Raw genomic sequence first — 57671 nt, 5'->3', positions numbered from 1 at the left:
GTAGTAATGGTTTTTTTATCGACTTGAAAAGAAAAATTTTCTGATTTACTTTTAACCGTAATGTGTCTACCCATTCTTCACCACGCCTTTCCGAGCAATATAAATGAAAAACGGTGTGCCAATTAACGCTGTCATCACACCAATGGGCATTTCCTGGGGAGCAATAATAAATCGAGCAACCACATCTGCCAGTAACAGTAAGCTAGCTCCCATTAAAGCACTCAAAATAATCACCCAACGGTAATCAGGTCCAACGATTCCTTTAACTAAATGAGGAACAATCAAACCAATAAATCCGATTGAACCTGCCACCGCTACAGAGCCACCCGCCAATACAATAACGACTATACCAATGATCACTTTCAGCAAGGCCGTTCGTTGACCTAAGCTCTTCGCTACATCTTCTCCTGCAAGTAAGATGGTCACGGGTTTCCCTAAGAATAAAGCAATGAATAAGGCGATTAGCATATAGGGTAAGACAGGAATAATCATATCTAAACTTCTTCCCGATACCGATCCTGCTAACCAAAATAAGATGCTCTGTAGTCGTTGTTCATCAACCACGAGCAACCCTTGTGTAAATGAAACAAAAAGGGCAGAAATGGCGGCGCCTGCTAAAACTAGTCTAATAGGCGACAACCCGTCTTTCCCCAACGATCCTAAAAAGTAAACAGAAACCCCTGCCACTCCTGCACCTAAAAAAGCAATCCACATATAGGACTGCAGGGAATCTACAGAAAAAAAGGTCGCTGACAAGACAATAAAAAATAACGCACCTGCATTGACACCTAGGATATCTGGAGAGGCTAATGGGTTTCTCGTCATCGCCTGCATTAATGCACCTGCCACAGCTAAGTTAGCCCCTATAAAGGTTGCGATAATGGCCCTTGTCATTCTAGAAGTTGTGACAATAATGTGTTCGGTATTCGTTGCATCAAAGTAAAGAAGTGCTTCGATCGTCGTCCAAAATGGAATTGAATTTTGCCCTAATGAGAGACTCAAAACAAATGAAAAAATCATCACCACAATAGAAGCAAACAAAACAACTAATTTAAAAGGTTTATGAGATGACAACTTCCTCATATTTATCCCTGCTTTCCATAGCCATTAAAGAAAGTAAGGGATGGGATTTCCCCACCCCTTACCGTTTTATTTTTCTAATCCGAATCGATCGTACATATCATCCAACATGAGATTCGCTGAAATGATGCCGCCGCCAAGATTCCAAACAATTTCGTCTACCCCATAAACTTGATTTGATTTGACAGCGTCAAGATTTTCCCATAACGGATGGTTGGTCCACTCTTCGTATGTTTTAACCACCGCTGGATCGTTTTTATCCATGAAAATATAAAAAGCATCCGCATTCATTTCTGTAATGCTTTCTTTGTCTGTTAATTTGATGATATCTGGACTGTCATCTTGCATATTTTTAGGTCCTTCAAATCCAAGTTCTGTTAAAATGGACCCTGCAAAACCAGTGTAGTAAATACGTGAATGGTCTGCTCTAAAATTCAACACCGCAACATGCTCTGGAGCTTTATCACCCATCTTCACTTCTAACTTTTCTTTAAAATCAATGACTCGGTTATCCCAATCCTCGATGATTTCTTGAGCTTCAGTTTCTTTATGTAAGGCTTGCCCCATCAGGTCGACCGTTTCTTTAAAAACAAATACGGTTTCATGAGCAATCGTTGGCGCAATGGCTGACAACTGTTCATATACTTCTTCGTGTCGAATTTTAGACGCAATAATTAAATCCGGCTTTAACTTGGCGATTTCTTCTAAGTTTGGCTGTGTTTCTTGTCCGACGATGGGAACTTCACCTAGCTCTTCTTTTAAATAATTGTAAACGGGTTGTTCATCCCATGATTCCACAATGCCAACGGGCGTTACGCCGAGGGCGACGGCTGCATCGTTTGCACCTTGATATAGCGTCACAACTCGCTGTGGTGTTCCTTTAATTTCTGTAGTTCCCATCGCATGTGTGATTGTTTGACTCTCCACATCACTTGCCGACCCTGCTTCTGTATTAGATGATGCCGAGTTGCTACACCCTGCGATCATTAAAAATAATGATAATAACGCTATACTTAAAAACATTGTTTTCTTTCTACTCTGATTCGAATACAAATCTCTTCACTTCTTCCTTATTTTATTAAGACCTCGTTGATAATGAAAATCATTATCAATTGGAACTTTTTTTAAGTATAGCCTCTTGTTCGTTGTATAGCTATCCTTTATCAAAAATTTAAAATTTTTCATTTAAATTTACCAAAGTAAAAAAGTGAATTCATAGAACAAACTGTGTATTACCACAAGAACCAGTTGTTCCACTTTACACTTTGGATAAATACACAATACGAAATAATATACTGTTAGAAACAATAAATTACAGGGAATTGGAATACACAAATATTCGATGATAATATTACGCATGGTAGATAAAATAATTTTTATTGACTACATAGGTGAAATAAAAGCAACCAAAGAAGCGAATCAGATGACTTTAAACGGAAACACTTTATTCATTGGACGAAGTCAAAAAGGAATTGGGCTTGTAAAACGGCACGTATACTGCTAATTTTTCAAACGTTGTGCTAGAAAATTTAAAAAATTGGTCAACTGCACCTATCCATGTTTTCATGGAAAGTCACTAGTGGCTAATCATAAGGTTAAGCGGGGTTATCAGATGGCGGATTACCGAATCCTTGTGTTAGTGGGAGATGAATGCCCAACTCGCAACGACAAATGCGTAAACAGTCGTTCAGTGCTGGCAATTTCTCTTGATACATTAATATCGACAATCCTCTATTAACACAACTAACGAAAGAATAACCGCCTTAAATGATTAATTTTATATGACTAGTTACAGAACCCACCACGCCTCTTCACAATGTGGACCACGGTGGGTCGTTTTATTTCTAGATCTTGGTTTCTATTTTTTTGCATTTACACGTTATTAGTATAGAATCGTAGTATAAACGCAAAAGAAGGTGACCATAGTGTCCTACACAACACAACTCCTTGAATTGATTGATAGGCAAGATGGACTCGTCTTGACACGAGATGCTGAAACAGCAGGAATTCCGAGGTATTATTTAACGTTATTGGCCCGTGAAGGGATCATTGAGCGCGTGGGTCATGGGGTCTACTTGACCCCTGACACATTCGAAGATGACCTCTATATGCTACAGGCACGAAGTCCACAACTCATTTTTTCTCACGAAACGGCTCTGTATTTGCACGATTTGACGGATCGGGACCCTATCTCGTATTCCGTTACTGTGCCAACAGGCTACCATAACCAGCTCCTTATGAATAATGGCTTACAAGTTTATACGGTAAAAAAAGAATGGCATGAGCTTGGGGTAACAGAATCTTCTACAGTTTATGGCCGGCAGATTCGTCTATACAATGCCGAACGTACCTTATGTGACCTGTTCAGGCAACGGAACAAAGTAGATGCTGACCTATTGAACGACAGCATGAAGCGTTACTTAACGCGGAAAGAAAAAAATATTCCGCAGCTGCTACGCTATGCTGACCTATTCCGGGTTTCTTCCCCGATTCGAAAGTATGTGGAGATTCTCTTATGAAAAGTTCTAGACAAGTGAAAGACCTCATTAAAAATATGTCCAAACAACGTGGAATTCACGCGCAGCTTCTTTTGCGGAATTACATGTTCGAACGCTTACTGGAGCGTATCGTCATTCGGATTTCAATCAACATTTTGTACTAAAAGGCGGCGTCTTGGTAGCTTCTATTATTGGTGTTGATTTGCGTTCCACTATGGATATGGATGCAACAATCCAAGGGTATCCCGTGAACCAGGATGCGATTGAGAAAGCCTTCTTGGATATCGTGTCCATTTCCCTCGAGGATGGCGTCATCCTGAGTTTAGAAAAGGTGGAACCGATTCGTGACGAAGCAGATTACAACGGCTTCCGTTTGTCTATATTGGCGCAGCTCGATCAAGTTCGGCTTCCCTTAAAGGTTGATTTGACAACTGGAGACAAAATCACACCGAAGGAAATAGAATACCAGTATCAGCTTTTGTTGGAAAATCGGAAAATCGAGGTACTCGCCTATCCAATTGAAACAGTCCTCGCTGAAAAGCTCGAGACGATGATTACAAGAGGAACAACTAATACCCGACTTCGGGATTTTTATGATATTTATGCGCTACTCGAAACCAAAAAAGCCGGCTTCAATAATGACCTGCTGCAAAAAGCATTCCTCTCTACTGCCAACCACCGCGGATCTGAAGGATTGCTAAAAGATGGAGAAGCTATTCTAAACGAAGTCTTTCAGAGCGATTATATGGAAAAACTGTGGACTCGGTATCAGCAACAGTATCCGTATGCTACCGATATTAATTGGAAAGCCATCGAAAACGCCGTATTACGGTTGTGGAAAATGAGCATTCAATAAAAATAATGAAAGCTGAATTCCCCTTATTTGAGGAAGATTTGGCTTTTTTTGAAAATCTCCTTTTGTTCTTTAAGTCATTCCTCTATTTTTATAATCTAATGTTATATTTATGACAAGAATTCGCTGAATTATATAGAAGACTACTAAAATGAAACGACGCTATTTGATGAAGTTGTAATGTGGCTGTTGATGTTATGGATTTCTTAGAAGATAGATAGCTCTAAAACTGAGGTACTAAAAGAAGATTCAGCTGATATGTTCCTCTATTTATCGGATAAAGAGGTAATGAAACATATGGAGCTAGAACCTTTTCAGACAGAAAAAGAGACACTTGATGAAATTGGCTGGTACCAAAAAATATTCAAAGAGTCCACAGGAATTAGATGGGGAATAACACACAAAGAAAATGGAAGAGTTATTGGAAGTTGTGGTTTTTTTTATACGCACCCCGAGCATTCCCGAACTGAGATTGGTTATGAATTAAGTAAAGAGTATTGGGGTAAAGGCATTGTCAGTGAAGCATTGGAAGCTATCATTCTTTATGGGTTTCAACACTTCCAATTAGAACGAATTGAAGCATTAGTCGAGCCTGCTAATTCAGCTTCATCAAAATTGTTAGAGAAAAACGGATTTAAACAGGAAGGATTACTAAGGCATTATGAATTTACTTGTGGTAAATTCGATGATTTGTATATATATTCTAGATTAAAAGGTGACATCATCACGACTTACAGTTGAAAAGATATCTTTTCAACTGTAAGAAATAGGGCATTAGCTTTGATGAAAAAGTAAATTGAATTACTTCGGTGTCTTTTATATACTTAACACTTGCTAGCCAATGGGTCATCAGCCATCCCCCATCTTCACGAGGAATTTCTACTACTTTAGACATGAGTTCATCGATAATTTCTTTAAACTGTAAATGACTGTTTAAGCCTTCTAACTCAAGAAACCTATACAATTCATCGATAGGAAGTTCATAGGTTTGATCTTCTTGGTCAGTTTTATTTACCAAACTCGCTACTATAAAAATAATCTTCTTCTCCATTTCAGTGAGCGCATTTCCTTGGTATATTTCCATCATATATTTTCCTTCATTAATTATCTGATGTTCCAAAATAAAAACCCCCATTCGTTTCCCCTTTTTTAAAAACTAAGTTTACCTTGTTTAGTAAAGCAAAAAATAATTCACTTATACCTACTTTATTTATTCATCTTGAAGTTACTTATAACTTTCAAAAACAAGCTTCAAAGCCGATGTAAGCGACATAGGGGTAACACCCAATAATTCTACCATTTCATCGAAAGACTTCTCCTGGACCTTATACAAGTCATAAATATAAGCCATCCGAACCTCTTCAGTCTTAAACCGCTTTGGCAGCAAACTAGTTAAGCCCAAATAAATCTCTTTCATATTGTTCCGCAAATAATCTGGTCCATACTTTTTATCGGATGCAACCAAATAATCGTGTTCCCGAAACAAAGCCCTCTCCATCGCCTGTACAATCACAGCAACTTCCGCAGAATCTTCGAAAATTAACTGCCAAAAAACATCTTGGGATGTCACAAAATTCATTTCTATTCGATCCCCTAAATCACGAAAATGCTTGCTTTGTAACCGTTCAATCTCCCTCATCCGAAATCCAGCCATCGCAAACAAAAAATAAAGCTTGGCATTCAATGCCAAAGTCGGGTACTGCAACACCTTTCTCTTCTCCTTCGCAAAATCTGCATATAAAAGTGTAGCCGGTTGCTTCTCTATCACTAATTCATATTCAAATTTAGGCATAAAATCAACCGGTACTTTCCCTACTTTCCAAAGATAATGAAAGTACTGACGAATATGGTACATTTTCCGCTTAACTGTACTCGCCTTTAACCCTTTGTCCTTTTCCTGGTCTAAAAATGCCCGAACATCAGCCGGTTTGATTTCATACGGCTCCAGCTGCTTGTTGTTTCGAAGATTAACAAAACGAACAAATGCCTTCAATAGTTCCAGTTCCGTCACCAATGTTACAGGAGAAATGCCTTCTTTTAATCGATACGCTTCATAGCCACCTAACATCCAATCCCCCCTGCCTTTCTTTTCATCTAGTTTAACAGGATAAAAGAAAATTCCCCAAATCAATCCTCCAAACAAAAGAAATAACAGCTGGAAAACAATCTCTAAAATTAAACACGTATACAGATATGTATTGGCAGACTGGACACTTACGAAGAATTGAATTTTTTCCCAATTAAAGACGAACTTTCAGGGAATTTCGTCAGCAACGTCAACTGATTTTCAAGTTCCCATAAAGCACTAGCATTCTCACGTGATCCATTTAGTAAAGTAAGGGCCTCATAATACAGGGAACGATGTTGCTGGTTGTATTCAAGCGCACACTGAAGAAGCACGTCGACAGAGGTCAATCCGGTCTGTGCACTGCGTCCTTTTCCGATTCGTTTGATGAGAAGTTTCTTGGATTTACGGATAACTTCGTTGAACGTGCTGCGGGACATTCCGATTGCTACACACAATGCCTTCTGTGTAGTCCATACAATTGGCTGGACCGTACTGGTTTCCGACTGGATATACGCCAGCAGATCATCTTCCCACTCAGCGTAGTGGCTGCGGACCCGATCCTTTCGTTCCTTCTTGAATTTGTACCAGCCTCCCAGGTGATTCGTGACTGGCACATCTTTTCCTGGAAGCCATGCTTCCAGCAGTTCTTGAATATAGATTTGGCTTGCCCCTTTGAAGCGGCCCTTGTAGGCACTCTTCACGATTTTTTGGACCTCACTGTGGCGTACAGGTACTTCCAGGGATGAATTGTATTCATCCAGCAGGTCCAGTGTCTCCCCTATCCCTTTTCCTGCGCTGTAACAAGCCAGAGCGAGCGTATACATCAGGTTGTCACGCCCAATTTGCCCATGACTTCCTTTTACATGACGTGTGGCCACTAATTCCTGGAACCATTCGGTCTGTGTCGGATCCAGCCCCTCCCCTTTTGATTCCACGACAAATAATCCGCGGTTTTGGTCATCGTCCTGTCGTTTTGACCAGCCAATCAGGTTGTGCATGGAAAAGACCATGTCTGCGGAAAACCAGCGGATGTTTTCTTCATTGGGCATGCGGAAAAAGCCAAAGTCATTGCAGGATAGATCGACTCCCTGTAGGACCTTCGCCAAGCTGCGCCTGATATTCTCAGAAATTCGTTTGGCTACCTTCAGTCCGCGGTAGTCGTTCTGATTGCTGATGAATAGCGGTGTTTCCAGCACAAAATAGACCTGAAAGCCTTTTGGGGTCTCCAGGATGAGTGTGGGGATTCCGACGCTGTGATCGAGCGCAGCGGTTAGAATTTCCGTATACGGTTGTTTTTTCGTATCGATGTCAACAACGAAGGTATTGATTTGCTGCAGGTTCTTTTCTGTGTGTCCCTTGAGGTGCCGTCTTTCAACATCACTGTACCCCAAGTAGTTGTGTACATTGGGATTCCAATGCGAAAGTTCAACAAAATCCTCCAAGAGAGTCTCTTTCGAGGTAACCACATACCCTCTAACACCTCCTGGTGTCGATAGATCTTCTTTAGATCGGGTCACAGAGATTGCACCTTTTTTATGTTTCTGCGTTTTCTTGTGCTCATTAATGACTTGAGGAAGGGTTGCGGAAGAATACCTTTGCTTATATGTATGAATTCCTTCATGCAGAAGTAAATCGAAAATATTATTCATCTTTACCACAAAGCATTCCCCTTCCCCATTCAATATCGACTCTACTAAACTTCTCTATAGTTCATAAACTAAAGCAAGGAACCTACTCTGTAAATAGCTTGAAATCAAGTTTTGAGTACATACAAAAGTAGATATTTCTACTTTTCTACCTATGCGAGAATGAACCCTATTCTCGCATAGGTAGATATTTCTACTTTTCTACCTGTGCGAGAGTGAATCCTATTCTCGCGCAGGTAGATATTTCTACTTTTCTACCTGTGTGAAAATGAACTCTATTCTCGCAGAGGTAGATATTTCTACTTTTCTACCCGTGTGAGAATGAATTTTATTCTCGCACAGGTAGATATTTCTACTTTTCTACCTCTGCATATATAAATTAAAAATAATTTTTAAAAAAATAGATTGAAACATCCATTTAACAGTCTAAAAACAGATTATTTTTTTAAAAGATTATAACAAAAGTAGAAATATCTACTTTTGTTATAATGAATCTTATTCTCGCGGAGGTAGATATTTCTACTTTTCTACTTGCGTTAGAACGAACTCTATTCTTGCAGAGGTAGATATTTCTACTTTTCTACTTGCGTTAGAACAAATTCCATTTTCGCAGAGGTAGATATTTCTACTTTTCCACTTTTGTTATAATGAATCTCATTCTCGCAGAGGTAGATATTTCCACTTTTCTACCTGTGTAGGGAACAACCCCTAAATATTACATTTATATTACATTTCATTTTTAATTCTCACAAACTTCTACTTGTGTTATTATCAGAACTATACAGAAGTAGAAGTTTGCTAGGTAGAAGTTTGTAGTAATAAAAAATCTAGGAGGAATAATAATGACAGCTAAAACAATCGTTGTTGGAAATTTTAAAGGGGAGTGGGTAAAACCAAGGTCTCGGTCATGGTAAGTTGGGAATACGCAACTATACATAAAAAGAAGGTTCTTCTCGTCGATATGGATCCACAAGGGAATGCCAGCACTTTGATTGCTCGTTCAGCAGGAATTGAAGAGATTGGTCAAACCATTTTCGATGGTTTTAAGAACAAAAATCTCCAAGATGTTGTTGTGAATGTTTCTGAAAATCTTGATTTGATTCCCGCAGCCGTATCATTTAAAAACTTTTCAAAGTTTCTATACCAAAACTATCAGAATGATTTAGAACAAATCACTTTATTGAAAACGCTTTTAGAGCCTCTAAAAGCAAACTACGACTATATTTTTATTGATGTGCCACCAACAATCAGTGACTATTCAGACAATGCTATGATGGCTTCTGATTATGTTCTTATAATATTGCAAGCCCAAGAGCTATCATTGGAAGGTGCAGAAACCTATGTATCCTATTTGCAGTTTATGGCAGATGAATACGAAGCCGATATTCAGGTTCTAGGAGTATTGCCAGTTCTTTTGCGAGCTGGGGGACGTGTTGACATAAGTACTGTTGAACGGGCAACTGAACTTTTTGGTGAAGACAATGTTTTTAAGAATGTTATTAAACACTTAGAACGTTTAAAAGCTTGGGATATGACCGGAATTAAAAATGAAGATCACCATGACAGAAAAGCACATCAAACCTTTTTAGATGTCGTCGATGAAATAGAGGAAAAACTCGAAAGGTTAGAGGAGGAAAATGTCGATGTCTGAAATCTCAAAGAAAGGTCCTTTAATTAAGAAAAAGACAAGAGCCAATACGCTTGAAAGACCAAAACCAGTAGTAATAAATAGCCAAAACGATTTTAAATTCAATAATACACCATCAACTCCAACCAAACCGGTGGACAAAGAATCCACCACTAAACAAAACATTATATCGGCTCCGTCAATTGAGAATAAGTCGATGATCCCTGTTCCCGAAACAATAGCAAAACAGCCCCGTAAAACAAAGTCCATTGTTGGAAAAAATAATAACGTAAAATCCATTAAAGTTCCACAAGATCTTCACATTCAAATTGGAGTACTTGGAAAGTTCATGGACGAAAATAAAACCTATGCTATTATTTCAGAGCTTGTTGAGTATTATACAAAAAATGAGTTAACTGATCGACAGCAAAAGCAGTTTGAATACATGACAGATTTCTTTAATGAAAATGAAGAGTAATATTATTTAGCAAAAAGAGTTATTCACACATTCATTCTAACAAATATCTACCTAACGAAAGTGGATAATTCTACTTTTGTTAGGTAGATATTTCTACTTCTTTTAGATAATCTTTTAATTGATTAATCTAAAGTATGCTAGCATGCTGATATACTCGTATATACCTGCTGAATAGTAAAATATATAACTTTGAACTATTAAGTGAACTATTATCTTGGACTAAAAATGAAAAAATTAGAATGAACTTCAAATAAAATAAATATTTATAGAGCAAACTAAAAGGGCTGAGAAATGATTCTCAGCCCTTTTTGTATTTTCTATTATTTAACAAATACATATCCGTAAATTTTTACTTAGTCAGCAACATACTTAATCTTCAAACATTTTATGGTTGAAAAACTCCGATAATGTCATTCCAAAACCATGAGCTATCTTTTTAATGGTACTAATTCGTGGAAACTTAGATCTACCAGCCATGATTTCAGATATGGTTGATTGTTTTACACCAGAGCGTTTAATCAATTCATTGGTTGTCCATCCTCTTTCAGTCAGTAGCTGCTGGATACGAGTCGTTACGGCCTCATCAATTTGCATACAATACCTCATCTCATTCACATTCTAATCATTATCTTGAATTTTCAGACGCCATAGAATTCGCAGGTCATTAAGAAATCTTTAATCCAAGATATTTTACCATCAAACAAGAAGTGCTAACAATGGTAATAGACCTTTTTCAAGAAAAAAGATCAAAAGTTAAAAATGATCAGATGGTCATTGCGAGGGGGTGTATTCTCCTACTGCCTACATTCGATAACTTCCTATTTTTAAGAAATTGTTACTTTTAACTCCCTTATCCAATCATTTTTTTTGCTAAATTCGATAAACAGCTTTTTTCTGAAAATCCTAATCTTATGACTTACCCCTACTTTTGTATCAGTATACCGATATTATTAACAGCATACTGTTGAAATAATATCGGTATACTGTTAGACTCTGACTAATCAACGATGATCCGCATCATACACCAGAAGGGAGGGGGAGGAGATGTCGGTATGGTTTGGCGACTGGATCAAGGAACAGCGGGTGGCACTCGGTATTTCTCAGTCTGAGTTATCCGATAGGACCGGCAACCAGATTCCGCAAAGCACCATCAGCATGTGGGAGCGGCGGAAGAATGAAAACCCGTCCGCTCAAAATGTACGGCTGGTAGTGGAATCACTGGGAATTCCCATGAGGAATTTTCCTTGGGAATCTATTCTCTTTAAGGATAAGAACATGGAAGCGAGGAATCACCAGATGGCAGAGAGGTTTTATTTATACGATTTAGCGTCAGCGTCCAGTTTAAAAACATTCGAGGGAAAAACGTATGAATTGAAGGGGGCAGTCGGTGTAGAGAAAGAATCCGGAGACGTTCGTCATATCACGGATCTCTATTATCGCACGCGCTCAGTGATTTCAGAAAAACGACTGCTGGCCAAACGAAAAAATCAGCACGATGACTTGATGAAAATAGCGGGCATCAAAAAAATTAAGTAAGTAAGTCAGTAGCACACCCTTAAGAACAGTAAGCAACACCAAAACAACTTCATAGTTCGTGTCTGTCGCAGATGGCAACTTGCGGTATGGATATACGACGAAATGGTTTGGCCAAAGTCGCCTAAAATTGGCTGTTGTTCCGTTGCCAGATTATAGTTCTAGGGTACCCTAAAAACCTTGTGCGCTGCAGCTATAGGCTGCAGAGAGTTAGCGAATGAACCTGCTATAAATTCGCCGAACATTACTGTTCTTAAGGGTGTGCTACTACCTACCAAATCGAAAGGCGGTTTTAGAAATGGCAGCAACAAAAGAGCAAAAAGAACTGAAGACAAATGCCGAGCACCTCCTTGCTTATAACGGCAAAGATTACGACGACTGGTTAGAGGAGAAGCATCAAGAAGTGATTGCTGAAAACATTCCGTTGTTAATGAACCTCTTGAAGAAAGAGCGGAAAGCCGCAAGTCCTAGCACGGGTTCACAAAACTAAGAGATAAACGGCAAAGGAGGGGTTTAAATGGATGGATTAATCGAAACGGGTTTAAGTATATTGGAATGGGCCCAACGATTAGGGTTGATTGCTGCAGCTATCGCTTTTTGTATCGGTGGGTTCACGTTGATGCTGGGTGGAGATCGCGGACGTGGGAAAGCCATCGGTTGGTTTATCGGTGCAGCCGTCGGGTTGGTCATTGTGATGGGAGCTTATGGGCTTGCAGAAGGCATTGACAGCAACATTAAATTTTAATAAGTACAGAGGAAGAGCCGCTTCGGAATGAGTGGCTTTTTTCTATTAACTAGCTAAAGGAGAACTGTTCAATGTTAAAGATACTATTTGTAGGCGCACCAGCCGACGCCATCGCGAATCATGAAAAGATTGAATTTGGTCAAGCGGTTGCACTGACACATGAATTGGAATTGACGTACCGGAATGAACAACGTGAAGCCACTGCTGAGTTTTTTGTGATTGGGAAAGACGGTCTCGATCTTTATAAGGGCGTGTTCAACTTTGGCTCCTATGATTACCCGAACATTTACCATCAAATCAAAGACAAGGCGACAAAAATCCGTGTCGACAAAGAAAAACAGGCGGACAAGCTGTTTTTGCTGGAACAGCTTGAAAAGCTAACGCCAGAAGAATTCAAGAAAGAAGAGAAAATAGATCGCGCGCTGATCAACGTCAATAAAGATCGCATTTCTCGATTAAAGAAGTGGCAGCGGGTCACGGTGTATTCACTCGTCGCTGTCTTAGGAGTGGGGCTGCTGTTCCTCGGAGTTTTGTACTTCCTGCAGAAAGCCCAATATGAGGAGGCTCTAGAGGAAGGGCGCAGCATTGTCAGTCAGCAGGAAGAAACCATTGAAACCTATGAGTACGGTCTTTTAGGAGAAGAGGAGATATTCCTAACATCCCTCGAGGCAAAAGAGGAGTTAACCGAAAGTCAAAAACGGATCCTAGCTACTCTTTATTTGAAGAAGAGCGAATTTGAAAAAGCTGTCCAAATCATGGAGGATACCGTGTATGTAGAAACACTCATCCTGAAGAATCCACAATTGGACAAAGCGGAAAAGACCCAGAAAATCAACGAATTTAACCAACTGTACCCCACAAACGAAGCGCGATTCGATTTGGCTTACTTTGAAGGGGATTACAAACTAATAATGAACCTTCCTTCGATTAACATGACGGTTGAACGTTCTGAAATGAAAACCTACGGTCTCCTGAAGCTCGGGAAGATCGAAGAGGCAAAAGTAGAACTAAATAACAACAACAGCGACGAATTGAAGCAGAAAATCGATTTGCACGAGGTGCTGACTGCCGAAATCAAAACTCTTGAGACTAACTTAGCAGATGCAAAAAAAGACGCGAAGAAGGATACCAAGGCGATTAAAGCCCTCAATGCTGAATTGAAAAAGAAAAAAGAGGAACTGGCTGCACTATAACTGAAGAGGGGGAGGCAATTAGAGCATGTTTAATGACCGTTTTACCTTTTACCTGAAAAAGATTGGGATTCCATTGCTGATCCTAGCCGGTTCATTCACATTCTTTTTTCTTACACTGAACTTTTTGGTGAATGTGGTAGCCGAAGTATTCCAAAAAACACTTGGCACCGGTAATTTACTTGAACCCGAATCGGTCAATCTGACAACATCCATGATTTACAGTTTTCCGTTCCTGGGTACAGCGTCGGCTGTTTATGTCGTGCTGTTTCTGGTTTCATTCATAGCGGCTGCAGTCCTGGTCTTCAAATACATCACAAACTACGGTCAAATTAAGAAAGAACAAAAGGGCAGTGCCCGTTTTACCACGTTTAAGGAAATCCAAGACCAATACCGAGATGTTCCCGAAAAAGGGGAGCGGTTCAACGGGAATGGTGGGGTGCCCGTAGGTCGCTATAAAAAAAGACTCTTTATCGACGACAGTCCGGTAAACAACATGGTAATTGGGACGACTCGAAGCGGGAAAGGCGAAACATTCGTCTTTTCAGCCATCGACATTTACAGCCGCGCAGAACAACAAGCCAGCATGATTTTAAACGATCCCAAAGGCGAGCTATACGCCGCCTCTAAAGAAACGCTCGAAGGACTCGGTTACCATGTCGAAGTGCTGAATCTGATGAATCCGATTCAGAGTATGTCCTACAATCTACTGCAGCTCACCATTGACGCGTTTATGGAAGGCAACTTTTCGTTATCCCAACAATACGCCCGCTCCGTAGCCTTTATGCTCTATCACGATCCGAAAGCGAAAGATCCCTTCTGGGCGAACTCGGCAACGGATTTATGCACCGCGCTGATTCTGGCGTTGTGCGAGCAATGCAAAATGGAGCGGGAAAAGATTAACATGTACAATGTGGCATTGATGCTCTCGGATTTGGGCACGCGGATGATGAAAAATGAAGATGGGGAGGAAGTCAGTGCCCTAGATGATTTCTTTTCCAAGTTTCCAGAAAATCATCCGGCTAAAATGCAGTACGCCACCATCAACTTCTCCAGTGGGCAAACCAGAGCTAGTATTTTGGCCAACGCGAATGCCAAACTCGGTGTTTTCACGCTCGATGGCACGGCTAAACTGACCTCCCGTAATTCATACGACATGTCCAAAATCGGGTTTTCGCGTTGGATCAAAGGAAAGGCCGCACCCGACACGCGAATCCATGTGATCTTTTCTGGGAATAAAACAGCGACGATTCGAACGGATGCGGATGGCATGTTTACGTTATTCCATAAGAACCCGCTACAGGTTGGTGATTCCTTTACGATAACGGCTGAAAAAAAGGTAACCGTGGTGAACATCACCGGATTGATTACGCGGGAGCGGAAAGATAAAGAGAAAGTTCACGAAGGACTCCTAGAATATGAAGTGAACAATGCGAACGTTGAAATGATGGCCATCATGGACTTCGACAAGCCAACAGCAGTATTCATGATTGTACCCGATTACGATGCTACGTTGAATGTCATTGCTTCGCTCTATGTGAAGCAAGTCTATACCAACTTGGCCCGCATTGCTTCGAATTCAGAAGGTGGTAAATGCCACCGGGAAGTTATTTTCATCCTCGATGAATTCGGAAACATGCCGGCGATTGAAGGCATGGCCAATATTGTGACCGTCTGTCTCGGGCGGAATATCCGTTTTAACTTGGTTATCCAAGCGTATGCCCAGTTGGAGAACCTGTATGGCGACGATTGGAAGACCATTGACGGAAACTGTGGGAATACGCTCTATTTGTTGACCGCGGATGAATCAACAGCTGAATTGATTTCCAAGAAGCTGGGAGAAGAAACCATCCTCACCAAGTCCCGCTCCGGCCAGACTCTGTCCATGAGTAAATCTAAAACAGAAAGCGTGGATTCTAGAAGACTAATGACGGCTACGGAAGTCATGGGACTGAAAGAAGGAGAGATGATTGTGATCCGCATTATCAAACGGCAAGATAAGGAGCGGAAACGAATCAAGTCTTACCCGATTTTCTTGACTGGCAAAACCGCATTGAAATACCGCTGGGAATACCTGTCGGAGTTCTACAACACCGATAACTCCATTAATGACATCGACATCCCGTGCGAACATTCCATGACCGATCTGAATCAGCTGCGCGCTTCCTTCTACACCAATAACTTTGCCGACAACTTACAGACGGTCAAAAAGGGTTCTCTGAAGAGGCAGGAGGAACAAAAGCAGTTGCGAGAAAAACAAAAAATGGTTGAAGCGGAGGTTGCTTCGACCAAACAGAACAGCAGGTCCAATAGACACCAGAAACGAAAAGCCGACATGCAAAAAGAAGCAGCATTCAATGAGTATGTGAACGAGCATTACAAAGTAGAGCACCTCTTCAATAGCACTTTCCTTCGAAATATAGACACTGAAAATCCGGAACACTACCTGGATATGGGCATCATCGACTTTCGGGAATTCGTCTTGGCCAGTACTCACCAATTCGAAGACAAGTTCTGTTCTGTCATTTTAACGAAGATAAACGGCGTCTTAACGAAACTAAAAGAAGAACAGGAGCGTGTAACCAAATGAATGTGAAGCTGGAACAGCTGGACCGCTATTTGTTAACCCGTGAAAATCGGCTCAATGCAGGGGACGTGTTAACTGTTAAACTGATAGATGGAATGTTGACGGTCTATAAAGAAAAGGATCTCGAAAGCGGAAAGAAGAAGCATGTGACATTGGTTGAAAAGTTCGATGATCAACTGGATATGACGATTAAGGACTTACTGGTGAATCAATTATAGGCAGTGACGCATTCTCATAATTACTATATAGGAGTGATTTTAATGAAAAAAATGGTTATTCTGTTGACTGCCGTTCTGATGTTGGTCGGCTGTGGCGAAAAAGAATACTTCAAGCAGATTTACGTTGAAGATGTAAAAGAATATATGGAAGAAGATAAGAATGGATTTCTCCTGGTTGTGAATGACAACGGCGAAGAATTCGAAGAATATGTAAAGGGTGTAGCTGAGAGCGAAGAAATTGAAATTGGCATATACAACGTTTATCAGTCGGAAGAAGGTGCAGAAGATAATCGCCCTGTATTGCCTTTTGATGGCTTTGATACTTACAATGAACTTTATTATGTCGAAGACAATAAAGTAAAAGGGAGTTTTGAAGTAGAAAGCTATGAGGGTACACGTTTGACTGAAGAGCTCACTCACTTTGTGAAACTCCATCAGTAACAACAAGGACTATACGGTTCTTAGGATTACAGGAGAGTGAAGTAGAATGAAAGATACAGAAATTGTAGAAAAAATTGAAGAATTCAGTGAGTTTTTAAGCATCGGCACCGCAATCAGCGACATGGTTCGCTGGTTGGGGTGGGTGTTTGTTAAAGGACTTGCCTTTATAGTAGATGGACTCGAAAAAGTGACAGACGAAGTACTGCTCGTCAAACAATTCTTTCAAAATCCAGAAATTGCGACGTTCGTTGACACGATACGTCCTTTTTTGTACATTCTTTTAGCGTTCAGTCTGCTTTATACCGGTTACTTGCTAATATTCCAGAAGAAATTTGATCGCGAAGGCATAGCCATGAATTTGTTTATTGCGCTGGCTATTGTAGTGGCGCTGTCTCAAGGGATGGGCAAGGCCAACGAATTTACGGATGGTGCCATCAACGCCATCAATACGAGTGAATTATATGATGAAGGCGAAGGCTCTTTATCTGACAACATCATTTCAAGGCAGCTCACAGATTTATTGGAGTTCGATAAAAAGGATTGGGAAACAACCGAACTCGATCCACCGAATACACTTCCGCTTTCCATGATTGCCCACCTTTCTGTCACAGAAAAGCTGGATGCAAAAAGAGATGAGTTAGAATTAACACCGGAAGGAAGAGATATTGTATCACATAAATTAACTTGGTCCATCACTGAGAAAGAATTGGTAGAGCTCGAAGACAGCACATTGATGCCTTGGACAAACGAATTCTATTACCGCTATAATATCAACTGGCTCACATTATTGACGACCCTAGCTGTTATGGCATTTACGCTTTTCTCAATCGCATACAAATTGGCCAGGCTGTCTTTTGAATTAACATTCAACTACATCCTGGCCTTACTTGTGGCTCCAGCCGATATACACGATGGACAAAAAACGAAAAAAATCATGCAATCCATTTTGAATACGTTTCTCGTGATTATCTTGATTTTTCTCTCCATGAAGATCTATATGATTGGCACTGCGTACGTAGCTGCTGAATTGGATGGCTTGGCCTATTTGATTGCCTTAATCGCTTTCTCGGTCGCCGTTATAGATGGACCGAACATTGTGGAGCGCTTATTCGGCATCGATGCCGGTCTTAAAAACGGCTGGGGTGTCTTGGCAGGAGCTTATGCCGGTGGCAAGTTGATTTCCGGTGCCGGTGGAGCGGCAATGAACACCATGAGCCGCTTCCGTGGTTCTGGCAGTTCTGAAGAAGAGAATGGACAGGGTGAGAAACTGGCAGGTCGTCAGAATAAGAATGGAGCAGCTACTGAAAATGCCACATCTCCGAATGACAGTGCGAAAAAAGGGGGACTCAGACCGGCTTGGCTGGCAGTGAAATTTCCGCTGATTTAGCACATGCTAGTGGGTCAGCTGGCCAAAAGGGACCTCATATGGAATCAGATGAAAAGGAAAATAGTGAGAAAAACGGACAGTTACCTTCTCCGAATGATGACAGTGAACTTTCGAAAGAAAACACAACAGGAAGTACGGAATCAAATAAAACTGTTGGAAATGATGGGACCTCTCTTAGACACACACATTCAGGAAGAGTTATTTTACCAGGCAATGAAAAAGGGCCTCAGGAGCCCCCACAAGGTGCGGGAGCAGTTGGAGGACAAATACCTTCGCCAAATGATTTAGAAAGCAGCGATTCTAACGCTTCTGGAGCTAGTCCAAGATTGGTTGGTTCAAGTGGTTCTGCTCCATCGCTAAACGATACAAATCGTACAAGTGGCAGATCATCACCGGCAGTGACTACTGGCAGTATCCAGAACCAGCGTATGGAACACCCAACAGCTGGAACAGATGACGAACTTGAAAGCATCCATGAACAAAAAGAAGGCAATTCCGCAGTTCGTGACAGCTCAGCAGGAAGTTCCACTTCTGGTCCGCGTATGACAGCAAGTCCGAATCCAAGCAACTCTGCAACGGCTCCAGCGTCAACGGTAGGACCAAACCGCACTAAAACCAGCAGTGGTCCTTCTGCGCGTCAACAAAGCACCACTACCATCAACTGCTCTGGCGGTGATCAAACGATTGATGAAAACGTCAGGGTGAACGAAACACAAGGCAACACGACACAAGGCACCAGAAACGTGACCTCGAATACGAGCGGCGCTTCTGGTGGGGGCGAATTCCATTCCGATACACCTGCTGCGCCAGGTGCTTCATCCACATCAAGCAGCGGATCTAACCGGACGATTAATCAAGACAGTGCTTCCCGCGAAAACATCGTGAATGAAACAATGGTTAACCGGAATCATCCGCAGCATACGCAACAAACGGACCAAACAAACGTGAACGATATGCGCAGGCCACATACGCATCATTTGAACCAAGAAAGTTCGAACACAATAGACCGCATCAAGAATTACCGGCGAGGGAGATAACTGCTTGCAGCTGTCTCTTTTTTCGTTCCTAAAGGAGCTGATATCCATGAGAATCTACCAAATTCCGAATGAAATCACGACGGAATTGAAAATCAACAAAGCACTGTACCTGTTCGATCTGTTTCTCATCATTGGCTTGATTGTTTTCCGGATGATTGCTTTGCCGTTCGTTCATTCATCGCTGGTCTGGCCGTTTACCGGATTTCTGGTTTTGTTCGGGCTCTTTCTGATCATCCGCCCTACTACGAATCCGCAGAAACGAATGAATCAAGCGATTCTGTACGCAATGGTCCGAAAAAAAGACACGTATAGCGCAATTGATTACGAGGAGGAGGAATAAAGATGGCCCTATTTGAAGAAACAAAGAGACGTGCGAAATCCAAAAGCCGGACTGCCCTGCTAGATGAGCGGGACATTGCCGCGGACCGGAAAGCGCACAACACGAAAAAGAAAGTCCTGTCCTCTTTTGCGGATATTGCACCCATCGTCGACATCACCGATTCCGAATTCTTTGAAATGCGGAATGGTGAATTCATGGAGATCCTTCAAATCACCAGTAAGGATATCTATTCATTGAATGAAACAGATAAAGACAACGATATCTATTCGCTGGCTCACTTTTTTCAAGCCTACTTGCCATCCGTTAAAGTGGTCCCGCTCAATACGCCGGTCAATCTGGAGATTCCAAAACGGCACGTCATGCGCGATATTCGACGGAATCAGAATCCCTATTACCTGCCACACTTGGAAAAGAAATTGAAAGACCTGGAGTTTCTAGAAAACAACCGCACAGACCGCGAATTCTTCCTGTTCATCTACAGCAATGATTTGAAAACCATGCTGGAGAACAAAGTTCATGCACGAAAATTGATGGCACGCAGCAACCCGCTCCGTGAATTATCGCTGGAAAAGAAACTGAGCATCCTGTATCAGTTAGCGAACTTAAATTCTAAACCACTATCCGAAGTCTAGGAGGACACGACATGTTGAATGTTTTAAGCGCATTACTGAAACCGAAAAATGATAATGAGGTGAAAGCGGAAAGAGGATTCAATCCCTACCTGCTTTCAAAGATTCAACCACAAGGCGGCATCAAATTCGAGAGTGGCTACGTGAAGACAGGAGACGGCTATATCTCTTGCATTCATGTCTACAAGTACCAATCGCTGGTCAGTGACTTCTGGCTGGAAGAATTGATGCGGATTGAACACGCAGTCGTCACGCTGGACGTGGCCACAGCGGACAAAAAAGAAATCATTGAATCCATCAACAAATCCATGGCCGAACAGAATACCCGCTACCAAACAGCGAAAGACAATGTGGATCGTATCGATGCCAAAGCCAGTTACGAAGAACTTGATGGCGTCTACAAGCAAATCACCAAAGGCGAAATCATGAAGCGAATCCATCTCCGGGCGTATGTGAAAGCCAAGACGTTTGAGGAGCTGGAGCAGCGCGTGCGTCAGGTATTGGATGAGTTGGAAAGCTTGAACTTCCGGGGCTCAGTTTTGCTGAATGAGCAGGATTATTTGTGGTCCGGTATCTTTGCCAGCTACGATAATCAATTGCAATTCATCAACAAGCGGAAAGGGAAGGAGATTCAAGCTTTATCGGTTGCCGGTGGTTATCCCTTTCATTACACCAGCTTAACGGACGAGCATGGCACCTATTATGGGACGACGGAAACAAACGGCAGCGTGGTCTTTGACCTGTTCCACAAAGATAAAAACCGGAAGTCCTATAACGCGTTGATGGTCGGAAAGATGGGCTCCGGTAAATCTACGCTGCTAAAGAAGACGGTGATGGATCAAGCCAGCAAAGGCAACAAAGTCCGCATTCTGGACGTGACCGGTGAGTTCAGAAGCCTGGTAGAAGAGATGGGCGGCAAAGAGATTGCGCTAGATGGTTCTCGCGGCATCATTAACCCGCTCCAAGTATTCAAAACGGTAACGAATGAGGAAGACGGCTCCACAAACGAAATGCAGTCCTTTACGCAGCACCTATCGAAAATGAGCGTCTTCTACAACTTCATCAATCCGCAGGCCAATGCGACCGAGAGTACGGAGTTTGAAATTCTGCTTCGTAAACTGTACGTTGAACGGAAATTGTGGTCCAGAGATCCGGATGAAATCATTCCAATCACCAAGTTCAAAGCGAGTGAATACCCGACATTTTCAGACCTTCTTGCTCTAGTGAGAGCGGAACTGTACAAAGACTTTGGCCAGCAAATACGGCATGAACATTTAGCACAAGAGCGGGAGCTGCGTCTATCGAACATTGAGTTGTCCCTAACGAACTTGGTCGACAACTACGGCAGCATCTTCGATGGCACTTCTTCTATTGAGAGTTTTAATGAGGAAGGCATTGTATCGTTCCCCTTGCGGAATTTAACCAACTTAAAACCGGAAATCTACCAGGCACAAATCTTTAGCATTCTGAATATGTTGTGGGACAGCATGATTTCAGAAGGGGCGCCGCAATTCAATGCGTACAACAAAGGAGCACTGGCTTTCGAAGATGCTTCGAAATTCTTAGTTCTAATTGATGAAGGGCATCACTTGATCAACACGCGAGAAGTTTCACAGCCGGCTGTGTTGTATTTAAACAAGTTCATGCGCGAGGCTCGAAAGTATTTTGGCGGTCTCTTTTTCGCTTCACATCTTATTTCTGACTTCGTTCCAGATGGTTCCAACAACGAATACGCTGAAAACGTCAAAGCCTTGTTCGACTTGACGCAATACAAATTTATCGGTCAACAGGACGCTCAATCCTTATCGGCTATCCAGAACGTATTCAAAGGGCAGTTAACGGAATCAGAGACGCGTGTCATCCCACATCTTGAAACAGGGAAGGTCGTTCTTTCTATCTCAGGAGACGAAAACATTGTCTTTTCAGTCGATGTATCAAAACAGGAACTCGCTATATTTGGAGGAGGTGCATAGCATGGCGCAACCGCGTTCGAAGGCACAACTTGCTAAGACCGCTCTCAAACTCGCTTTGCTCAAGTACAACCCAATTGGCATGGAAACTAAGCTAATCGTTGCCGGTTCTGCTCTGGCCATCGTAATCATCTTGATTTTTACAGCAGGGATCTTCTCAATGTTCTCCAGTCCAGATGATGGTTCTTCGGGAAATGGCATCGGTGTCGGCACCGGTCCAGCATCCGTTTCGCCAGAGGTCACCCAATACCGTGACGCCATTTCAAACGAGCTTGCCAAGTACGATATGGAAGGACAGACCGAATTGCTATTGGCACTGATGATGCAGGAATCCGGTGGGAAAGGAAACGATCCCATGCAAGCCAGCGAATCGAAATGCGGTTCTATTGGCTGCATTACAAATCCGGACGAAAGTATTCAATACGGGGTGAAGCATTTTGTTTCAGTATTTGAACGCGCAGGAAAGGACATCAAACTGACGTTGCAAAGCTACAATTTTGGGAGTGGGTTTATTGATTACGTGTTAGCGAATGGCGGTTCTTACACAAAGGAACTCGCCATTTCTTTTTCACAATTGCAGTATAAAAAGCTAGCACATACAGGCATTTATAAATGCCATCGTCCTTCCGCTATCGAGCATCATGCCTGTTACGGAGATATTGAATATGTCGATGCAGTGTTGAAGTACCTCCCGTCCGCTGTCGGAGGAAACTCTATGAAACTGACAGAAGGACTCTCATCTCCTGTGGATAGAGACTTGGCCATTAACTCTAGATATGGCTACCGGAATATTGGCGGTGGACTCGATCACCACGACGGACTTGATTTGAAATGTGATGCTAGTATCTCCATCAATGCCGCTTTCGATGGAACAATTGTTTATGCCGGCACCTCGAGCGGAGCGCCTGGCTATGGGAATTTTATTACCATTCAACATGAAGCTACCGTATTCACAACCTATGCTCACCTATCCAAAATACAAATTAGTAATGGAGCCACTGTAAAGAGCGGACAACCTATTGGGATGTGCGGGAACAGCGGACGTTCCACGGGTCCTCACTTGCACTTTGAAATCAAAACACAACAATGGGGCGGTTATTTAGATCCCACTAGTTATCTATTTTAGGAGGCGCGCGTATGAATTTTTCGGTGAAACACATTCTTTTTCTCGTCTCTTTTATTCTACTAATCTCATTAGCAGCTAATGTTTATACCTTCACAAAAGAAGAGGCTACGAGTAACCAAGAAGAACCAAGTAGCCAAACAATGACTAGTGAGTTACTAGAAAAAGAAGAACAAATTAACTCTTTAAAAGACCAACTAAAGCAGCAGGAAGAATCGGATGATGAAACAGAATCAGAAGAAGTTCCAATGAATATTGAAGGCGATCAAGATGCTGCCGAAATCGTAAACGCATCCAAACGCTTTATTGAATACGCCTTTGAAAGTGATTCAGAAACCTATACCACTCGAAAAAAAATGGCAAAAAACTACATGACTGAAACTCTCTATGAAACGTTATATCCATCAGATGGGGAAGACGAAAACCTTCAAGACATAGTAATCGATATCAAAAAAATCAACGTATTTACTGACTTCGAAAGTGAAGATGAGGCAATCGTTCATTACACGTATAACGAAAAAATAGCATCGTCGAGTTATGAAGAAGACCATGAATTGTATGCAAAACTCTTTTTCATAGTAGAAGGAAATCAATTAAAGGTAGATCGAATTGAACCACTTGAAAATGAATACGGAGGGATTTAGATGGCGAAAAAGAAAAAGAAAAACCTGAAGCTCAACATATCAACGCTGTACATCACACTGGCTTTTCTTTTCATTATTGGCTTCGGGTTTTTCGGAACCTCGAAGCTCTTTATGGCAGGAGACATTCCGCTCAATCAAACGGCATTGAACGAAGAATTTGATTTAAAAGCAAATGGGAATTTCACTATTAAGGAATGGGCATACGATCAAGAACAGAACATGATGGAGGTCACACTGATCACCAATGGTATTGAAGACTACATGACGAAGTTGGATTTTACTGCGGTCAGTCGAGAGAGATTATCTGCAGAGTTGCCGACGGAAATCGTTTATGCCGAAAGTGATATCTACATTATCCACGTTAAAAATGTTCCAAAAGATTTCAATCAGATGGCTCTCCGCTTCACCAAAGGCGAAAAGAGTTACGATGATTTATTCACCGAAGGGCAAACTGAAGAAGCGGAAGACAAAGTGATTTCCACCATTTATACGGATCAGCGCGTGGTCAGTGAAGAAACGATACCTGACCGTAACTTTACGGAATACGCACTGGAAATTACCGGCGAATTGATTGCAGATTCAGAGCGGGACATCGAGGAATTGGAAGACAAGAGCGGCATGGTTGACGATGTGGTTGTTGAGATTCAGAAAGAGATTGAGCAGCTCCAAGTGAACCTTCTTTATCAAACAGTAGATGAGCAAGTCGAAACAAACAATGAGGTTTTCCAATTGGAGAAGAGCATTGAAGGCTACGAAAAAGAGAAAGAAACTATGGCCGGCGACATCAAAAATATTCGTTCAAAAGTGGAGCGGCTGAAACAAAAACAATACGATTTGAACATTTAACCATGACTTTTACATGCCTCCACGTGGAGGCAAATAGGTGGTTTTACGTGCCTCCACGTGGAGGCATTTGACTTGTTTTCGTGATATCACCTTAATCCCAGGCTCCGCCTGGTCTAACACTGAAAGTGATAGCAGATTTCCCTTATGCTCTTCTCTTTCCATTTCTAGGTTTGGGGTTAAACAAGCAGCACAGATAACACAACACAGGAGGCACTCTCATGGACATATTAATTCGCGATGTAGATCCGCACGCTATGAAGAAAATTGATGAATGGGCAAAGAAAAAGAACCTTTCTCGGCAATCTTATCTTAAAGAATTGATTGAAAAGACAACGCTGCTCGAAATGGTTTCACAAGCCGACAACAGTTTTGAAAAACAATTGCAGGTTAATACGCTGTTCATGGAAAAGACTTCCGACAGCGTCTATGAACTGGTCGATTTGCTGAAGAAGTTGATGGCCGTTGACGAGTAGACCAGCGGTTGTCATCAAGTCGAAATTTATCGCCGGCAGTGAGGGAGGAACGTCGTTCAATGACTACCTGAACTACATGGACCGGGCAGAAACGCATGACAAGGCAAATGCTTTTGAGAAGTACCAGGACTACATGAGCAACGAAGAGAAGTCGACTGGGCTCTTCACGTTAAGCAGGGACAGTCTTAACGATGCGGATAAGGATTTCTTCAAAGAAGAATTTAAAAAGGCACAGGAGAGCGGCAGTGTCTTATGGCAGGACGTCATCTCTTTTGATAACGATTGGCTGAAAGAAAGCGGCGTCTTAGAAGGCAAAAATATCGACAACAAACAAATTCAAGAAGCAACCCGTTCCGCTGTTCAAGATATGCTAAAGAAGGAAGGCATGATTGATTCGGCCATCTGGACAGGGGCTATCCATTACAACACAGACAACATTCATGTCCATGTGGCTATCGTGCAGACGAAAGACTTTAAGGAGCGGGGCAAACGAAAGCAAGCTTCCATCGATTCCATGAAATCAAAAGTGGCTAACAAAATTAAAGACCGCTCCAAACACAACGAAAAGCTCAATGTTTTTATCCGGGAGCGAGTCATTAATTCCAAGCGCGATGACCCGTTCAATAGATTAAAGAATCAAATTATGAATCCCGATTTGGTTCGGCAGTTTAAGGAGATCCATAAGCAGCTGCCGGAGGATAAACGGATGTGGCGTTACAACATGAAGGCTATTGAAGATGTCCGGCCGGAGATTGATAAGCTGACAACGATGTACATTGAAAAACATTTCAAGGAAGAGTTCAAAGACTTCCGGCAGCAACTGGAGAGGGAAGTTGAGATTCATAAACGGATGTACGGGAACTCCGAGAAGTCGGAGAACTATCGGGATACAAAGATGAAGGACTTGTATACACGGATGGGCAATACCATCTTAAAAGAAGTGAGTGAATATGATTCGAAACAAAAAGAGATTGCTAGAAAAAACAAGAAGCCGTGCAAACTTATTGTCCAGCGTGATTTAAATAAGGCGGTCTATCTGGTGAGCCGTTATGCCAAAGATGATTTGGAAAAAGTGAAAAACCAAAAGGCTTATGAAGAGTTGCAGAAAGAACAGGAATACGAAAGAACGTGAAACATCAGTCTGAAATTGGACACATCTAAGAAAGGGGTAGTCGCATGGTTAAACCATACACACATAATAAAAAACAGTTCCGGTATCGGATTGATGAGGAAACAGATCAATACCTTAAAGATTACGCAGCCGCTCATAATTTGCCGCTGGATAGCGCTTCCTTGGCGTTGGAAATGATCATCAAGGAACACAAGGAGCTGGTTACCAATAAGATAAATAGCTCCTTGCTGTCGCAAACCATCTCGCATAACGTTTCCACTGCAGTCGAAGAAATGATCGAAGCGGGCATTGCAAAAGAAGTAAACAAGATTCGTTTGGGGACCAACAACACGGATCGGAACACGCAAAAACTGATTGAACTGCTCCAGGGATTGATGCAATTACAGAACATCGAACACATCATGACCACGGATATGAACCCGCCTCCGTTCTTAAAACAGGTGGATGATTTGGTTGAGTCGCGGATCACGGAACAGAAGCAACGGAAAGACAATCAATAGAAAAGGGAGCGGTTAAGGATGGCAGTATTCAGTCATAATTACACACTCGGTTTAATCAAGGAAGTTGGAGAAGAAGATGTATTGGTTTCGGTAAACGGTAAAGATATTGAAATCGAACTAAAGGAATCGGATCGTGAAGTGCTGCTCCATATGGTGACAGAGAATGTCTTCTTAGTACCAGTGGATTCAGACACAAACGAATTGATTTTGAACACGGAAGAGTCAGTATTGCGCGAAGAGTTTCCGGAAATGGAGTTAGCCGAACTGCAGGGAGCGGCTGACGAAATCGACGAAGAATAAAAACTATTCAGCAGTGGCCACGTTGACCACTACTGAGCGCATCTTTGCGCTGAGCGGTCTTTTTCTAGTAATCAAAAAGGAGTGATTGGGGTGGGTGATCGAGTGGACAGAGAAGAAGTTCGAAAAGCCAATGAAGTTCATGTACTGGATTATTTGCAATCTAAAGGAGAAGCAATGGAGAAGCAAGGACATTATTATCGTCATCCAGAACATGATTCGCTGGTCGTTAAGGATAGTGGTCATTGGTACTGGAATAGCCGAAGTAAAGGCGGCTATGGAGCGATTAGTTTTGCTCGAGAGTATTACGACATGACGTTCCAGGATGCAGTTCGGGATGTGAATACACAAGATCATTCAAAGACATTCTCCAGAGAAGCGGAGCGGCATGTTGCGAAGGAATTCGAATACCCGCTGCATCAAGAAGTTGCAAAACATGAAAACATTTCGACGTATTTAACCGAGGAGCGGAAGCTGAATCCTAAAATTGTTGCCGCTCTAGTCCGAAAAGGTTTGCTGGCTGAAGACAAATTAAAGAACGGGATTTTTAAGTGGAAAGATTCTGCCGGCAAGATTGTCGGTGGAGATCGGCAAGGCACTGTGAAGATGGATAACAAGCGCGGCTCCTTCAAACAAATCATGGCCAACAGTAAAGAAGATGGCGGATTCCGGTTGGATATTGGTTCACCAAACAAGATTGCGTTATTCGAAAGCCCGATTGACGCGCTCAGTTATTTCGAGTTGAAACGGCCCGAAAACATTCGTTTGCTGTCCATGTCCGGCTTGAAAGACCAAAGTACGACTACTGGCATTCGAGACTTGATCAAAGACTGTAAGGAGCGTGGAGCGGTCGTGGAACAGGTCATCTTTGCGGTAGATAATGATGCAGCCGGTGAACAATTCGTTGAGCGTTGGTCTAACTATCTAACAAACTTTGAAGTCGATAAGCCAAAGAACAAAGACTGGAACATTGATTTGGTGGAAGCGAAAACCCCCGTAAAACAAAAGGAACCGAAGAAAGTAATTGAAGTGGAAAGGTGAGGATTTGAATGGCGTTTAAAGGGAAAAAGAAAACCCCCGAAGAGAAAATGAAGGAAATCGAAGAGTTGACAGCGGGCATGGATCAGCAGATTGAATCGTATTTTGTTTCTGAAAAAGCACTGCAGGAACACCTGACCTTCATGGCCAACTTTCATAACTACTCGCAACGCAATATGGTATTGATCGATAAGCAGTTCATGGGAGCCCAAGCAGTGGGCTCCTTTAATTTTTGGAAAGACAAAGGAGCGGCTGTTCAAAAAGGCGAGAAAGGAATTAAAATACTCGTTCCTGCGCCGGTAGAGTTTTATAAGAAAAATGGCATTGATGTACCCGTATCAGCAGCCAACAAGCACGAAAGAGAACTGATTGCCCAAAAGCAAATTGAAACATCCAAGAAAGTCTTCTTTAAAATTGGTCACGTCTTTGAATATACGCAGACCAACGCCCGTGAATTAAATTTATCGGTCTCTGAAATCTTTGGGAAGTACCACCGAGACGGGAGCCTTGAAAGTAACAAAGAACTGATGGAGGCTTTAAGTAAAGTCGCCACTAGGTTAGATTTCACCATTGTAGATGAAGCACCTTTTGAACTCGGGACCGCAAAAGGCGCAGCTTCTCCTACACAAAAAATCATTGCCTTGAATCCACGGAACACGGAGTTTGAGAATGTATCTGTTCTGATTCACGAATTAGCGCACGCCAAAATGCACACACCAGAACGTGCTAAGGAATTATCAACAAGCGAGAAAGAATTCCAAGCGGAGATGGTCGCGTATGTGGTCGCCAATCGATACGACATCGATACAGAAGACTTCACGCTCTCTTATCTAGCAAACTGGACAAACGGAGCAGCGTTGAAAGACAAAGAACAATTATTGAACGAAGTACGCAGCACATCCAGTGAATTTATCGACGAAATAGATTCACATTTTGACCAAGTAAAAGAGAAGGAACAGCTTCAAGAAAAAGAACAGTCTGTTCCTTCTGATTTAGAGATAGAGGCGCACGCATTGAATCGTGGAAAAGAATTGAATGCCAGCGAGCCTGTGATGTATATATACGGCATCAGCACGGAACTACGTCCATTCGGTGAGATGAATAACCTAGACTTCGACCAATACAAACAAGAACAGATTGCCTACTTTGTTGCTATTCCAAGTGAAGGAAAAGAAACTCTTCTGATCTCTAGCCAATATGAGAAAGGCGAGTACATCCATCCGCTTCACCAATTGGAGAAAGAGCAGCTAGTGAATAAAGAAACCTATCAGGTATTAGAGAATGGGTATCATGACGAACTGCTGAAGCAAGATGAAGTATATATCAAGAACTTCGCAAATCGGTTAAGGGCAGATAGTCATAAAGAAGATAGTCTTGAATTCGGAGAAAACAAGCAGCCCCCTAAAGCAAATAACATCGAAATTGAAATCGAAAGGTGAGGATGAAAAATGGTGCTAGAAAAATCATTAGAACGAAATCACTCTCTTAAAATCATGGCATCAAGAGCACATCAGGGACATGACATAAATGATGTGGGCGCTTTGGTATTAAAGAAAGAAGATGTGTTAAATTTCGGAGAGTCAGTAAAGGGAGACGACGTTAGTTACTCATTAGAAAACCAATTCAAGATGACCTTCCAAAAAATCATTAATGAAAACAAATTTGATGCAAGAAAACTCGAATTTATTTACAGCGGTTCGAAAGTAGTGTGTGCGTATAGTGACTTGAACACTTTTCCCATACCTAAATTGCCTGCGCTGTATCAACCGTGCCTAGCACGAATGGTACAGCGCACAAAGTAGCTCCAAAAGCATTTCTAGTAAATTCTACACAGTTAAGTGCTATCGAACCAAAGATTCTGTTAAACAAAAAGCAAGAAAAGAGACTAATTTTGAAAGGTGGTTTGTTGGAAAAATAGGCGGTGAACTATTCCAGATAAGTTGGTCTATACCTGAGGGAAGCTTATTCAGAAATAGGTGAACCTTACCTCTTGCTCAGTCCGTTAGTAAATAAATCGAAAGATACAAATTGTTCATAAAATAAAATTATACGAACGAAAGCGTAAAATATTGTGTGTAAATGAATAAATAGAAAAAGATCGAAGGACGCCGGTTGAAAAATATAATGTTCTTGAGAAAACGAATAATTGAGCAGCCGTACTGTTTATTAGTGCAAGAACCATTTGCAGTATTAACTTTGATATTCGTGAAGTTATTGAAGATACACTAAAAGGTTTTTGTTATTTGTTGATTTAGCATGAGGTTGCGGAACGTGGTATAGTGCTAAAATTTTTCAAAATCACTCAACTACAGAATAGTGAGAAGTTCGATAGACGAATGACTTAAATCAAAGGTAGCAGCCTGTCTAGATACCATTTTTTCCAGTCCGTAAATGGGGTATATATCAAAAGAACGTTCGTAAAGTGTGTTGACACGTTTATGAACGCCTTTTCCAGTCTTTTTAGCTGTTTTTAAACCGTTCGTAAACGTGTATTTTTACGAACGCTTTTATTTCCAGAATTATCTAGCTATTCATTTGGGATTTAAGTATATTAAACCAAGGGGTTCCATTTTAGTCTTAAAGGTATTAAAAAAGAAAGCTTTAAAAAAAGTCCGATGAAATTTTTGATGCAAAGATTAGAATGTGTATATAACTTAAGTACAATTAAATAAAATTTAGAATCACACCATCGTCAACTAGATAAAAATTTCTGTCATTAAGGGGACTTAGAATATGAAAATGTATTTAAGGTATATTTTTTAATCGTAGTAATTTCTATTGCTGCCATAGACACTTGGGGAGAAACAAGTAAAACTATTATGTATGTAATAGCCCTTATAAGTACACTTGCCCTAATTATTATGGAAGTAAGAGAGAAAAGTGAAAGTTAATAAGGAGGGAAGATGCGAACACTATCACATTTTTTCTCATCTTTAGTATAGGTGTGTGTTTTCGAACACTTTTATTCGAGAAAGCAATGCTGATTATTCCATCTCCATATTATGGGGATTGATGTTAATCTAAATGTAGAGAATGTTTGAAACTGAATGTAACTTAAGTGCAGTTAAGTTACATTCAAATTGCTATAAAAAATAAGGAGGAAGAAAATGAAAAACAGTTCATCATTAATTATTGGTCTTGCAATTATAATAGGATTTGCAATTTTAGGGTTTTCTTTAGTAACGGCATTAGGAGAAAAAGAGTCCGAAGCAATTAACACTAATGCTGAACATAGATATGAATTAATTCCTGCGAATGAAAATAATCTCATCATTTTTGATAAAGAATCAGGTCAGTATTGGAATAAATTCATATCAGTTGATGAAGGACCAACAACTTGGGAAAAAGGAGATTCTCCAATAAAAAATAATGAGTAGTAACTAATGATAATAAGATCAGCAAATACAATTTGAATGTAACTTATTGTGAATTAAGTTACATTCAAAACCAAGTAATTAAGCAAATGGCAAAAACAATTTGAGAAACATTCAAAAAAGGAGGAATATTTATGAGAAAATTGCTGCTTTTTTTGTACGTTATTTCTTTGGTAGTTGTATTAATAGGATTTTATGGAATGAACTTTTTCACAGAAACTGTTGTAGAAGACGGTACGGGGGGTGGAAATGGTAATCCAGCCCTGTTTATTCCGGTTTTTCTCATGCCATTTTTCTTTTATTTTTTATACGGTACGACAGAACTCTCTATGCGACTCGCAGAAAAAATTAAGACAAACAAAACTCTAGTTACTAGCTTGATATTCAGCGTAATAGCAGCAGCAATTATAATTATTTATACGGAAAACAAAGCACAGGATCTACGAAAAACCATTGTACAGAAACAGGTTAACTTTGAAACCGTTTCTCAAGTTCCATTATGGAGTACCTTTTCTAATGCTATTTTTTTCAATGCCTTAACTTTTATTTTGGTCTTATTAATTTGCTATATCATAGGGGCTGTATGGAGTATTTACAGGGAACGGAGAAAGAGAGTGTTTCCCTCGAAATAAGAGAGTGCAAACGAGCGAAATTAATCAATTTTTTCTTCTAAGTGAATGTAACATAATGCTAATTAAATTACATTCAAAAACTTGATTCTACTGGCTTCACCAGAAAATCATTCCGAACTAATTTTATTAGAAAAAATGATACATTCAGAATACTGTTCTGTAAGGTTTTAAAACTTGAATCTTAAAAGATCTAGGTTTACATATCGCAGCTTATCGGAAGTCTATAAAAGCAAACTGAAGAAGATGCTGGTTCTAAGCATCTTCTTTTTTCGTTCATGTATGTGTACTTTTACGAACGCTTTAAAAGTTGTGATGAATAATTATTGAAGATTGTTTAAAAATGCCAATTTACTTCCATTTAACCTGAAAAATAGATATCATTAGAAGTAAGATGATATTAAATAAAGGGGGCCACTTATGAAAACACTTAAGCTAGTACCTATTATGTTTTTGTTTTTACTAATAGCTGCTTGCAGTGATTCAGAAGAATCGGTTGATGGAGAGTTTATGTTTGGAAATATGTACGGAGATTCACTCGAATCCAACGAAAGCTACTACATTGTTCTTCCATTTGAATGGACAGGTGAAGAACCAGCGGTAATTACTTCTGTTGAATTAGTTAAAGAAAACGAAGAACCAGTGACGTTTGGAGAAGATGGTATCGAATATGTATTTCACGGTGCCGACCCTTTAAAACAAGCGGGTTTATATTCAGGAGAACGTAATATTGGGGAAATAGTAGATATTAATGGATTTGAACTTCAAGGAGAGAGCAGAATTGTAGCAGAAGTTCGGCTTGGCGAGGTAGTAGAGGATGAAAATAGAGCTGCAAAAATTAATTACACAGTAAATGATGAGGAATACCAAGAAATAGTCGACTGGGATACTTTCAAAGTACTCTCTACAAATAACGGCTGACTTCATTAACAGAGAAAAAATGTTCTCAACTCCTGTAGTGGCTCACTTTTAATTTACTATGTACATTCCTTAACTGAACGGGTTACTAAATTGAAGTCCATATTTGGTTTACATATCATGAGTTATCGGAAGAGAAGAGGCTAGAAAAACGCTTCATCTCTTCTTTTGTGTCTGGAACCTGTATACATTTGTAAGCGTCCTACTTTTTATAAGTAGCTAGTTATCTTAGTTCGGATGAATATATTTGATATAGAGAAATGAACCTTAAGAAAGTGTACCGGGTGCTCTAAAAGAGAGAAGTGGCTTGCCTGTTATGTGAAACACATTTTAGCATGGATTGTTTTTTTGTACTGTGGCTTTGAATCAGGTTATGACTATGATGAATTGGGCTGCAAACATGGAAACTATAGACTTATAAAGTAAACAGATGGATTAAAACGCTTTATAAAAAAGAAAAGTGAAATTATAAAATTTGGAGGAATAGTTGGTTGACTACTTTTCAGCGAAACTTCGCTTTATTTTGATAGTGGGAAACAAAGTGAAAACAATAGTGAAGGAGTGATAGAAGATGAGGAAAATCACTAAAATTCAGCTAGTTACGATTCTATTGGCAATCGCATGGATCCCGTGGGAATTATATATCAGAGAATGGTCAAAGACACAAGTGGGTGGAATTATTAGAATTGATTTATTATTTATTTATCCAATTATGCTAGTGATGGTCACTCTTTCAGTTTTCCAATTATTTAGAAAGAAAAAAAACGAAGTTTAACGTGTTACCGACTATTTACTCAATAGTTGCTGTTTTCTAACTTGTTATGCTCTTTTGCGAAAGGTTCTTAAATCTAATTTAGTAACTTGTCATTTTGTTTGGAGAATCAATACAATGAATTGAACCCCAAATGTTAGGTACTTCTAAAAAGTGACCCATTTGGGGTTCGGTTCAATCTGTATGTAAAGATGTGTTAGTTTAACTAAATTTTCTAGGATCTCCGAGTCAGCGCACTTAATGTAACTCAGTGCGATATCAGTGAAAATATATAGAATTTTTTAAAAAAAATCAACTCTATCTCTAGTAGTTAAGTTTTTAAAAAAAGTATACTCTGTGCTCTAGTATCCATAGATGTGAATGCGATTTTTTCCTTCTCGCTTAGCTGTGTACAAAGCTTCGTCCGCTGTTTTTATTGTCTCTCCTATAGTAGTCAGACTAGAGGCTTCCCAACACGCAGCGCCTATGCTGCAACTGACTGAAACCTTTTCGCCATTTAGCGCGTATGGCTTATTGATGGATGAAATCATTCTTTCTCCAACTAGTTCTCCTCTTTTAGCCAGACTTTCTTTTCCAGCTGGTAAAACAACAACGAATTCATCTCCGCCTATTCTGGCAACCATTTCGTTTTCTCTTACACTCTTTTTCAGCCTCTTAGCTACTTGAACAAGAAGTGCGTCCCCGGCATTATGTCCTAATGTATCATTAATTAATTTAAAGCCATCGAGGTCTATATACAACACAATCGCCATTTTATTTTTTTGAATAAATTCATCTAAATAAGCATCTAGAGCATAGCGATTTGCTAAACCTGTAAGTTCATCTCGTGTGGCTACTTCTTTCATTTCTACTAAAGCCGATTCGGTAGAGGTAAGATCTGAAACCAGTTTTCTTAAAGAAAGAGATAAGGTTTCCAGTTCTGATGTTCCTTTATAATAGGGAATCTGAACAAGCTCTCCGACTCTCAATCGATCAGCTGTAGAAGCTATATCTTTTAATGGGGAGGCAATTCTTCCTGCAAGAAACCAGCCGAGAACAGCAAAAAGGACAACAAAGATCAATCCCGATACTAAAAAGAACAGTACGAGTTCTTTTATGGGAGCATGGGCAACTTCTACCGGTTGTCTGACTAAAATTGTCCATCCTAAACCTGGATACTCCATGTAACCATTTTCTAACATATAACCGGTTACGTACTCTTTTCCATTTGGCCATGTTTCGGTAATGGATCCATTTTTATTGGTACGTGCCAACTCTATGCTCTCCAAATCTAAAGGTTTTCCCAATAAGTTATCGGGACCTAATATGACGACATCATCTATTTTACTAACAATCAAAAATTCAATGCCATCTCGGTATTTTAACGAATCAATCATAGAAGTTTCAATTTCTTTTACCCACTCCCAACTTAAGTGCGTCGCTAAAACACCTATAAACTGGTTCGCATCATCAAAAATCGGTGTACTGATATCGACAAACTTCATGTCTTCACCAGTGGGATTAGGCAAAAGATCCGCAAGCAGCACAGCTTCATGTACATCGCCAATAAAATTTTTTTCCAAGGCTTCTGAATAAACGGGTCGTTCGGAAATATCAACTCCTTTAAGAATTGAGTCTGTAGACGCAATGACTGTGCCATCTTGATCAGTAAGACCAATCCATGAAAAGGCGGGAAAAGTTGACTGTGTCTGGTTGAGCATAGATCCAATTTTTTCCTCGTCCTCCAGCTGTCTAATGTCTGACAAACTGCTAAGCATAATGGTTTCGCCGTATCTGGACCACATATACTGATTTAAATTATTTTCCATCAAATAGGCAGCTTCGCTAAGTGAATTTCCAATTCCAACCTCGACCTGTTTGATCGAGCGATCTCCGTAAAAAACACCAAAGATACAAATCAATAAAAAAGTAGTCCCGCCAAAAATAATGGCTAGTTGCGTCCGAAGACTTAACGAAAAGCGCATGACTCTTCCTCCTAAAATTCTTACAAAATTAACGTACTTATATAATCGCAGACTTTTGAAATGAACGTAGAGTTTTGAAAATACGGTTAAGCACATGCGGAGATTTAGCTATAAAAATGCGGATTGATAAGCTATGAAAATGGAAGATAAGTTTTTATCCAGTCTTTGAATTTTCAAAAAAAAAAAAAGTCTTTATTGCTTATGAAGTATACTATAAATACCATAAATAAAAGGAGACAATGATTATGAAATGCAACAACTGTTCGGTAGAAGCCATCCAATTTGAAATCAAGTTGGAAGGAGCTAAAAATCTTTCAGCTTCGCATATTGTTATAGATCATTTGGAAAGAAGAGAAATTGAAGTTATCCAGAAAAAAGACAAACTACAGATGGATGAAAAAGGCGCTCGCGAATTTTTGGACTTTTGTCGAGATTTACTAGATATTGACCACGTGGTGTTTCGGATCAATCAAGAAGCTTGGAAGCCGTTAGAAGAGATGCCTCAAGTTTTTGCAACTGAATGGATAGACGATGTCATTAAAAACGAACGGCTCTTCTGCCACTATCAGCCGATTGTGGATGTAGATGAGAATATCTTTGCTCATGAAATGCTAGCGCGTTTTCAAAATGAAGATGGTTCGATGATTTACCCGAATGAAATTTTTCCTGCAGCCAAAATACGTGGACGGTTGTATGCATTGGATCGAGTTTGTAGAATGACTGCTGTGAAGTATGCAGCTGCACTAAAAGGGGGAAAGGGATTCATCAACTTTATTCCCACTTCCATCTATTCACCCGAGTTTTGCCTACAATCAACCATTTCTTTGTCTCAACAGTTAGGGATAGATCCGAAATCACTGGTATTTGAAGTAGTGGAGACAGAAAAAGTAGAGGATCTTGAACACCTGAAAAAAATTCTAACCTACTATCGAGAAAAAGGATTCGATTACGCATTAGATGACGTTGGCGAAGGATATAGCACCATCGAGATGCTGGCAGATCTTAAACCAAAATACATGAAACTGGATATGAAGTTTGTTCAGGATGTCGCGATCGATGAAGAAAAACAAAAAGTCGCTGATAAATTTTTAAAGAAAGCACTCGAAATTGGTTCTATCCCATTGGCAGAGGGGATTGAAACACGCGATGACTTTAACTGGCTGAAACAACGGGGCTATCAATTATTCCAAGGTTACTATTTTGGGAAACCAGCTGCATCGCCCTTGTACAATCAGTAAGTAAATATTCAACTCTAACAAACGTAGCACGTTGAGTCTCGTCCTCATTTCCCGTGACCGTCAAGTAACCAACAGGCTGGCCATTTAATATAGCCAAAAAGATAATCGAACGGTTACTTTGATTCGCCTCTTTTTATGTAGACAGTGCACGTTGCTCTTTTCCACCTAACAGAAAGTCTGACTCTCCTTCTATTTTTTTCTGTAAATCTGCAAGAAGCTGGATATCCTTTGGTGCAGTTGGACGAATGAGCATAATATCCTCCTGGGCATTCTCCTCATTCCAGCTAGTTTTATCTGAAAAATCGCTTCTTTTAAAGACCACAGAGTGATTTGGATGGAATCCCTTGACCACGTAACCCGCGTCTAACCAAGCACGGGTACGATTAGAGGATATTTCGGATTTTTTCCACCAACTTTGGTTTAAGTAAGCGCCATGTGGCAGGTCTTGCCCCATATTTTTTTCACTTTCAGCTAAATAGAGCATAAGAGTTGGAGTTGTCGCAGCTGAAAAAAGTTGCTAAAGGAATGTATTTTTTCGATTTGCATATCTATTTCGTTAGTTCCTCCTTGCCGATTTTTCAGAAATTGCGATGAAAATGAAAATAGCACAGGTAACTTGAAGCTTTTGCCTGCGCTGCGTAGATAAAGTAGGGAAGAACTTATCATTTTTATTCGAAAGCTACATTGTGTTGAACTTGATCTTGATTTGTCCAAACAATGGTTGTTCCTGGAGCAACTGTGATTGATTCTTCGCTAAAATCATAGTCGGCGATGTCGACTTCTATGCTATCCATTGCTTCTGCACCTTCTTCTACGATTACAGTCATTTGCATGACAGGGTGTGGTTCACAGAAAATCGCAAATTCTCCAGCTTCATTAAAAACAAAACTCGTCATTTCTCCATTGGATAACAGTTCTGAAGCTGTACCACTCATTGCTTCAGGCGTACTTTCTTGTGCCGGTTCTTCTTCGGTAGTTTCCTCGGCAGGCTCTTCTTCGGTAACTTCTTCTTCAGTTGCTGTTTCTTCTTCCGGTTCTTCTGTTGTTGGTTCTTCAGCTGTACTTTCTTGTTCTTCAGCCATGGGTTCTGCTGATTCCTCGGCTACCGGTTGTTCTTGACCACAAGCGGTGAGTGATAATAAACCTGCTGCAAGTATAAAGCTAAATTTTTTGTTCATCATAAATGTTCCTCCTCGTTTTGGGTTCTTGCATATATAACGCAAAAAGATGAGGAATAGATTGTTTTTTTGAAAATTAGCGAGAAATTTCGTTCTTCTTCTATAAAAGGAATCACTAACTTGTCCTTCGGTATGCTTCTTGATTTAAAGGAATATCTTAAAATACAGAAATGAAAAAATAAAGAAATCAATTTTTTTGTGAAAAAGTAATCTAAAGTTAATCCTTGTGCGTTATGCCTGTATAACGAAAAAAAAACAAAACAAAGGGAGCGATTTCAGATGAAATTAAACAAAGTACTTTTAGCCTTACCACTTAGCCTAGCATTATTGGTACCAACGGCGGCACTTGCCGACAGCCACGGGGGACATTCATCAGCGAGCGAAGCTTCTATGGAAATGGCCACAGCGACACCGGCTGGAGAACTACGTATCGCCCTTGACACAACATTAACAGAGCATGCGTTCTTAGCAGTTGAAGCGATGCGTAAAGGCGTCGATGGCGCTGAAGATTTCGACCAAGCAGCGGGTGCGTTACTAGCGAACGCTGACGACTTATCCGCAGCAGTTGGATCGGTTTATGGCGAAGAAGGCGCAGCGCAATTTGACGAAGTATGGAAATCACATATCGGTTATTTCGTGGATTACGTAACAGCAACCGCTGAAGATAACCAAGAAGGCAAAGACCAAGCCCTAGCAGAATTGGAAAAATACAAAGTTGAACAATCTGAGTTCTTTGATACAGCAACAGGTGGCTTACTACCAGCGGCAGCTGTACAAGAAGGATTGGACATGCACGTTGATCAGTTGATCATGGCATTTGACGCATACGTAGCGGGCGATTTCGAAAAAGCCTACACATTAGAGCGTGAATCGATTCAACACATGAGCATGTTCGCAGAAAGCTTGTCTATTGCGATCACAACTCAATTCCCAGACAAATTCGAAAACACAAGTGCGGATACACCGGCAATTGACTTGCGTGCGACATTAAACCAAACGTTCACTGAACATGCAGGACTTGCGGTAATGGCAATGCAAGACGGCGCTGACGGCGCAGAAAGTTTTGACCAAGCAGCAGGTGCGTTACTAGCGAACGCTGATGACTTGTCGGCAGCTGTTGGTTCGGTATACGGCGAAGAAGCCGGTTCACAATTTGAAGAAACGTGGAAGTCACACATTGGCTACTTTGTGGATTACGTAACAGCAACTGGTGAAGGCAACAAAGAAGGGCAAGAACAAGCCCGTGCAGAACTGGACCAATACATTGTTGACCAAGCGGCATTCTTAGATGCAGCAACAGAAGGACGCGTGCCAGCCGATGCACTTGAAGAAGGCTTGACAGCACATGTTGGCCAACTCCTAGCCGCATTTGACTCATACGTAGCCGGCGATTTTGACGCAGCGTATAGCTCGATTCGTGAAGCATACGCACATATGCAAATGCCAGCAGCTGGCTTGTCCGCAGCGATCGTAGATCAGTTCCCAGACCAATTCGGTGCAACTGAAATGCCATCTGAAATGCCAAAAACAGGCATGGGTGGAATGGCTGACGAAGGTTCATTCCCAATCATGTGGGTACTAGTCGGCTTAATGCTTGCGACATTGACAACAGTTGTAGCAGTTCGTACACGCAAACAGTAATTGGGTGTCATCAGTCAAAAGCTAGCCTGAGGGCTAGCTTTTTTCATTAACATTTTGAATATAGCTTTGATATTTAGCTACTTATGATACGCAGAAACCCACTGTTTATTTGTCCTGAGAATAAATACAAGGTAAAGGATTCAGAATACAAAGGAGTGTTTCGTTTATGGAATGTGAATTCTTACTGACGTACATCAATGAACCTCAATTGTTGGAGGAATCATGGCTGGAGGTAGTGGAACAGCACTTGCTGATCTGCTTAACCTGTCAGGAGTTGTTTGAAGTGATGGGTGGGATACTTCCTATAAATCTCGAAGATTCTTTCTCCATTGATATGAAAGCTAGAATTTTAGCCCAGGTATTTGATGAGGAGTTGCCTAGGATTTAAGGATACAAAAATTGTGCCATAGTTGATATTAAGTGTTCACAAAACGAAGAAAATTTAAAAATAAGAGATTCAAAATTGTTCTCAAGCTTGGTAAATTAGTCCAGGAAGAAAAAACACCTCGGCATCTACTTTGAGGGAATGAATTCTAAAACCATCAAATATTTTATGGTAGCAATTGCGGATAGAAAAGCTTACTTCAGATATTGAGGTCTCAGTCATCTTTTTAAGTTCATTTGTTGATGATGACTTCCAATTGTTCTACATGTTCATAAAAGGCTATTCTATGATAAGAGATAAAGTAGAAAAGTTTGCGTATTCCCGATCACCAGAACTAATAAATCATGAACTACGAAAAGGGAAGGTAACCAATATAGGTTATCTTCCTTAAGCTTAAATTTTATATGTTCGCAAAATACCTATTTAACGAACATATAGAATAGGTATGTGATAAAATAAAGAGTATTAAAGCATTTAACATAAAATTTACTGAAATTAAGGAAGCATTCCCTAAATCCTCTGAAAAGCAGGTGTTACATAGTGAATCAATTTAATCGTATCGACGAATTAAAAAACCAATTAGATCAACATAGACCCCTTCCAGCGGCAGCTGTGAAGAACCTGCGCGATGTGTATCGTGTGGAATGGACGTACAATTCGAATGCCATCGAAGGCAATACCTTGTCGTTGATTGAGACAAAAGTCGTCATGGAAGATGGCTTAACCATTGGCGGCAAGCGGCTGCAGGAGCATTTCGAAGTCATCAATCACGCTGAAGCCATTCGTTTTATCGAGGATCAGGTCACTCAAACCGAGCCTTTGGATGAGCGAACACTAAAGACGATTCATCACTTGATTTTAAAGAACATCGACGATGAAAATGCGGGTAGATATCGCTCTATCAACGTACGGATCTCTGGTAGCCAACATGAATCGCCGCACTTCCTACAGGTGGCAAATGAAATGCAAGAGCTTTTCGCCTGGTACGATCAAGAAAAGGACCGAATGCACCCAGTAAAGCTGGCTGCATTGTTTCATTTTAAGTTCGTTTATATTCATCCATTCGCAGATGGGAATGGCCGGACGGCGAGATTGCTGATGAACTTGATCCTCATGGGTCATGGCTTCCCTCCTGCTATCGTCAAAGCTGAAGATGCACAGCGCTTAACGTACTACGAAACGTTGGAAACAGCGAGCATTCTAGGAAATACACAGCCTTTCGTTGAGTTAATCGCACAGTGTGTAGAAGAAAGTTTAACCACCTATTTTAAAGCCGTTTTATAAAAGTACGATTTAACTTACTTATTTTCTAGAAAAAGTACTTTCCAACTCTATATGTTCGCTTAAATTACATTTTGCGAACATATAGAAATACATAATCAAAGGAGGTCAACATCACATGGCAATGACACCTGAAGAATTGCAAGTCCTCCAACGGATTGAAAATCAATTAAACAGCATGCCCTTCTATGTCGTTGAATATATTCGCTCCAAAAAACGTGCTGGCCTTTCAGCTGATACCTTGCTTCAGTACCTTTACCGCTATCAGCACTTTTTTCAGTGGCTGCTTCGGGAGAATTTGACGGAAACTACAGAAATTTCTACGATTCCCTATTCAGTACTGGCCGAAATGAAGAAACAGGATATCGAGCTGTACATTGAGTTCTTAAAAGAAGAATCAATCACTCACGAGAACAACAGCGTAAAAAGGCGTGGTTCTGCAGTCGTTACTCTTTCAGTTAATGCGTTAAAATCACTTTTCAATTACTTGACGAAAGAAACCGAGACTGAAGACGGAGAATCCTACTTCTACCGAAACGTCATGAGCAAAATTGTGCTTCATACCAAAAAAGAGACAGCTAACCGACGGGCGCAGAAAATCAGTTCTGTCATCCTAAATGAACATGAAATCAACGACTTCCTGCAGTTTGTCGAACATGCATATGAAGCTACGTTGGTAAGTGGACTTGCCCGACAACGGTTCAACCGGGACAAGGAACGGGATCTGGCCATCCTCTCTCTTTTCCTTGGCAGCGGTATCCGACTGGGTGAAATGGCACGCATTCTCATCAAGAAAATTAACCTTAAGAAGCAATTGATCGACGTCAAACGAAAAGGTGCTAAAGAGGACACCGTTAGGGTCATGGATCAAGCGATCCAACACCTAAGGGACTATCTAGATATCCGGGAAGGCCGGTATATCGGATCTAAAGAAGTCCCTTTCCTATTAGTGACGCTATATGGAGGCGTTGCCCGACCTCTTTCACGGCGTGCGATTGAGAATCTGGTGACCAAGTATACTGCTGCATTCGCTCAAGGAGAAGGCATGAGCCCACATAAACTGCGACATAGTTTTGCAGCAGATTTTATTCGAAATGGCGGCAATATCGTCCTTTTGCGTGATCAATTAGGTCATAGCAATATCGAAACGACTTCGCTTTATACCAACCTATCCAATAAGGATAATGAGCAGGTGTTAGAACGCATGGAAGAAAATCGAGTAAAGCAAACAGGTTTTCAATAATAGTAATCTTATAAAATTACAAATTTAGTCTTTACCAATTTCCTCCTTTCAAAGATGATAAACTATAAAATAATAATAAATCTTACAAAGGATTTTATGGGGGAACTAGAAATGGGAAAAACTTCTACTACAATAATTGAAGGAATGGCCGTACATGCTGTACAGAGTTTAATTTTGAATACTAATTCTAGATTGCAATCCGAAATTCCAGTAGGAGACCGCGGGGTTTCTTTTGATGGCGGAATAAATGTTTATAAGAGTTCTAACTTTAAAAAAGACACTTTACTAGGATTTGTCCCAGTACAAGTAAAAGGAAAATCAGTTACTAAACTCTCTCCAATACACGCTAACTTTCAAGTAAATATGTATGATTTAGAAAACTATTACAATGCAGGCGGGATTGTATTCTTCTTAACCGAAATAATAGGAAATTCAACTACTGTTTTTGCTAAAGTTCTTTTACCTCTTGATATCACACCATTATTAAAGAAATGTGAAAGTAAAATGAACACTAGTCGTAAGACTACGCCAACTGTCAGCATTAACTTGATTCCGATTTTAAAATATACGGAATTGGAGAAAATATGTATGCACTTTTTAAGGGAAAAGAAACGTCAACCGCCATCTTACGTCGGAAAACATACTTTTCATGACCAAAATTTCGAGAAAATTAAGGTCACTAGTTTATCGTTAAATTCCTCTGGAAAAACTTCTGAAATAATTGGGCAAGAAATGTATGCCTACGGAATCAAACATGATGTTGAACATCCTATAAGTATAGTAAGGTTAGACACTATAAATCACAATGGAACAACCAATATTTTAATTAATGATAAAGAAGTTCCATATGATTATTCTCTCTTCGAAATGAAAGATAAAATGACTATAATTTTAGAAAATACGCTTACTATTTCGCACAACAATTGGGATGGCAAAGTGAATTTCAAAGTTGAGGACTTACATAGTGTGAATTCATACAAAAAAACACTGATATTTCTTAATGAAGTTTACCAAAAAAAGAACATATCCTTATTTGGCGGGGCAATTCAATTTAATGATTTAACCTGGAAGAAAGAAGACTTTATCGATTTTGAATTCCAATTAAAAAGGATTCCATTCATTGAGAATGTTTTTAAAGAAATAGGCATTTCTTTGGACTACTTTATAAAAAGCACTACTTTGAGTAATCTTGCATATCAAGCAAATCGTTTTTTGATCGAAAAAAAATATGACGGCACTAATTTACCTCCTAAGGAGGTAACAGGTGGATTAAAATTATATATAGAAGAAGATTTTTTATTGACTTATTACTCTCATAAAGAAGAAATGTATAAAAGCTTGAATGTCGAAGATTTTAATGATGTTGGAATAATGTTAACTAGTGAAGAAGTCGATCAATACTACAGTGTAAGTCCGTTTTTATTAGTTAAAGTGGAAGACTTTAAATCGGCAGCAAATACAAGTAGTGAGTTGGTAAAGAAATCCTTTAACCCCAAATTCCATACTTATAATGAAATTACTTTCCGAGAAACTAATCGTTTTTGTATTGATTGTATTAATAAATTCGATCAAGAGAAAGAAATGGAATACTTAAATCTTGTTTTGTATATTTCCCAATTAGTTTTAGAGAAAAACAATACGATTTTAAATAAAGCGATAATGACAGTTAATTTAATGCAAGCGAAGTTTAGAATGAATAATGCTTTGAACGACAAAGAGCAACAGGAGTTAGTAAAAATCAAAGAAGAAAAGATTTTTGTAAATGAAAATTTACTTAAGTTTTGTTGTAATGTTCTTCTCCAAAATAAATCTGATTCGAAGTATTACTTCTCTTTATTAAGCCAAGAAGAAAAAGATGACTTAGAAAACTTTCCTATTAACTTGTTGTATAAGGAACTTTGCAAATAAAAAATAGCTCCTCTCTCTTTAGAGAAGAGCTTTTTTATTATTTCTCCTTACTACATCAGCTATTCGTTAATAATAAAGTCGTTTTAAAAGGAACTCAGAAAACCATCTATACCAGGACCGTGTTTCAGATATCAGAGAATAAAGTTGTTTAATTATTGATATTCTCTTAATATTGATGATAAAAACAAATAATAAAGTTATTTAAAAAGAGCAGATACTTTAGAGAAAGCGCCTGCTCTTACTCTGGAACTTCCGATAATGTGTCATATGTAAACAAAAGATATTTTAGTATCTCAAAAAACCATTTCCAACCAGTGGTTTCAAAACTATTTTCCATTCAATAGCTTTGCGAAAAAGAGACATGTATCTTTTTAGAATCGACTTCTGCTATTTTACTTGGCTGTCCATAACTGATAAAAGGTTTTTTTGAATTACACCTGTGTACATGTTTTTCATTTGATAGAAACCGCTGTTGATTTCATCTTCTCCTAATACAATGACATTGGCAATCCCTTCACGATTTGCTCGATCCATCGCTTTATTTACCTTTTTGTTTGATAATTCCACTTCTACTCGGCTGCCCTGAGATCGTAAGTCTGATGCTAGCTTGAGTGCTTCCTTAATTGTTCCGATTGGAATGATATAGATGTCGATTGCCGAACCTTTATTTACACGGCCCGACAGTTCATATGCGTAAAAAATAACATCTAATCCGAATGAAATACCTACTGTTGAAAACGTTTTTTCAGAATTTAAAAGTCCGCCAATCGCATTGTCATACCGGCCACCACTTCCGATGCTCGATCGGATTGTTCCATCTGCTAAAAAGATTTCATAAATGGTTCCCGTGTAAATCTCCAATCCTCTCGCCAAAAACGGATTGAAAATACACATTTCTTGAATTCCCAATCCCTCTAAGTAAGAGGTAAGTTCCTCTAACTCCTTTAATCCTTCTTGTAAAAAAATATTTTCCTCATCCCAACGTTTGAAGTTATCTATTGTCATTTGTCCTTTGGATTCAATAAAAGCTTTGATTTGGGCCAAACTAGATGGCGTCAGCTCGAGCTGAGATAATTCATTCATCATTGACTCCACCGAGACTTTTTCTACCTTGTCTAGAACCAAAATAACGCGATTCATTACATCTTCAGGGACTTGAAATTGTTGCAATACCCCGTATAAAAGTTTCCGGTTATTAAATTGAATCTCTACCTTTACGTCCAGATTCTTAAAAGCATCTAATGCCATCATCATTAATTCTGCTTCTGCAGCCTGTGATTCCACCCCAACAATATCCACATCACATTGCGTGAATTCACGATAACGTCCGGCTTTGACGGGGCCATCCCGAAATACTTTACCAATCTCATAACGTTTAAACGGCATCGGAATCGTCGGGTTCATTGCTACAACTTTTGCGAAAGGAATCGTCAAATCATAACGTAACGCTAAATCACGTTCACCCCGATCAGTTAATCGATACATCTCCTGTAAAATCTCTGCCCCCCCTGCATACTTAGAAGCCATTAAGTCTGTGTAGTTTAGGATAGGCGTTTCTAAAGGATTGCACCCGTAAGCGATAAATGTATCTTCTAAGGTTCTACGAATGTTTCTTTTGATCATTTCTTGATTAGGCAAATAATCTTGTGTCCCTTTTACATTTTGGTAATCCATTTTCCTCATCAGTTTTTCCCTCTTTTCTTTTTTTAGACAAATAAAAAAACCGTACAAACATAAGCTCCCAAACGGCTTAGTTATACGATTCAACAGAAATAGTCTTCCTATGTAGATATAAAAATATCAATAGCAAGACTAGTTAATATGATGATGTGAAATTGCGAAAGTCAGTTGTTGGACTGGCATATGACCCCTCCTTGGCATTTAAGTAATAATACAAATTTTCAAAACAATAGTCAAGCTGTTTTAATATTAAAATACAGATCTTCGCCTTTGATTCTAAATCACTAAGTTTTTAACCACCGACTATTCGTAAAATCGCACTTTTACACCAAAGAAGAGAGATGAGCTTTGATTTACTTATCTCCCTTTCTAATGGCGCAGCTGCCGATAACTTATGATATGTAAACTAATTTCAATCGATTATTATTTAAAAGTACATTAAGAAAGGTTCGAAACATACTACCAGGTTCTGTTTTAAAGTACAAAATTATAAAATGACCTAAAAATGTTAGCTGATATGTAAGCAAAAAACCAATAAAAACACACTCCCAATACTTTTTATATGTCGTATTTTTTTCGAAACATTAAAAATATTTCCGAAGGTGTCTGAATTATTTGATAAAATATATACATATAGATAAAATACTCTGTTTTCTATTTAACTTTGTTTAGAAAGAGATTTTAAAAGGATGTGAAATGAATTGAGAGTATCGACATTATTGAGTTTTTTGTTCTTTTTAATTTCCATGGGCATATATCTTTTAGTTATCGATCCCATGCTTGAATCTAATAGATGGGCCGCATTTGTCATATTTTTACTGATTTTCTTATCTTATAGTTCGCTTGACAAAATGTTACAGGGACGATTTGAGTTTTTAGATAAGCGAATTGACACACAAACAAGTGTCTGGATTGTATTTGGTCTATTGATTTTTGCTCCGTTACTTATCGGTGCATTGGAGTAATAGAAATCGTTCTAAATTAAAACTCAAGAAAGGCGCTTATGAATTTTCTCTCTTGCAAAGCAATGACATTTATTTAAAAACCAAAACAAATGCATGCCGGTTGAAGACAGTTTTTTATTCTTATGACTGAAACCCAAGTCTTTCACGCATGGAAATCTTACCGTCAATAAAAGTAAGTATGTAGGAACAAAAATTAGAAAACCATTCGTAAAAGTACACATACATGAACGAAAAAAGAAGATGCTTAGGACCAGCATCTTCTCCAGTTTGCTCTTATAGACTTCCGACAAGCTGCGATATGTAAACCTAGATCTTTTGAGATTCAAGTTTTAAAACCTTATAGAATAGCATTCTGAATGTATCATTTTTTCTAGTGAAATTAGTTCGAAATGATTTTCCCGTAAAGCTAGCAGAATCAAGGAAGTGAATGTAACTTAATTAGACTTAAGTTACATTCAGAACCAGTAGAAAATCTCTTGAAATTTGTTAATTTTAAAAAAACGAAACCTTATTAGAAATAAACGGGTATAGTTATCTGATTAATTTTTAATAAAGTGGTTTCCTTAAAATTTAACTAGAAATAAAAAATAGTAGATACAAAAAGGAGGGACTATATGTTAACAAATATTGGCGTACCAGGAATGGTTATTACTATTGTCGTTTTAATTGGATTAGTTTTTTTATTAAGAAAAATATTTAAGAAAAAAGCAATGTAAAAACTGTAAGTCCTCCAGTGATGGAGGGCTTTTGAATGTAACTTAATTGCTAATAAGTTACATTCAAAACCTCTCTATTCTTTTTTGATGGTCAATAATTGGCTTTCATTTAGCAAAAGTTGTCTAGGATCCGTCAACTCGGAAAACAGTAACAGGTTTTTTTCCTGCACTTTAAGCTCGACCAGATTCGAATTTAGTAAGTGGGCTATCTGAATTACGCAATTTGCATGACGTGCCATGTGATTTGAAATATATTGGTGTAATTCTCTCAGCTGCCAGGCCTTTTCTATACCATTAAAAATTTCTCTTTGGATTGGATAATCGAAGCCTGGAACATTCATTGCATCCACCTCTAAAAACTCAAGAGAGCCTGTTCCATCTGTCATGTTTTGGTTTGAAGCCAAATAATAATAAGACGTCATATCGCACCTCCCTTAATTCATAAACTACGGTTATTAGCAGATGTGAATGTAACTTAATTCACAATAAGTTACATTCAAATTCCACTTCTAACTATCTCAATCGATTTACAGGTAATCTGACAATCCATCATGGGAATAACCATTTTAACTTGATAAAGAGAAACACCTTCCACTACAATTCCTCTAATCGAAATGTCATGAAAATAGAAAGCCACGTCATTGGGCGATTGTGGGATATCTCCTTCCGCCCCTTCCAACCAGGTATTGAAGGTGGCGGAAAAACATTCTTTAAACAGAACGGTATACTCTCTATCTTCCACATCATCATCCGTTGAGCCCATATATTTTATGGTCACTAAATGCTTGCTGTGATCATAATATAATTCCTTTAATTCTGTATCAATGTAGTTCGTCGCCATTAATTTCTCTTCAACACCTTGCCCACTTAATCTCACTATTTATCCCTCCATTTCTGAACTTTAGTTAAAAAACCTTTAAAACAACAATTTGAATGTAACTTAACTGCACATAAGTTACATTCAAAACCTCTACTCGCCAATCATTTATTAACTCATATTGATTTTTCATTAGCTTTCTTTTTGTTAATCGTTTGAATAATAAACCCTATAAGCTGCAGTCCAAACCCTATTACAAAAGCTACCGTGGAGCCCGTATTGAAATATATTATTATGAGCACTAATCCAACTAAATATATTGCCCATGCCAACTTCATAATCGATATCTCCTTTTCTAATATCTTTGCTTGAACTCCTATTTTGAATGTAACTTAATTCACATCAAGTTACATTCAGTGATTCAAATTTTAGCGGACCCGAGGTCAGCCAACTTAAAAATTTTTCCGTTTGTATAAATTTAGAAATTAATCTTCTACATCATATTCATAATAAGGGTTAATACACTTCATGATATCTACAATGGCATTGTTATAACCTGATAATTTTTCTACTTCTCTAGTATCAGTAACTTCTTCCTTTTCAAACTGTTTAGATATGACCTTCATTATTTCGAGATACTTTTTAACAAACTCCTCCTCATTCGATTCTTTTATGTCTCCCAACATTTCATCAAGGGCTGCCAAATTTCCTGCATTGTAATCTTCAAAGTCTTTTTTATCGTAAATCGTATTAGTTTCGGTAAAAGTTATCTTTCTTTCAATAACATCTTTTAAAGTGAATTCTGTCAGTTTTTTATTAGCTATTGTAGACACCTCCATTTGTATTCGTTTTTTTAGTAAAAAATTTTTTGAATGTAACTTAACTGCGCACAAGTTACATTCGGATTCTAATGAAAGATAGAAATAAGAATAAATAGAGATAGGGCCACAAGGAGAGATTTGATCCAGATTACTCTATTACTAACACCTGTCTTTTTTTCTAAGTGATAGATGTAATGAACTAAAATAAAAAAACTCGCAAAAGTTAGTAAGAAATTGGGTGTACCCGGATTTCCCACAAGTAATAAATATTCTAAAAGACCAAATCCTAGTAAAACCATACCTATTGAAGCAACTATCAGATAAACAGACGAAGCACCTTTCTCTTTTTTCTCCATGTCCACTCTACCTCTCAAAGTTCTCACATTGATAGACTCAGTCCTGTTTCCTTTACCGGTAACCTTATCTAGTTTATATACTTATTTTACCATTCTGAATTTTAAATGATAGATGAATACGTATTAACTTTTCGCTATTAAAAAGCGTTCGTAAAAGTACACTTTTGCGAACGCTTTGAAAACGGCTGAAAACGGCTGAAAATGACGTTCGTAAATGTATGAAATGACTTTACGAACGTTCACGAAATTGCACACACTTTTACGAACGGTTTTCAGGTATAATGAGAGGAAATAATCGTTTATAGAGGTGAATTATGGAACATCGCAAATTTGGTTACATACGCGTCAGCAGCAAAGACCAAAATGAAGGCCGTCAGTTGGAAGCTATGAAAAAAATGGGCATCACTGATCGGGATATTTATTTGGACAAACAAAGCGGAAAGAGTTTCGAGCGAGCGAACTATCAGTTGCTCAAACGGATTATCCGTAAAGGCGATATTTTATATATTCACTCACTGGATCGGTTTGGCCGAAACAAAGAAGAGATCCTTCAGGAGTGGAATGACCTCACGAAAAATATTGAAGCGGATATTGTGGTGTTGGATATGCCGTTATTGGATACGACCCAATACAAAGACAGCATGGGAACGTTCATTGCGGATCTGGTGTTGCAGATTCTTTCCTGGATGGCAGAAGAAGAACGGGAACGCATCAGGAAACGGCAGCGTGAAGGAATCGATTTGGCACTGCAAAATGGTATTCAGTTTGGCAGACCCGCAGTTTATGTTTCAGAGGAATTCAAAGAGGTATATAGAAAATGGAAAGCTAAAGAACTGACAGCAGTGGAAGCCATGCAACAGGCTGGAGTTAAAAAGACCAGTTTTTATAAATTGGTAAGAGCACTCGAAGAACAGGCAGCAAATCTATTATAATAGAAGAAACTTCAAAAAAAGAATGGCACTAAAGTTAACGAATAACTTCAGTGCCGTTCTTTTTTTGTTCTAGTACTTGTTATTTTTCTAAGATTCTATCTCTGGCAAGGATGGCGGAGTATAATTTTTATGTACATATAATTCTTCTGCAATCTCTCCGTTTTCCTTCTTTCTATACAAAAGTGTTAATCTGGTTTGAGTTTTTTCATAATCATTATTCAATCTAGGAAAGAAAGAGATGAGGATATAGTCGTTTGACAACTTGTCTTTTTTCAAAAATAAATTCAAGTAATATTCTTTGGAGTCTTGTCTTATCTTTAATCGTAATAAATAATCAGCATCTATTTTACTGTATGCTTTTTTCTTCAAAAAAATGAAGCTTGCTTCTCCAACGTCAATTCCTTCATCAAAAATAGGCTTAATTAGAGGGGAAAACTTAATCCTATTTTCAATAGAATGCTCAAACTGACCATGTATATAAGTAAGCGTCAAATAATTGGACGCTTACGTTTATGCAAAATCCATAATCTGTTTTTATTCTACAAAATTCCATTAAATAATAGGGATTTATAGTTATTAAAAATTTTAGCCAGAATTAAAAAACAGACGAAATGTTATTCGTCTGCTTTACTATCAATGTTTAATAGAGTTTTTCTTGCAGCACATAGCATTGAACTTTAAAGAATTCGATAATCATTTAGAAGATTTTATTAAAATAGAAATATGAAAATATAATAAAACATCTTCGAGTTAAAATTCCAGACGTTATATTATAAACACTGGACATCTTAACTACTAAAAATTATCTAACCATTCACCGTCTTGTTTATTTAAATGAACTATCAATTCTGTTTTTGCACTTAAGATACAAACTTCAAAATCTTGCACATTCAATAATTCAACACCATTTTTAAGTAAACTAAAATTCCATAGTGTACCTGTTGATTTACTAGGAGTCAAACACATATATTTTCGAATAAATGCTTTTGAACTCTCATTTAGTTCACTAGTATACTCAGTTGCCCACTCTAAATTACTCCAAGGTTTTTGAGTTGTTTTCAGTTGTAGACGTTCAAATTCTAATTTCCCTGTAAGTAACGGATTTTCTTCCTCATATTCTCCATTCGGAAAAACTACACAAAAACTATCTGCGTGTTCGAGCGCGGCTTTTAAAACCATATTCCAAGTAGAAAAGGAAGAAGAAATGTCTTCTAATACAATAAAGTTTTCCATAAATAACCTCCATTATAATTTGCTATATTATAATTCTTTAACTAGTGAATATTCATTTTTTATAATTAGAAATTAAAATGAAAAGTAAAGAGAGCTGTAAACTATTTTTTTAAAATATACAATTTCTACATATCTTCTTTGTATGGACCTGTGTATATAGGTGTATATATTGGTGTTGGTGTTGGAGTTAATGTAGTTCCTGGTGTTGGTGTTACGGTAGTAGTTGGTTCTTCGTATTCTACTATTGGAAGTTCAGTTATATTAGTAATATCGTCTCCAAGTGTACTGTTGACGACTGTACCGCCTAAAGTTTCCGACTCTATCTCTACTGAAGGGTCATAACCGGATATATCATTAGGTGGTTGAGGTTCAGTGATATATAGCGACTCATTATATTCTACCAGTATCTCTGTATCAACAGAAGCTGGTCTTACAGCATATCCACCTGTAAGTAACTTATAAAGAATTACAGGAACTATGGCGAATATTGAAAATAAACTAGTTTGATCATTAAAAGAAAGACTACTTTTTGCAAAAGACTTCATTGCATTTGCTCCTACTTTTGATAAGTCGTTCCAATTGGAAGTGGAATTACACGTATCTATAACAGTTTTTCTTTTTCTTCGTTTCGTAGATGTAAATACATGTTTTGGACTTCTTAATGTATCTAACAACATGAAAATTATAATATGGTTTCCATTGGCCTCTTAAATCTTTTTTGTCTAAATGAACATTAGTATGCGGTGTGGAATTACTCGGGAATTTTGGGCCTGCCCAACCAGGATGGACATTGGTAACATATAGTTTCATACCACCACAATTTTCGGACCATATGCTAGCTTTGCACTTGCTGCGGAAACACTTTGAGAGTGGGGAAAAACGTAAACTGAACTAAACGTAAAAGTGAGAAGAAGTAAAAAAATCAAAAACCTTTTTTTCATAAAATTAACCTCCTATTTTAATTTAAAAATCCCGAAAAACTAAAATTGAAAAATAAATCCAAAGCACCAATTTAATTCTTCTTATTTACAATAAACTTTTGAAAAATATTTGTATATCGCATTTTTTTGATGAATATAACATTACTCATCAGTCTGGGAAATTGATTAATGATAATAAGCTTTTAAGTACAATCTTAAAATAGACCACTTGTGGTTTATTTCTACTGTTAAGTTGTAATTACTTTAACTTTTGTAATAGAAGATTATCACTACTAACGATAAAGAGAAAAATTTACAACAATATATATAAAACTAAAAGAGGCATAACATGGATTTTAAAATCCATGTTATGCCTCTTTTAATTTTAGAAAGTGCAAGTTTATTGTTTTTCCAAGTAACGATAAATAGTGGTACGAGAAACGCCCCATCTTTCAGCCACATCTTTAATCGGTGTCCCACCTTGAATCAACGAACGCATCATTTCAATATCTTTTGTGCCAAACTTCTCCGGTCGTCCACCGAGACGCCCTCTTGCTCTGGCAGCTGTCCGTCCGGCAGCCGAACGTTCCTCAATCAAGTTCCGTTCGAATTCCGCAAATGCAGCGAACAAGTGGAACATCAATTGTCCAGTTGCATTGCGTTTATCCATCGTCAAGTTTTCCTGCAAACTGTGGAAGGTAACTCCCCGTTCATTTAAGGCATTTACAAGTTGAATCAAATCCTGCATGTTTCTTCCTAACCGATCCAATCGCCAAACAACAATCGTATCTCCTTCACGTGCATAGTTAATCGCTTCTTCTAAACCTGGACGCTGTTTTTTTGTGCCACTCATTTTATCGTGAAATTGTTTTATCGCAGCCGTAAGCAGTTAACGCATCCATCTGTAAATCCAAATTTTGTAATCCCGTTGAGACCCGTGCATATCCAATTAACATCCAATCACTCTTTCGTCTTTTTCGTTAAATTAATTGTACCATAAGATAAAAAACCAATGGTTAGTGAACATAGAATAATGTACAGAGTTTTATTACACGTAACACATAAAAAAAGATCCTTTTCTAATCACCCAATGCCGTGTCCAGAAAAGGACGAGTTTTGGAACAGAGAAGGTAAGTGGACTTTTCAAAATTGAAGATATCTTCTATGAACGTGCCTCCTCTGCAAATGACGAAATCATCATAAGAGTCATCGTGGTCTGTTCTGTTAAAAGTACTATGACATTTTTTGATGCTGTTCCCTCTATATAATAGAGTGTTCTTAAAGGTGGACTTTTATGAACGATTTGATTTGAAAAATTAACTTCATATTCTTTTTTAGTTGGGAATTTATGCTAAAATGAGTATATTGAATCGTGAAAAATGTATAATTACTTTGGTAATCTACTGCCCTTTTCAGTGAGCTATGTATTTTAAAATTTCAACAATGATATATCATGTGAGTTGTATTTCAAGTTCATTAATCGTTATATCAAATCAGGAGGTTATGTCCAGTGTCTGTAAGTGATTACTTTTCTACATTTTGTTCTAATCTAAGAATGAGTAGTGATAATGTTAACAAAATACAATATCGCTATAAACAAATAACTAAACGGATAAATACAGCGTATAGAGGAAGTACATCTGAGACGGCAAATAGTTTTTATGTAGGTTCTTACGGTCGTGGAACAAAAATATGGACCAGTGATATAGATGTAATGGTTCAATTACCTTATCAAACGTATAAAAAATTTAACGATTATACTGGTAATGGACAATCTGCTTTATTGCAAGAAGTAAAAAATGAATTGGAAAAGACATATAGCACATCGCATCTAAATGGGGATGGACAAGTGATTGCAATTAACTTTTCGGACGGAATCAGTTTTGAAATTGTTCCTGCATTTATCAATGACGGTGGTAGCTACACTTACCCAGACACCAACAATGGGGGGAGCTGGAAATCTACTGATCCAAAAAAGAAATTGAGGCCATGTATAATTTAAATAAAACTACAAATAAAAATTTAAAAAGATTGTGCAGAATGGCACGCTCTTGGAAAGCCGAATGTAGCGTTCCTATAAGTGGGATCTTAATTGACACGCTTGCTTATAGGTTCTTGAGCGATTGGGAACATAAAGATAAATCTTTTCTTTACTATGATTATATGAGTAGAGATTTCTTTAAATTTTTGAAGGATTTAGATAAAGAAAAGCTATACTGGTTAGCACCGGGCAGTGGTCGTTATGTTTGGAAGGGCGGCAATTTTCAAAATAAAGCTTCTGTAGCTTATAATCTTTCTCTAGAAGCTATTAATCATGAATCTAATGATCGGCCCTACTCATCTAAGGTAAAGTGGAGGGAAATATATGGAACGAAATTCCCTGGATAGTCAAGGTTATAAACTGGAATCCCAAATTAGAGAAGCATATGGACGATTAGTTTATACATTAACTTGTCATAATAAAATCGTTCACCGACTTATGTCGAAAAATAATACAATCAAAGTTTGGCAGATTATATTGTCAGCCTTAACCACAGGAAGTTTCTTGGCAATTATTTCGTCTTACGAGGTAATTGCCAGTATTGTGGGAGCTGTTATTTCCATTGCTTTGTTGATATTAAATGCCTATACCAAAAACTTCGACTTAGTTGAAACAGCTCAGTCACATCAGAAAGCTGCTGATGCACTGTGGAAGATAAGGAGGAATACGTTTCATTACTCACAGATTTTGACTTGCTAGAGTCAACTGATGTAATGGAACGAAGAGATGATTTGCAAATAGGACAGCAGAAATTTATGCTCAATCCCAAGAACCGATGCGAAGAGTTATAAGGAAGCACAAAAAGCTCTAAAAACAGAAGAAGAGCAGACTTTTTCAGAAAGAGATTGATGTGATGCTTCCAAACTCGATAAGAAGAGAAAATAGAAATTAAGTTTTAAATCTTTATCTATTTGAAGAACTAGTTCAATTTAAACAAAGCTTTCCAAACAACGAGAAAATAAATTAATCAAAATTCTCTTGAAAATGATCTTTGCAACAGCTTGATTTTTAAACTCTATAAGAGGGTTCAGTTAACATATCACCGGATAATCGGTAGCTGCGATGGACCAAGTATATAATTCAAGAAACCCAGCAACCTTTTTATACTACGGTTATTGGGTTTCTTTAAATCCTATGCAAATTATCTCTTAAAGTAAAAAAATATAACTACTGGTAGTTGAATGAGTAGATATCTTGATTGTAAAACAGGACAGGGCTGCCGCAAAATACAGCTGTCCTGTACTATTTTTAATTTCTTAAATTCATTTCAATGTTGTGTTTATAAATACTTGTCTACGGTTACTTCGGACACTGTAAGATAGTGCTGAATTAACGTTTCAAGTGATTGATGTCCTGTTTGCTGTGCAATAGTCGGTAAATCAGCGCCTGCTGCATGCATGGCCACCACTTGGCTTTTCCGGAAATTGTATCCCGTAAGCCCAGTCCAGCGTTGCAAAAACTGATAATACCCGATTTCACTGATTGCTGTGCTTCATAGCGTCCATTCTTATACACTCTCCCCGAAATAATTGTCTGCTTTAAGATGGTATTCACGTATATAAACATCGATTGCATAGATAACTTCCGGCGTGAGTCGCTTAGTGTGCCATTTTTTTGCTTCTTCAATAAAATGTACGCATTTGTTTTTCAAATCGAAATCGTTTATTTTTAAACGCACCATTTCGCTTGGTCTGTTAGCGGTTATTAGATTAACTAGACAAATCGCCTTTGCTCTTATCGGGAGACGATCGAGCATATCCGTCAACTCTTTCTTATCAATGGCTGACTTTCCTCGAACTTGAGTCAAATGAGCGTATTGATCTTCCTGATACATTTTTCGTATCCCGAAAGCTCATATGCCACTCCTGCTTCTCCTTTGAGCTCTATTTTATGAATGACACTCAAGTATTTTCTAATAGCTGCTAATCGGCGTTCCCACGTTGTTTTCTTAACTTGCTGTTCAGTCAGTGAGATGTACAAATAATCAAGCATGGCCTCTGTGCCAATTACTTGACCTGTGCTGCAGCAATAGTTCTTGTATCTCCGAATATCGCCTCATATTGTTTTGGGATTTCCTCCATCTTTTTTTCAATATGAATTTTTCTGTTGTGGTAACGTTTCTGAATCTCCAGAGTGTCCTGGTAAATTGCCAATTTGAAACCTGTCATTTTTCTTCATCCCCATTTCTTTTCAAAATCATTGTGAAACAACATTTATGATAGATTGATTTTGAGAAAAGTAATGGGACAAAGCAAAAGAGCCAGAGAAGAAAATTGACT

General features: G+C 38.9%; 61 protein-coding genes and 4 pseudogenes (1 of these 65 running past the window's edge). 42 read left to right on the top strand and 23 right to left on the bottom strand.

Annotated elements, in window-relative coordinates; genetic code table 11:
• The 3 genes from I858_RS16630 to I858_RS16620 all read right to left on the bottom strand — a co-directional run.
• On the bottom strand, positions 1 to 74 hold the start of the coding sequence (locus tag I858_RS16630; RefSeq protein ID WP_049694993.1) for a FecCD family ABC transporter permease. 961 nt of this gene lie to the left of the window's left edge; 74 of the gene's 1035 nt are visible here — the first part of the coding sequence; its start codon is at positions 72 to 74; its stop codon lies off the left edge, out of view.
• A complete protein-coding gene (locus tag I858_RS16625; RefSeq protein ID WP_049694992.1) occupies positions 67 to 1083 on the bottom strand; it encodes a FecCD family ABC transporter permease in 1017 nt (338 codons plus the stop codon). Before I858_RS16625 ends, I858_RS16630 begins: the two co-directional genes overlap by 8 nt.
• A gap of 66 nt (positions 1084 to 1149) precedes the next feature.
• Positions 1150 to 2103: an ABC transporter substrate-binding protein gene (locus I858_RS16620; protein WP_049694991.1), complete on the bottom strand. Its 954-nt coding sequence runs from the start codon at positions 2101 to 2103 to the stop codon at positions 1150 to 1152.
• 902 nt (positions 2104 to 3005) lie between these two features.
• Here I858_RS16620 and I858_RS16615 point away from each other — a divergent pair.
• From I858_RS16615 to I858_RS16605, 4 genes are all read left to right on the top strand, one after another.
• Positions 3006 to 3599: a type IV toxin-antitoxin system AbiEi family antitoxin domain-containing protein gene (locus tag I858_RS16615; protein WP_049694990.1), complete on the top strand. Its 594-nt coding sequence runs from the start codon at positions 3006 to 3008 to the stop codon at positions 3597 to 3599.
• Complete coding sequence (locus I858_RS17095) at positions 3596 to 3742, top strand: hypothetical protein (RefSeq protein WP_157886554.1); 147 nt, start codon at positions 3596 to 3598, stop codon at positions 3740 to 3742. Before I858_RS16615 ends, I858_RS17095 begins: the two co-directional genes overlap by 4 nt.
• Before the next feature lie 11 nt (positions 3743 to 3753).
• A complete protein-coding gene (locus I858_RS16610) occupies positions 3754 to 4434 on the top strand; it encodes a nucleotidyl transferase AbiEii/AbiGii toxin family protein (RefSeq protein WP_049694989.1) in 681 nt (226 codons plus the stop codon).
• Between the two features lie 210 nt (positions 4435 to 4644).
• Positions 4645 to 5172: a GNAT family N-acetyltransferase gene (locus tag I858_RS16605; protein WP_071645385.1), complete on the top strand. Its 528-nt coding sequence runs from the start codon at positions 4645 to 4647 to the stop codon at positions 5170 to 5172.
• Here the strand turns inward: I858_RS16605 and I858_RS16600 are convergent.
• The 3 genes from I858_RS16600 to I858_RS16590 all read right to left on the bottom strand — a co-directional run bounded on the left by I858_RS16600 (position 5156) and on the right by I858_RS16590 (position 8148).
• Positions 5156 to 5566 carry a replication initiation protein gene (locus I858_RS16600; RefSeq protein ID WP_049694987.1) on the bottom strand — a complete coding sequence of 137 codons (411 nt, stop codon included), beginning with the start codon at positions 5564 to 5566 and terminating at the stop codon, positions 5156 to 5158. The genes I858_RS16605 and I858_RS16600 overlap by 17 nt on opposite strands.
• Positions 5567 to 5656: 90 nt before the next feature.
• Complete coding sequence (locus tag I858_RS16595) at positions 5657 to 6499, bottom strand: site-specific integrase (RefSeq protein WP_049694986.1); 843 nt, start codon at positions 6497 to 6499, stop codon at positions 5657 to 5659.
• A gap of 146 nt (positions 6500 to 6645) precedes the next feature.
• The gene (locus tag I858_RS16590; RefSeq protein ID WP_239457313.1) at positions 6646 to 8148 is read right to left on the bottom strand and encodes a primase C-terminal domain-containing protein; all 1503 of its coding nucleotides are present in this window, start codon (positions 8146 to 8148) and stop codon (positions 6646 to 6648) included.
• An 839-nt stretch (positions 8149 to 8987) separates the two neighbouring features.
• On the opposite strand from I858_RS16590, the pseudogene I858_RS16585 reads away from it, so the two are divergent.
• Both I858_RS16585 and I858_RS16580 read left to right on the top strand, forming a co-directional pair.
• Positions 8988 to 9796: pseudogene (locus I858_RS16585) on the top strand (AAA family ATPase).
• Complete coding sequence (locus I858_RS16580) at positions 9789 to 10250, top strand: SH2 domain-containing protein (RefSeq protein WP_049694983.1); 462 nt, start codon at positions 9789 to 9791, stop codon at positions 10248 to 10250. Before I858_RS16585 ends, I858_RS16580 begins: the two are co-directional and overlap by 8 nt.
• 369 nt (positions 10251 to 10619) lie before the next feature.
• Here I858_RS16580 and I858_RS16575 read toward each other — a convergent pair whose 3' ends face one another.
• On the bottom strand, positions 10620 to 10844 hold the full coding sequence (locus I858_RS16575) for a helix-turn-helix domain-containing protein (RefSeq protein ID WP_049694982.1): 225 nt from the start codon (positions 10842 to 10844) through the stop codon (positions 10620 to 10622).
• Between the two features lie 450 nt (positions 10845 to 11294).
• Here I858_RS16575 and I858_RS16845 point away from each other — a divergent pair, with 450 nt between their 5' ends.
• The 26 genes from I858_RS16845 to I858_RS16440 all read left to right on the top strand — a co-directional run bounded on the left by I858_RS16845 (position 11295) and on the right by I858_RS16440 (position 34076).
• Complete coding sequence (locus I858_RS16845; protein WP_083553760.1) at positions 11295 to 11786, top strand: helix-turn-helix domain-containing protein; 492 nt, start codon at positions 11295 to 11297, stop codon at positions 11784 to 11786.
• Between the two features lie 295 nt (positions 11787 to 12081).
• Positions 12082 to 12273, top strand: a complete 192-nt coding sequence (locus I858_RS16560; protein ID WP_049694981.1) for a hypothetical protein — start codon at positions 12082 to 12084, stop codon at positions 12271 to 12273.
• Between the two features lie 27 nt (positions 12274 to 12300).
• Complete coding sequence (locus I858_RS16555; RefSeq protein ID WP_049694980.1) at positions 12301 to 12528, top strand: hypothetical protein; 228 nt, start codon at positions 12301 to 12303, stop codon at positions 12526 to 12528.
• Between the two features lie 71 nt (positions 12529 to 12599).
• The gene (locus I858_RS16550) at positions 12600 to 13721 is read left to right on the top strand and encodes a hypothetical protein (RefSeq protein ID WP_049694979.1); all 1122 of its coding nucleotides are present in this window, start codon (positions 12600 to 12602) and stop codon (positions 13719 to 13721) included.
• 25 nt (positions 13722 to 13746) lie between these two features.
• A complete protein-coding gene (locus tag I858_RS16545; protein ID WP_053221283.1) occupies positions 13747 to 16308 on the top strand; it encodes a VirD4-like conjugal transfer protein, CD1115 family in 2562 nt (853 codons plus the stop codon).
• Positions 16305 to 16523, top strand: a complete 219-nt coding sequence (locus tag I858_RS16540; RefSeq protein WP_049694978.1) for a hypothetical protein — start codon at positions 16305 to 16307, stop codon at positions 16521 to 16523. Before I858_RS16545 ends, I858_RS16540 begins: the two co-directional genes overlap by 4 nt.
• Before the next feature lie 42 nt (positions 16524 to 16565).
• Positions 16566 to 16964 carry a membrane lipoprotein lipid attachment site-containing protein gene (locus I858_RS16535; protein ID WP_049694977.1) on the top strand — a complete coding sequence of 133 codons (399 nt, stop codon included), beginning with the start codon at positions 16566 to 16568 and terminating at the stop codon, positions 16962 to 16964.
• A gap of 46 nt (positions 16965 to 17010) precedes the next feature.
• Positions 17011 to 18351 (top strand): pLS20_p028 family conjugation system transmembrane protein, encoded by a 1341-nt coding sequence (locus I858_RS16530; RefSeq protein WP_065524948.1) that lies wholly within the window; start codon positions 17011 to 17013, stop codon positions 18349 to 18351.
• On the top strand, positions 18321 to 19388 hold the full coding sequence (locus I858_RS16525; protein WP_065524947.1) for a hypothetical protein: 1068 nt from the start codon (positions 18321 to 18323) through the stop codon (positions 19386 to 19388). Before I858_RS16530 ends, I858_RS16525 begins: the two co-directional genes overlap by 31 nt.
• Positions 19389 to 19434: 46 nt before the next feature.
• Positions 19435 to 19728 carry a DUF5592 family protein gene (locus I858_RS16520; RefSeq protein ID WP_049694975.1) on the top strand — a complete coding sequence of 98 codons (294 nt, stop codon included), beginning with the start codon at positions 19435 to 19437 and terminating at the stop codon, positions 19726 to 19728.
• A gap of 2 nt (positions 19729 to 19730) precedes the next feature.
• Positions 19731 to 20360 (top strand): hypothetical protein, encoded by a 630-nt coding sequence (locus I858_RS16515; RefSeq protein ID WP_049694974.1) that lies wholly within the window; start codon positions 19731 to 19733, stop codon positions 20358 to 20360.
• Between the two features lie 11 nt (positions 20361 to 20371).
• A complete protein-coding gene (locus I858_RS16510; protein WP_049694973.1) occupies positions 20372 to 22330 on the top strand; it encodes a VirB4 family type IV secretion system protein in 1959 nt (652 codons plus the stop codon).
• A 1-nt stretch (position 22331) separates the two neighbouring features.
• A complete protein-coding gene (locus I858_RS16505) occupies positions 22332 to 23453 on the top strand; it encodes a lysozyme family protein (RefSeq protein WP_065524946.1) in 1122 nt (373 codons plus the stop codon).
• Positions 23454 to 23464: 11 nt separating this feature from the next.
• The gene (locus I858_RS16500) at positions 23465 to 24094 is read left to right on the top strand and encodes a hypothetical protein (protein WP_049694972.1); all 630 of its coding nucleotides are present in this window, start codon (positions 23465 to 23467) and stop codon (positions 24092 to 24094) included.
• Positions 24095 to 24940 carry a hypothetical protein gene (locus I858_RS16495; protein ID WP_049694971.1) on the top strand — a complete coding sequence of 282 codons (846 nt, stop codon included), beginning with the start codon at positions 24095 to 24097 and terminating at the stop codon, positions 24938 to 24940. It abuts the gene before it with no gap.
• 218 nt (positions 24941 to 25158) lie between these two features.
• Positions 25159 to 25413 carry a hypothetical protein gene (locus I858_RS16490; RefSeq protein WP_049694970.1) on the top strand — a complete coding sequence of 85 codons (255 nt, stop codon included), beginning with the start codon at positions 25159 to 25161 and terminating at the stop codon, positions 25411 to 25413.
• Complete coding sequence (gene mobP2 / locus I858_RS16485; RefSeq protein WP_083553759.1) at positions 25403 to 26545, top strand: MobP2 family relaxase; 1143 nt, start codon at positions 25403 to 25405, stop codon at positions 26543 to 26545. The genes I858_RS16490 and mobP2 overlap by 11 nt, the downstream gene beginning before the upstream one ends.
• A 44-nt stretch (positions 26546 to 26589) precedes the next feature.
• Positions 26590 to 27045, top strand: a complete 456-nt coding sequence (locus I858_RS16480) for a hypothetical protein (protein WP_049694968.1) — start codon at positions 26590 to 26592, stop codon at positions 27043 to 27045.
• A gap of 18 nt (positions 27046 to 27063) precedes the next feature.
• Positions 27064 to 27345, top strand: coding sequence for a hypothetical protein (locus I858_RS16475; RefSeq protein ID WP_049694967.1), 282 nt, complete (start codon positions 27064 to 27066; stop codon positions 27343 to 27345).
• A 90-nt stretch (positions 27346 to 27435) separates the two neighbouring features.
• Positions 27436 to 28383 carry a DUF3991 and TOPRIM domain-containing protein gene (locus I858_RS16470; RefSeq protein WP_049694966.1) on the top strand — a complete coding sequence of 316 codons (948 nt, stop codon included), beginning with the start codon at positions 27436 to 27438 and terminating at the stop codon, positions 28381 to 28383.
• A gap of 8 nt (positions 28384 to 28391) precedes the next feature.
• Entirely contained in the window at positions 28392 to 29819 is a 1428-nt protein-coding gene (locus I858_RS16465; RefSeq protein WP_049694965.1) for an ArdC-like ssDNA-binding domain-containing protein, read from the top strand.
• 9 nt (positions 29820 to 29828) lie between these two features.
• Positions 29829 to 30182 (top strand): hypothetical protein, encoded by a 354-nt coding sequence (locus I858_RS16460; RefSeq protein WP_049694964.1) that lies wholly within the window; start codon positions 29829 to 29831, stop codon positions 30180 to 30182.
• A 1305-nt stretch (positions 30183 to 31487) separates the two neighbouring features.
• A complete protein-coding gene (locus I858_RS16455) occupies positions 31488 to 31757 on the top strand; it encodes a hypothetical protein (protein WP_049694963.1) in 270 nt (89 codons plus the stop codon).
• Between the two features lie 131 nt (positions 31758 to 31888).
• Positions 31889 to 32386 (top strand): hypothetical protein, encoded by a 498-nt coding sequence (locus tag I858_RS16450; RefSeq protein WP_049694962.1) that lies wholly within the window; start codon positions 31889 to 31891, stop codon positions 32384 to 32386.
• A 417-nt stretch (positions 32387 to 32803) separates the two neighbouring features.
• Positions 32804 to 33304 (top strand): hypothetical protein, encoded by a 501-nt coding sequence (locus I858_RS16445; RefSeq protein WP_049694961.1) that lies wholly within the window; start codon positions 32804 to 32806, stop codon positions 33302 to 33304.
• A gap of 568 nt (positions 33305 to 33872) precedes the next feature.
• Positions 33873 to 34076: a hypothetical protein gene (locus I858_RS16440; RefSeq protein WP_049694960.1), complete on the top strand. Its 204-nt coding sequence runs from the start codon at positions 33873 to 33875 to the stop codon at positions 34074 to 34076.
• 338 nt (positions 34077 to 34414) lie between these two features.
• On the opposite strand, the gene I858_RS16435 is transcribed toward I858_RS16440, so the two are convergent.
• Positions 34415 to 36037 carry a sensor domain-containing diguanylate cyclase gene (locus I858_RS16435; RefSeq protein ID WP_049694959.1) on the bottom strand — a complete coding sequence of 541 codons (1623 nt, stop codon included), beginning with the start codon at positions 36035 to 36037 and terminating at the stop codon, positions 34415 to 34417.
• Positions 36038 to 36282: 245 nt separating this feature from the next.
• Here I858_RS16435 and I858_RS16430 point away from each other — a divergent pair, with 245 nt between their 5' ends.
• Positions 36283 to 37275: an EAL domain-containing protein gene (locus I858_RS16430; RefSeq protein WP_049694958.1), complete on the top strand. Its 993-nt coding sequence runs from the start codon at positions 36283 to 36285 to the stop codon at positions 37273 to 37275.
• A 133-nt stretch (positions 37276 to 37408) separates the two neighbouring features.
• Here the strand turns inward: I858_RS16430 and I858_RS16425 are convergent, their stop codons facing one another.
• Complete coding sequence (locus tag I858_RS16425) at positions 37409 to 37759, bottom strand: DUF7662 domain-containing protein (RefSeq protein WP_162273631.1); 351 nt, start codon at positions 37757 to 37759, stop codon at positions 37409 to 37411.
• A 184-nt stretch (positions 37760 to 37943) separates the two neighbouring features.
• A complete protein-coding gene (locus tag I858_RS16420) occupies positions 37944 to 38456 on the bottom strand; it encodes a plastocyanin/azurin family copper-binding protein (protein ID WP_049694956.1) in 513 nt (170 codons plus the stop codon).
• Between the two features lie 276 nt (positions 38457 to 38732).
• Here I858_RS16420 and I858_RS16415 point away from each other — a divergent pair, with 276 nt between their 5' ends.
• From I858_RS16415 to I858_RS16395, 5 genes are all read left to right on the top strand, one after another.
• Positions 38733 to 40094, top strand: a complete 1362-nt coding sequence (locus I858_RS16415; protein ID WP_065524945.1) for a copper amine oxidase — start codon at positions 38733 to 38735, stop codon at positions 40092 to 40094.
• Positions 40095 to 40260: 166 nt separating this feature from the next.
• Positions 40261 to 40482 carry a hypothetical protein gene (locus tag I858_RS16410; RefSeq protein ID WP_049695014.1) on the top strand — a complete coding sequence of 74 codons (222 nt, stop codon included), beginning with the start codon at positions 40261 to 40263 and terminating at the stop codon, positions 40480 to 40482.
• 537 nt (positions 40483 to 41019) lie between these two features.
• Positions 41020 to 41763 carry a Fic family protein gene (locus I858_RS16405; RefSeq protein WP_049695013.1) on the top strand — a complete coding sequence of 248 codons (744 nt, stop codon included), beginning with the start codon at positions 41020 to 41022 and terminating at the stop codon, positions 41761 to 41763.
• A gap of 115 nt (positions 41764 to 41878) precedes the next feature.
• Entirely contained in the window at positions 41879 to 43003 is a 1125-nt protein-coding gene (gene xerS / locus I858_RS16400; RefSeq protein WP_049695012.1) for a tyrosine recombinase XerS, read from the top strand.
• A gap of 54 nt (positions 43004 to 43057) precedes the next feature.
• Positions 43058 to 44911 carry a hypothetical protein gene (locus I858_RS16395; protein WP_204249481.1) on the top strand — a complete coding sequence of 618 codons (1854 nt, stop codon included), beginning with the start codon at positions 43058 to 43060 and terminating at the stop codon, positions 44909 to 44911.
• A 387-nt stretch (positions 44912 to 45298) separates the two neighbouring features.
• Here the strand turns inward: I858_RS16395 and I858_RS16390 are convergent, their stop codons facing one another.
• Positions 45299 to 46594, bottom strand: coding sequence for a histidine--tRNA ligase (locus I858_RS16390; protein ID WP_049695010.1), 1296 nt, complete (start codon positions 46592 to 46594; stop codon positions 45299 to 45301).
• A 698-nt stretch (positions 46595 to 47292) separates the two neighbouring features.
• On the opposite strand from I858_RS16390, the gene I858_RS16385 reads away from it, so the two are divergent.
• A complete protein-coding gene (locus I858_RS16385; protein WP_049695009.1) occupies positions 47293 to 47556 on the top strand; it encodes a hypothetical protein in 264 nt (87 codons plus the stop codon).
• Between the two features lie 790 nt (positions 47557 to 48346).
• Here the strand turns inward: I858_RS16385 and I858_RS16380 are convergent.
• From I858_RS16380 to I858_RS16365, 5 genes are all read right to left on the bottom strand, one after another.
• Positions 48347 to 48694, bottom strand: coding sequence for a hypothetical protein (locus tag I858_RS16380; RefSeq protein ID WP_049695008.1), 348 nt, complete (start codon positions 48692 to 48694; stop codon positions 48347 to 48349).
• A 74-nt stretch (positions 48695 to 48768) separates the two neighbouring features.
• Positions 48769 to 49149 (bottom strand): hypothetical protein, encoded by a 381-nt coding sequence (locus tag I858_RS16375; RefSeq protein WP_049695007.1) that lies wholly within the window; start codon positions 49147 to 49149, stop codon positions 48769 to 48771.
• A gap of 116 nt (positions 49150 to 49265) precedes the next feature.
• Positions 49266 to 49427, bottom strand: coding sequence for a hypothetical protein (locus I858_RS17090; protein WP_157886552.1), 162 nt, complete (start codon positions 49425 to 49427; stop codon positions 49266 to 49268).
• Between the two features lie 147 nt (positions 49428 to 49574).
• The gene (locus I858_RS16370) at positions 49575 to 49928 is read right to left on the bottom strand and encodes a hypothetical protein (protein ID WP_049695006.1); all 354 of its coding nucleotides are present in this window, start codon (positions 49926 to 49928) and stop codon (positions 49575 to 49577) included.
• A gap of 68 nt (positions 49929 to 49996) precedes the next feature.
• Positions 49997 to 50266 (bottom strand): hypothetical protein, encoded by a 270-nt coding sequence (locus tag I858_RS16365; protein ID WP_049695005.1) that lies wholly within the window; start codon positions 50264 to 50266, stop codon positions 49997 to 49999.
• A 314-nt stretch (positions 50267 to 50580) separates the two neighbouring features.
• On the opposite strand from I858_RS16365, the gene I858_RS16360 reads away from it, so the two are divergent.
• A complete protein-coding gene (locus I858_RS16360) occupies positions 50581 to 51198 on the top strand; it encodes a recombinase family protein (RefSeq protein ID WP_038704967.1) in 618 nt (205 codons plus the stop codon).
• Between the two features lie 87 nt (positions 51199 to 51285).
• On the opposite strand, the gene I858_RS16355 is transcribed toward I858_RS16360, so the two are convergent.
• The 4 genes and pseudogenes from I858_RS16355 to I858_RS16340 all read right to left on the bottom strand — a co-directional run bounded on the left by I858_RS16355 (position 51286) and on the right by I858_RS16340 (position 54307).
• Complete coding sequence (locus tag I858_RS16355; protein ID WP_038704968.1) at positions 51286 to 51690, bottom strand: PBECR4 domain-containing protein; 405 nt, start codon at positions 51688 to 51690, stop codon at positions 51286 to 51288.
• Between the two features lie 303 nt (positions 51691 to 51993).
• On the bottom strand, positions 51994 to 52431 hold the full coding sequence (locus tag I858_RS16350) for a hypothetical protein (protein ID WP_038704969.1): 438 nt from the start codon (positions 52429 to 52431) through the stop codon (positions 51994 to 51996).
• A 125-nt stretch (positions 52432 to 52556) separates the two neighbouring features.
• On the bottom strand, positions 52557 to 52976 hold the full coding sequence (locus I858_RS16345) for a hypothetical protein (RefSeq protein WP_065524944.1): 420 nt from the start codon (positions 52974 to 52976) through the stop codon (positions 52557 to 52559).
• A 775-nt stretch (positions 52977 to 53751) separates the two neighbouring features.
• A pseudogene (locus I858_RS16340) lies at positions 53752 to 54307 on the bottom strand (recombinase family protein).
• A 554-nt stretch (positions 54308 to 54861) separates the two neighbouring features.
• On the opposite strand from I858_RS16340, the pseudogene I858_RS16335 reads away from it, so the two are divergent.
• Positions 54862 to 55739 (top strand): annotated as a pseudogene (locus I858_RS16335) (SMODS domain-containing nucleotidyltransferase).
• Positions 55717 to 56241, top strand: a pseudogene (locus I858_RS16330) (SLATT domain-containing protein). The pseudogenes I858_RS16335 and I858_RS16330 overlap by 23 nt, the downstream one beginning before the upstream one ends.
• Before the next feature lie 430 nt (positions 56242 to 56671).
• Here the strand turns inward: I858_RS16330 and I858_RS17560 are convergent.
• The 3 genes from I858_RS17560 to I858_RS17430 form a co-directional block, all read right to left on the bottom strand.
• Complete coding sequence (locus I858_RS17560) at positions 56672 to 56797, bottom strand: hypothetical protein (protein ID WP_275425627.1); 126 nt, start codon at positions 56795 to 56797, stop codon at positions 56672 to 56674.
• A gap of 102 nt (positions 56798 to 56899) precedes the next feature.
• Positions 56900 to 57226 carry a tyrosine-type recombinase/integrase gene (locus I858_RS17435; RefSeq protein ID WP_239457308.1) on the bottom strand — a complete coding sequence of 109 codons (327 nt, stop codon included), beginning with the start codon at positions 57224 to 57226 and terminating at the stop codon, positions 56900 to 56902.
• A 172-nt stretch (positions 57227 to 57398) separates the two neighbouring features.
• Positions 57399 to 57560 (bottom strand): hypothetical protein, encoded by a 162-nt coding sequence (locus I858_RS17430; RefSeq protein ID WP_239457306.1) that lies wholly within the window; start codon positions 57558 to 57560, stop codon positions 57399 to 57401.
• Positions 57561 to 57671 lie beyond the last annotated feature (111 nt).

Origin of the sequence: Planococcus versutus, assembly GCF_001186155.3 — a bacterium.
In the GTDB taxonomy this organism is placed as follows: domain Bacteria; phylum Bacillota; class Bacilli; order Bacillales_A; family Planococcaceae; genus Planococcus; species Planococcus versutus.
This window is presented reverse-complemented; position numbering and strand designations above follow the sequence as displayed.

Excerpts from the sequence above, each read along its gene's own strand:
- I858_RS17435 (WP_239457308.1), bottom strand. The coding sequence starts at position 57,226 with ATGTATCAGGAAGATCAATACGCTCATTTGACTCAAGTTCGAGGAAAG.
- I858_RS16450 (WP_049694962.1), top strand. The coding sequence starts at position 31,889 with ATGAGAAAATTGCTGCTTTTTTTGTACGTTATTTCTTTGGTAGTTGTA.
- I858_RS16600 (WP_049694987.1), bottom strand. The coding sequence starts at position 5,566 with ATGGGGGTTTTTATTTTGGAACATCAGATAATTAATGAAGGAAAATAT.
- I858_RS17090 (WP_157886552.1), bottom strand. The coding sequence starts at position 49,427 with ATGAAGTTGGCATGGGCAATATATTTAGTTGGATTAGTGCTCATAATA.
- I858_RS16460 (WP_049694964.1), top strand. The coding sequence starts at position 29,829 with ATGGTGCTAGAAAAATCATTAGAACGAAATCACTCTCTTAAAATCATG.
- I858_RS16515 (WP_049694974.1), top strand. The coding sequence starts at position 19,731 with ATGGCCCTATTTGAAGAAACAAAGAGACGTGCGAAATCCAAAAGCCGG.
- I858_RS16345 (WP_065524944.1), bottom strand. The coding sequence starts at position 52,976 with ATGAAGTCTTTTGCAAAAAGTAGTCTTTCTTTTAATGATCAAACTAGT.
- xerS (WP_049695012.1), top strand. The coding sequence starts at position 41,879 with ATGGCAATGACACCTGAAGAATTGCAAGTCCTCCAACGGATTGAAAAT.
- I858_RS16505 (WP_065524946.1), top strand. The coding sequence starts at position 22,332 with ATGGCGCAACCGCGTTCGAAGGCACAACTTGCTAAGACCGCTCTCAAA.
- I858_RS16510 (WP_049694973.1), top strand. The coding sequence starts at position 20,372 with ATGTTGAATGTTTTAAGCGCATTACTGAAACCGAAAAATGATAATGAG.
- I858_RS16360 (WP_038704967.1), top strand. The coding sequence starts at position 50,581 with ATGGAACATCGCAAATTTGGTTACATACGCGTCAGCAGCAAAGACCAA.
- I858_RS16550 (WP_049694979.1), top strand. The coding sequence starts at position 12,600 with ATGTTAAAGATACTATTTGTAGGCGCACCAGCCGACGCCATCGCGAAT.
- I858_RS16350 (WP_038704969.1), bottom strand. The coding sequence starts at position 52,431 with ATGGAAAACTTTATTGTATTAGAAGACATTTCTTCTTCCTTTTCTACT.
- I858_RS16495 (WP_049694971.1), top strand. The coding sequence starts at position 24,095 with ATGGCGAAAAAGAAAAAGAAAAACCTGAAGCTCAACATATCAACGCTG.
- I858_RS16575 (WP_049694982.1), bottom strand. The coding sequence starts at position 10,844 with ATGCAAATTGATGAGGCCGTAACGACTCGTATCCAGCAGCTACTGACT.
- I858_RS16370 (WP_049695006.1), bottom strand. The coding sequence starts at position 49,928 with ATGGAGGTGTCTACAATAGCTAATAAAAAACTGACAGAATTCACTTTA.
- I858_RS16435 (WP_049694959.1), bottom strand. The coding sequence starts at position 36,037 with ATGCGCTTTTCGTTAAGTCTTCGGACGCAACTAGCCATTATTTTTGGC.
- I858_RS16475 (WP_049694967.1), top strand. The coding sequence starts at position 27,064 with ATGGCAGTATTCAGTCATAATTACACACTCGGTTTAATCAAGGAAGTT.
- I858_RS16445 (WP_049694961.1), top strand. The coding sequence starts at position 32,804 with ATGAAAACACTTAAGCTAGTACCTATTATGTTTTTGTTTTTACTAATA.
- I858_RS16380 (WP_049695008.1), bottom strand. The coding sequence starts at position 48,694 with ATGACGTCTTATTATTATTTGGCTTCAAACCAAAACATGACAGATGGA.
- I858_RS16500 (WP_049694972.1), top strand. The coding sequence starts at position 23,465 with ATGAATTTTTCGGTGAAACACATTCTTTTTCTCGTCTCTTTTATTCTA.
- I858_RS16490 (WP_049694970.1), top strand. The coding sequence starts at position 25,159 with ATGGACATATTAATTCGCGATGTAGATCCGCACGCTATGAAGAAAATT.
- I858_RS16845 (WP_083553760.1), top strand. The coding sequence starts at position 11,295 with ATGTCGGTATGGTTTGGCGACTGGATCAAGGAACAGCGGGTGGCACTC.
- I858_RS16395 (WP_204249481.1), top strand. The coding sequence starts at position 43,058 with ATGATAAACTATAAAATAATAATAAATCTTACAAAGGATTTTATGGGG.
- I858_RS16390 (WP_049695010.1), bottom strand. The coding sequence starts at position 46,594 with ATGAGGAAAATGGATTACCAAAATGTAAAAGGGACACAAGATTATTTG.
- I858_RS16440 (WP_049694960.1), top strand. The coding sequence starts at position 33,873 with ATGAGGAAAATCACTAAAATTCAGCTAGTTACGATTCTATTGGCAATC.
- I858_RS17430 (WP_239457306.1), bottom strand. The coding sequence starts at position 57,560 with ATGACAGGTTTCAAATTGGCAATTTACCAGGACACTCTGGAGATTCAG.
- I858_RS16590 (WP_239457313.1), bottom strand. The coding sequence starts at position 8,148 with ATGAATAATATTTTCGATTTACTTCTGCATGAAGGAATTCATACATAT.
- I858_RS16420 (WP_049694956.1), bottom strand. The coding sequence starts at position 38,456 with ATGATGAACAAAAAATTTAGCTTTATACTTGCAGCAGGTTTATTATCA.
- I858_RS17095 (WP_157886554.1), top strand. The coding sequence starts at position 3,596 with ATGAAAAGTTCTAGACAAGTGAAAGACCTCATTAAAAATATGTCCAAA.
- I858_RS16365 (WP_049695005.1), bottom strand. The coding sequence starts at position 50,266 with ATGGAGAAAAAAGAGAAAGGTGCTTCGTCTGTTTATCTGATAGTTGCT.
- I858_RS16415 (WP_065524945.1), top strand. The coding sequence starts at position 38,733 with ATGAAATTAAACAAAGTACTTTTAGCCTTACCACTTAGCCTAGCATTA.
- I858_RS16555 (WP_049694980.1), top strand. The coding sequence starts at position 12,301 with ATGGATGGATTAATCGAAACGGGTTTAAGTATATTGGAATGGGCCCAA.
- I858_RS16545 (WP_053221283.1), top strand. The coding sequence starts at position 13,747 with ATGTTTAATGACCGTTTTACCTTTTACCTGAAAAAGATTGGGATTCCA.
- I858_RS16480 (WP_049694968.1), top strand. The coding sequence starts at position 26,590 with ATGGTTAAACCATACACACATAATAAAAAACAGTTCCGGTATCGGATT.
- I858_RS16620 (WP_049694991.1), bottom strand. The coding sequence starts at position 2,103 with ATGTTTTTAAGTATAGCGTTATTATCATTATTTTTAATGATCGCAGGG.
- I858_RS16455 (WP_049694963.1), top strand. The coding sequence starts at position 31,488 with ATGAAAAACAGTTCATCATTAATTATTGGTCTTGCAATTATAATAGGA.
- I858_RS16430 (WP_049694958.1), top strand. The coding sequence starts at position 36,283 with ATGAAATGCAACAACTGTTCGGTAGAAGCCATCCAATTTGAAATCAAG.
- I858_RS16520 (WP_049694975.1), top strand. The coding sequence starts at position 19,435 with ATGAGAATCTACCAAATTCCGAATGAAATCACGACGGAATTGAAAATC.
- I858_RS16595 (WP_049694986.1), bottom strand. The coding sequence starts at position 6,499 with ATGTTAGGTGGCTATGAAGCGTATCGATTAAAAGAAGGCATTTCTCCT.
- I858_RS16625 (WP_049694992.1), bottom strand. The coding sequence starts at position 1,083 with ATGAGGAAGTTGTCATCTCATAAACCTTTTAAATTAGTTGTTTTGTTT.
- I858_RS16410 (WP_049695014.1), top strand. The coding sequence starts at position 40,261 with ATGGAATGTGAATTCTTACTGACGTACATCAATGAACCTCAATTGTTG.
- I858_RS16580 (WP_049694983.1), top strand. The coding sequence starts at position 9,789 with ATGTCTGAAATCTCAAAGAAAGGTCCTTTAATTAAGAAAAAGACAAGA.
- I858_RS16540 (WP_049694978.1), top strand. The coding sequence starts at position 16,305 with ATGAATGTGAAGCTGGAACAGCTGGACCGCTATTTGTTAACCCGTGAA.
- I858_RS16560 (WP_049694981.1), top strand. The coding sequence starts at position 12,082 with ATGGCAGCAACAAAAGAGCAAAAAGAACTGAAGACAAATGCCGAGCAC.
- I858_RS16425 (WP_162273631.1), bottom strand. The coding sequence starts at position 37,759 with ATGCTCTATTTAGCTGAAAGTGAAAAAAATATGGGGCAAGACCTGCCA.
- I858_RS16535 (WP_049694977.1), top strand. The coding sequence starts at position 16,566 with ATGAAAAAAATGGTTATTCTGTTGACTGCCGTTCTGATGTTGGTCGGC.
- I858_RS16530 (WP_065524948.1), top strand. The coding sequence starts at position 17,011 with ATGAAAGATACAGAAATTGTAGAAAAAATTGAAGAATTCAGTGAGTTT.
- I858_RS16465 (WP_049694965.1), top strand. The coding sequence starts at position 28,392 with ATGGCGTTTAAAGGGAAAAAGAAAACCCCCGAAGAGAAAATGAAGGAA.